The 55,782-nt window shown below is 73.3% G+C and carries 55 protein-coding genes, 1 tRNA gene and 3 pseudogenes (1 of these 59 only partly in view); 23 read left to right on the plus strand and 36 right to left on the minus strand.

What is annotated here, in order from left to right:
• Positions 1-117: the 3' portion of an HAD family hydrolase gene (locus tag NLX85_RS08500; RefSeq protein WP_254333074.1), read on the plus strand. Its footprint begins 579 nt before the window's first position; 117 of the gene's 696 nt are visible here — the last part of the coding sequence; its start codon lies beyond the left edge, outside the window; the stop codon is at positions 115-117.
• 27 nt (positions 118-144) lie between these two features.
• On the opposite strand, the gene NLX85_RS08505 is transcribed toward NLX85_RS08500, so the two are convergent.
• Both NLX85_RS08505 and NLX85_RS08510 read right to left on the minus strand, forming a co-directional pair.
• Positions 145-678, minus strand: coding sequence for a hypothetical protein (locus tag NLX85_RS08505; protein WP_254333077.1), 534 nt, complete (start codon positions 676-678; stop codon positions 145-147).
• An 18-nt stretch (positions 679-696) separates the two neighbouring features.
• Entirely contained in the window at positions 697-1,566 is an 870-nt protein-coding gene (locus NLX85_RS08510; protein WP_254333079.1) for a PhzF family phenazine biosynthesis protein, read from the minus strand.
• A gap of 33 nt (positions 1,567-1,599) precedes the next feature.
• On the opposite strand from NLX85_RS08510, the gene NLX85_RS08515 reads away from it, so the two are divergent.
• The 3 genes from NLX85_RS08515 to NLX85_RS08525 all read left to right on the plus strand — a co-directional run bounded on the left by NLX85_RS08515 (position 1,600) and on the right by NLX85_RS08525 (position 4,813).
• Entirely contained in the window at positions 1,600-2,886 is a 1,287-nt protein-coding gene (locus tag NLX85_RS08515; protein WP_254333086.1) for a magnesium transporter MgtE N-terminal domain-containing protein, read from the plus strand.
• Positions 2,879-3,487: a DUF1003 domain-containing protein gene (locus NLX85_RS08520; RefSeq protein WP_254333088.1), complete on the plus strand. Its 609-nt coding sequence runs from the start codon at positions 2,879-2,881 to the stop codon at positions 3,485-3,487. The genes NLX85_RS08515 and NLX85_RS08520 overlap by 8 nt, the downstream gene beginning before the upstream one ends.
• Before the next feature lie 174 nt (positions 3,488-3,661).
• Positions 3,662-4,813, plus strand: a complete 1,152-nt coding sequence (locus tag NLX85_RS08525; RefSeq protein ID WP_254333090.1) for an Mrp/NBP35 family ATP-binding protein — start codon at positions 3,662-3,664, stop codon at positions 4,811-4,813.
• A gap of 68 nt (positions 4,814-4,881) precedes the next feature.
• Here NLX85_RS08525 and NLX85_RS08530 read toward each other — a convergent pair whose 3' ends face one another.
• Positions 4,882-5,304 carry a preprotein translocase subunit TatB gene (locus tag NLX85_RS08530; protein ID WP_254333092.1) on the minus strand — a complete coding sequence of 141 codons (423 nt, stop codon included), beginning with the start codon at positions 5,302-5,304 and terminating at the stop codon, positions 4,882-4,884.
• 73 nt (positions 5,305-5,377) lie between these two features.
• Positions 5,378-6,688 (minus strand): S1C family serine protease, encoded by a 1,311-nt coding sequence (locus tag NLX85_RS08535; protein ID WP_254333720.1) that lies wholly within the window; start codon positions 6,686-6,688, stop codon positions 5,378-5,380.
• Between the two features lie 164 nt (positions 6,689-6,852).
• On the opposite strand from NLX85_RS08535, the gene NLX85_RS08540 reads away from it, so the two are divergent.
• Entirely contained in the window at positions 6,853-7,545 is a 693-nt protein-coding gene (locus tag NLX85_RS08540) for an O-methyltransferase (protein WP_374628060.1), read from the plus strand.
• Positions 7,546-7,558: 13 nt separating this feature from the next.
• Here the strand turns inward: NLX85_RS08540 and NLX85_RS08545 are convergent, their stop codons facing one another.
• Positions 7,559-9,019, minus strand: coding sequence for a M17 family metallopeptidase (locus tag NLX85_RS08545; RefSeq protein WP_254333093.1), 1,461 nt, complete (start codon positions 9,017-9,019; stop codon positions 7,559-7,561).
• 145 nt (positions 9,020-9,164) lie between these two features.
• Positions 9,165-9,332: a DUF3117 domain-containing protein gene (locus NLX85_RS08550; RefSeq protein WP_013283866.1), complete on the minus strand. Its 168-nt coding sequence runs from the start codon at positions 9,330-9,332 to the stop codon at positions 9,165-9,167.
• A 190-nt stretch (positions 9,333-9,522) separates the two neighbouring features.
• On the opposite strand from NLX85_RS08550, the gene NLX85_RS08555 reads away from it, so the two are divergent.
• Both NLX85_RS08555 and NLX85_RS08560 read left to right on the plus strand, forming a co-directional pair.
• A complete protein-coding gene (locus tag NLX85_RS08555) occupies positions 9,523-10,341 on the plus strand; it encodes a PaaX family transcriptional regulator C-terminal domain-containing protein (protein ID WP_254333095.1) in 819 nt (272 codons plus the stop codon).
• A 3-nt stretch (positions 10,342-10,344) separates the two neighbouring features.
• The gene (locus NLX85_RS08560; RefSeq protein WP_091314581.1) at positions 10,345-11,136 is read left to right on the plus strand and encodes an enoyl-CoA hydratase/isomerase family protein; all 792 of its coding nucleotides are present in this window, start codon (positions 10,345-10,347) and stop codon (positions 11,134-11,136) included.
• Between the two features lie 11 nt (positions 11,137-11,147).
• Here NLX85_RS08560 and NLX85_RS08565 read toward each other — a convergent pair whose 3' ends face one another.
• From NLX85_RS08565 to NLX85_RS08580, 4 genes and pseudogenes are all read right to left on the minus strand, one after another.
• Positions 11,148-11,771, minus strand: a complete 624-nt coding sequence (locus NLX85_RS08565; protein WP_254333097.1) for a hypothetical protein — start codon at positions 11,769-11,771, stop codon at positions 11,148-11,150.
• Positions 11,772-11,819: 48 nt separating this feature from the next.
• Complete coding sequence (locus tag NLX85_RS08570) at positions 11,820-12,404, minus strand: DNA-3-methyladenine glycosylase I (RefSeq protein ID WP_254333099.1); 585 nt, start codon at positions 12,402-12,404, stop codon at positions 11,820-11,822.
• Between the two features lie 47 nt (positions 12,405-12,451).
• Positions 12,452-12,949, minus strand: coding sequence for an SRPBCC family protein (locus NLX85_RS08575; protein ID WP_254333101.1), 498 nt, complete (start codon positions 12,947-12,949; stop codon positions 12,452-12,454).
• A 305-nt stretch (positions 12,950-13,254) separates the two neighbouring features.
• Positions 13,255-13,737, minus strand: a pseudogene (locus tag NLX85_RS08580) (DivIVA domain-containing protein); the annotation flags it as partial.
• 117 nt (positions 13,738-13,854) lie between these two features.
• Between NLX85_RS08580 and folP the strand changes: the two are divergent.
• A complete protein-coding gene (gene folP / locus NLX85_RS08585) occupies positions 13,855-14,724 on the plus strand; it encodes a dihydropteroate synthase (RefSeq protein WP_254333103.1) in 870 nt (289 codons plus the stop codon).
• Positions 14,725-14,730: 6 nt separating this feature from the next.
• Here the strand turns inward: folP and ndhC are convergent, their stop codons facing one another.
• Entirely contained in the window at positions 14,731-15,108 is a 378-nt protein-coding gene (gene ndhC / locus NLX85_RS08590; RefSeq protein ID WP_091314599.1) for an NADH-quinone oxidoreductase subunit A, read from the minus strand.
• A gap of 129 nt (positions 15,109-15,237) precedes the next feature.
• Here ndhC and NLX85_RS08595 point away from each other — a divergent pair, with 129 nt between their 5' ends.
• From NLX85_RS08595 to NLX85_RS08605, 3 genes are all read left to right on the plus strand, one after another.
• Positions 15,238-16,689, plus strand: a complete 1,452-nt coding sequence (locus NLX85_RS08595; protein ID WP_254333104.1) for a hypothetical protein — start codon at positions 15,238-15,240, stop codon at positions 16,687-16,689.
• A 287-nt stretch (positions 16,690-16,976) separates the two neighbouring features.
• Positions 16,977-18,824, plus strand: coding sequence for a 2-oxoacid:acceptor oxidoreductase subunit alpha (locus NLX85_RS08600; RefSeq protein ID WP_254333106.1), 1,848 nt, complete (start codon positions 16,977-16,979; stop codon positions 18,822-18,824).
• Entirely contained in the window at positions 18,817-19,851 is a 1,035-nt protein-coding gene (locus NLX85_RS08605) for a 2-oxoacid:ferredoxin oxidoreductase subunit beta (RefSeq protein WP_254333108.1), read from the plus strand. Before NLX85_RS08600 ends, NLX85_RS08605 begins: the two co-directional genes overlap by 8 nt.
• A 69-nt stretch (positions 19,852-19,920) precedes the next feature.
• Here the strand turns inward: NLX85_RS08605 and NLX85_RS08610 are convergent, their stop codons facing one another.
• A complete protein-coding gene (locus tag NLX85_RS08610) occupies positions 19,921-20,568 on the minus strand; it encodes an FMN-dependent NADH-azoreductase (protein ID WP_254333116.1) in 648 nt (215 codons plus the stop codon).
• Positions 20,569-20,652: 84 nt separating this feature from the next.
• Here NLX85_RS08610 and NLX85_RS08615 point away from each other — a divergent pair, with 84 nt between their 5' ends.
• Entirely contained in the window at positions 20,653-21,135 is a 483-nt protein-coding gene (locus tag NLX85_RS08615; RefSeq protein ID WP_254333118.1) for a MarR family winged helix-turn-helix transcriptional regulator, read from the plus strand.
• A 31-nt stretch (positions 21,136-21,166) separates the two neighbouring features.
• On the opposite strand, the gene NLX85_RS08620 is transcribed toward NLX85_RS08615, so the two are convergent.
• Positions 21,167-22,180: an NAD-binding protein gene (locus tag NLX85_RS08620; RefSeq protein WP_254333120.1), complete on the minus strand. Its 1,014-nt coding sequence runs from the start codon at positions 22,178-22,180 to the stop codon at positions 21,167-21,169.
• Between the two features lie 454 nt (positions 22,181-22,634).
• Here NLX85_RS08620 and NLX85_RS08625 point away from each other — a divergent pair, with 454 nt between their 5' ends.
• From NLX85_RS08625 to NLX85_RS08635, 3 genes are all read left to right on the plus strand, one after another.
• Positions 22,635-23,570 carry a hypothetical protein gene (locus tag NLX85_RS08625; RefSeq protein ID WP_254333122.1) on the plus strand — a complete coding sequence of 312 codons (936 nt, stop codon included), beginning with the start codon at positions 22,635-22,637 and terminating at the stop codon, positions 23,568-23,570.
• A 109-nt stretch (positions 23,571-23,679) separates the two neighbouring features.
• A complete protein-coding gene (locus NLX85_RS08630) occupies positions 23,680-24,252 on the plus strand; it encodes a helix-turn-helix domain-containing protein (protein ID WP_254333124.1) in 573 nt (190 codons plus the stop codon).
• A 126-nt stretch (positions 24,253-24,378) separates the two neighbouring features.
• Positions 24,379-24,972, plus strand: a complete 594-nt coding sequence (locus tag NLX85_RS08635; RefSeq protein ID WP_091314629.1) for a ClpP family protease — start codon at positions 24,379-24,381, stop codon at positions 24,970-24,972.
• Positions 24,973-25,240: 268 nt separating this feature from the next.
• On the opposite strand, the gene NLX85_RS08640 is transcribed toward NLX85_RS08635, so the two are convergent.
• On the minus strand, positions 25,241-27,040 hold the full coding sequence (locus NLX85_RS08640; RefSeq protein ID WP_254333126.1) for an adenylyl cyclase: 1,800 nt from the start codon (positions 27,038-27,040) through the stop codon (positions 25,241-25,243).
• A gap of 94 nt (positions 27,041-27,134) precedes the next feature.
• Positions 27,135-27,491, minus strand: coding sequence for a helix-turn-helix domain-containing protein (locus tag NLX85_RS08645; RefSeq protein ID WP_107074409.1), 357 nt, complete (start codon positions 27,489-27,491; stop codon positions 27,135-27,137).
• Positions 27,492-27,613: 122 nt separating this feature from the next.
• Here NLX85_RS08645 and NLX85_RS08650 point away from each other — a divergent pair, with 122 nt between their 5' ends.
• Positions 27,614-28,459 carry an SDR family oxidoreductase gene (locus tag NLX85_RS08650; RefSeq protein ID WP_254333128.1) on the plus strand — a complete coding sequence of 282 codons (846 nt, stop codon included), beginning with the start codon at positions 27,614-27,616 and terminating at the stop codon, positions 28,457-28,459.
• Positions 28,460-28,499: 40 nt separating this feature from the next.
• On the opposite strand, the gene NLX85_RS08655 is transcribed toward NLX85_RS08650, so the two are convergent.
• Positions 28,500-29,276, minus strand: a complete 777-nt coding sequence (locus NLX85_RS08655) for an HAD-IIB family hydrolase (RefSeq protein WP_254333130.1) — start codon at positions 29,274-29,276, stop codon at positions 28,500-28,502.
• 213 nt (positions 29,277-29,489) lie between these two features.
• Here NLX85_RS08655 and NLX85_RS08660 point away from each other — a divergent pair, with 213 nt between their 5' ends.
• Complete coding sequence (locus NLX85_RS08660; protein ID WP_254333131.1) at positions 29,490-30,227, plus strand: bifunctional 2-polyprenyl-6-hydroxyphenol methylase/3-demethylubiquinol 3-O-methyltransferase UbiG; 738 nt, start codon at positions 29,490-29,492, stop codon at positions 30,225-30,227.
• Here NLX85_RS08660 and NLX85_RS08665 read toward each other — a convergent pair.
• Positions 30,178-30,678, minus strand: a complete 501-nt coding sequence (locus NLX85_RS08665; RefSeq protein WP_254333133.1) for an SRPBCC family protein — start codon at positions 30,676-30,678, stop codon at positions 30,178-30,180. The two genes, NLX85_RS08660 and NLX85_RS08665, sit on opposite strands and share 50 nt — an antisense overlap.
• A 72-nt stretch (positions 30,679-30,750) precedes the next feature.
• Positions 30,751-31,128 (minus strand): annotated as a pseudogene (locus NLX85_RS08670) (ArsI/CadI family heavy metal resistance metalloenzyme); the annotation flags it as partial.
• Between NLX85_RS08670 and NLX85_RS08675 the strand changes: the two are divergent.
• Together NLX85_RS08675 and NLX85_RS08680 are read left to right on the plus strand one after the other, a co-directional pair.
• Positions 31,119-31,414 (plus strand): annotated as a pseudogene (locus tag NLX85_RS08675) (heat-shock protein HtpX); the annotation flags it as partial. The pseudogenes NLX85_RS08670 and NLX85_RS08675 sit on opposite strands and share 10 nt — an antisense overlap.
• 140 nt (positions 31,415-31,554) lie before the next feature.
• On the plus strand, positions 31,555-32,145 hold the full coding sequence (locus tag NLX85_RS08680) for a GrpB family protein (protein ID WP_254333135.1): 591 nt from the start codon (positions 31,555-31,557) through the stop codon (positions 32,143-32,145).
• Between the two features lie 196 nt (positions 32,146-32,341).
• Here the strand turns inward: NLX85_RS08680 and NLX85_RS08685 are convergent, their stop codons facing one another.
• From NLX85_RS08685 to NLX85_RS08705, 5 genes are all read right to left on the minus strand, one after another.
• Positions 32,342-33,004, minus strand: a complete 663-nt coding sequence (locus NLX85_RS08685) for a tol-pal system YbgF family protein (protein ID WP_254333136.1) — start codon at positions 33,002-33,004, stop codon at positions 32,342-32,344.
• A 246-nt stretch (positions 33,005-33,250) separates the two neighbouring features.
• Positions 33,251-33,326: transfer RNA gene (locus NLX85_RS08690), tRNA-Arg, on the minus strand.
• Between the two features lie 187 nt (positions 33,327-33,513).
• Positions 33,514-33,810 (minus strand): helix-turn-helix domain-containing protein, encoded by a 297-nt coding sequence (locus tag NLX85_RS08695; RefSeq protein ID WP_254333138.1) that lies wholly within the window; start codon positions 33,808-33,810, stop codon positions 33,514-33,516.
• Between the two features lie 720 nt (positions 33,811-34,530).
• Entirely contained in the window at positions 34,531-35,583 is a 1,053-nt protein-coding gene (locus tag NLX85_RS08700; protein ID WP_254333140.1) for an acyl-CoA desaturase, read from the minus strand.
• A gap of 260 nt (positions 35,584-35,843) precedes the next feature.
• Entirely contained in the window at positions 35,844-36,017 is a 174-nt protein-coding gene (locus NLX85_RS08705; RefSeq protein ID WP_254333142.1) for a hypothetical protein, read from the minus strand.
• A 229-nt stretch (positions 36,018-36,246) separates the two neighbouring features.
• On the opposite strand from NLX85_RS08705, the gene NLX85_RS08710 reads away from it, so the two are divergent.
• Positions 36,247-36,771, plus strand: a complete 525-nt coding sequence (locus NLX85_RS08710) for a hypothetical protein (RefSeq protein ID WP_254333144.1) — start codon at positions 36,247-36,249, stop codon at positions 36,769-36,771.
• A complete protein-coding gene (locus NLX85_RS08715; RefSeq protein ID WP_254333146.1) occupies positions 36,764-39,481 on the plus strand; it encodes a M48 family metalloprotease in 2,718 nt (905 codons plus the stop codon). The genes NLX85_RS08710 and NLX85_RS08715 overlap by 8 nt, the downstream gene beginning before the upstream one ends.
• 35 nt (positions 39,482-39,516) lie before the next feature.
• Here NLX85_RS08715 and NLX85_RS08720 read toward each other — a convergent pair whose 3' ends face one another.
• The 4 genes from NLX85_RS08720 to NLX85_RS08735 all read right to left on the minus strand — a co-directional run bounded on the left by NLX85_RS08720 (position 39,517) and on the right by NLX85_RS08735 (position 42,731).
• Positions 39,517-40,383 (minus strand): MauE/DoxX family redox-associated membrane protein, encoded by an 867-nt coding sequence (locus NLX85_RS08720; protein WP_254333148.1) that lies wholly within the window; start codon positions 40,381-40,383, stop codon positions 39,517-39,519.
• Positions 40,384-40,509: 126 nt separating this feature from the next.
• Positions 40,510-41,106 carry a cell wall protein gene (locus tag NLX85_RS08725; RefSeq protein ID WP_091260850.1) on the minus strand — a complete coding sequence of 199 codons (597 nt, stop codon included), beginning with the start codon at positions 41,104-41,106 and terminating at the stop codon, positions 40,510-40,512.
• Between the two features lie 16 nt (positions 41,107-41,122).
• Complete coding sequence (locus tag NLX85_RS08730; protein ID WP_091314680.1) at positions 41,123-41,533, minus strand: hypothetical protein; 411 nt, start codon at positions 41,531-41,533, stop codon at positions 41,123-41,125.
• Positions 41,534-41,702: 169 nt separating this feature from the next.
• Positions 41,703-42,731 (minus strand): DUF4331 family protein, encoded by a 1,029-nt coding sequence (locus tag NLX85_RS08735; protein ID WP_254333150.1) that lies wholly within the window; start codon positions 42,729-42,731, stop codon positions 41,703-41,705.
• A gap of 275 nt (positions 42,732-43,006) precedes the next feature.
• On the opposite strand from NLX85_RS08735, the gene NLX85_RS08740 reads away from it, so the two are divergent.
• Positions 43,007-44,224, plus strand: a complete 1,218-nt coding sequence (locus NLX85_RS08740; protein ID WP_254333152.1) for an MFS transporter — start codon at positions 43,007-43,009, stop codon at positions 44,222-44,224.
• Positions 44,221-45,393 carry a low temperature requirement protein A gene (locus NLX85_RS08745; protein WP_254333153.1) on the plus strand — a complete coding sequence of 391 codons (1,173 nt, stop codon included), beginning with the start codon at positions 44,221-44,223 and terminating at the stop codon, positions 45,391-45,393. The genes NLX85_RS08740 and NLX85_RS08745 overlap by 4 nt, the downstream gene beginning before the upstream one ends.
• Here the strand turns inward: NLX85_RS08745 and NLX85_RS08750 are convergent.
• From NLX85_RS08750 to NLX85_RS08790, 9 genes are all read right to left on the minus strand, one after another.
• Positions 45,381-46,061, minus strand: a complete 681-nt coding sequence (locus tag NLX85_RS08750) for a response regulator (RefSeq protein ID WP_254333155.1) — start codon at positions 46,059-46,061, stop codon at positions 45,381-45,383. The genes NLX85_RS08745 and NLX85_RS08750 overlap by 13 nt on opposite strands.
• Positions 46,058-48,598 carry a DUF4118 domain-containing protein gene (locus NLX85_RS08755; RefSeq protein ID WP_254333157.1) on the minus strand — a complete coding sequence of 847 codons (2,541 nt, stop codon included), beginning with the start codon at positions 48,596-48,598 and terminating at the stop codon, positions 46,058-46,060. The genes NLX85_RS08750 and NLX85_RS08755 overlap by 4 nt, the downstream gene beginning before the upstream one ends.
• Positions 48,599-48,658: 60 nt before the next feature.
• Positions 48,659-49,540, minus strand: a complete 882-nt coding sequence (locus NLX85_RS08760) for a potassium-transporting ATPase subunit C (RefSeq protein WP_254333160.1) — start codon at positions 49,538-49,540, stop codon at positions 48,659-48,661.
• On the minus strand, positions 49,540-51,726 hold the full coding sequence (kdpB, locus tag NLX85_RS08765; RefSeq protein ID WP_254333162.1) for a potassium-transporting ATPase subunit KdpB: 2,187 nt from the start codon (positions 51,724-51,726) through the stop codon (positions 49,540-49,542). The genes NLX85_RS08760 and kdpB overlap by 1 nt, the downstream gene beginning before the upstream one ends.
• A 20-nt stretch (positions 51,727-51,746) precedes the next feature.
• Positions 51,747-53,402 (minus strand): potassium-transporting ATPase subunit KdpA, encoded by a 1,656-nt coding sequence (gene kdpA, locus NLX85_RS08770; RefSeq protein WP_254333170.1) that lies wholly within the window; start codon positions 53,400-53,402, stop codon positions 51,747-51,749.
• The gene (kdpF, locus tag NLX85_RS08775; RefSeq protein ID WP_148798554.1) at positions 53,402-53,491 is read right to left on the minus strand and encodes a K(+)-transporting ATPase subunit F; all 90 of its coding nucleotides are present in this window, start codon (positions 53,489-53,491) and stop codon (positions 53,402-53,404) included. Before kdpF ends, kdpA begins: the two co-directional genes overlap by 1 nt.
• A 284-nt stretch (positions 53,492-53,775) precedes the next feature.
• The gene (locus NLX85_RS08780) at positions 53,776-54,150 is read right to left on the minus strand and encodes a hypothetical protein (protein WP_254333172.1); all 375 of its coding nucleotides are present in this window, start codon (positions 54,148-54,150) and stop codon (positions 53,776-53,778) included.
• Between the two features lie 225 nt (positions 54,151-54,375).
• Positions 54,376-54,591, minus strand: a complete 216-nt coding sequence (locus NLX85_RS08785; RefSeq protein ID WP_246835614.1) for a hypothetical protein — start codon at positions 54,589-54,591, stop codon at positions 54,376-54,378.
• A 65-nt stretch (positions 54,592-54,656) separates the two neighbouring features.
• A complete protein-coding gene (locus tag NLX85_RS08790) occupies positions 54,657-55,691 on the minus strand; it encodes a PHB depolymerase family esterase (protein ID WP_254333174.1) in 1,035 nt (344 codons plus the stop codon).
• Positions 55,692-55,782 lie beyond the last annotated feature (91 nt).

Consider the following 55,782-nt stretch of genomic DNA (forward strand, 5'->3'; position numbering starts at 1 on the left):
GCCGCACCGGACCTGACCGGCCACATGGTGTTCAACGCCGACCACGGCTGGGACGGCCCGGCGCTGACCTCGCTCACCGAGGTGCTCGACCTGCTCAACCCGGTCGGCGTCGGCTGACCGGCCGCCAGGCCCGGGCGCGAAGGCTCAGCGGCGGCGGACCTTGTGCAGCCGGAACGGCTTGCGGGTGGCCCGGACCACCGTCGCCTCCCGGGGTTGCTCGGCCAGCGACCCGGCCGGCAGGTCCGCGCCGGTCAGGGCGGTGCCCGCCGGGCTGAGCCGGCTCAGGGCACAGCCCTCGGACGCCCAGCGGGCCACCAGGTCGGCGGAGGGGCCGGAGGCGTTCAGCCGCTTCGCGGCGACAAGCGGCGCGGCGGTCTCCCACTCCTCGGTGCCCGGCCGCAGCCGGGTGACCCGGGCCGGCCAGGTGACGATCCGGCCGCCGTGGTCGCCGCGCAGGGTCACGTCGGCCTCGGCGGCGTCGGCCAGCCCGGGGGCGGACTGCTCGCCCGGGCCGGTCACCACCAGCAGCGCGCCGTCGAGCGGCAGGCACCACAACGCGTACGCCGGCCCGCCGGCCACCGACACCCAGGCGACCGCGGCCTTCTTCACGGCCTCGTCCACCAGGGGCGGGGTCGCCCGCTCGTCCACCTCGTCGCTCACTCCGGCATCCTCCTGCATCCTGGCCCAAAAGGGTGCTCAGCCCACGAAGGGCGGGACAGCGATCTCGCCCCGGGCCACCGGCATCACGTGGCCGGCGACCGTCGCGCCCACCGCCACCCCGCCGGCGGCGGTCACCGTGCAGGCCAGCGCGGACGGCCGGTTGATCTCGATGCCCTGGCGGACCGCGTACTCGGAGCGGCCCTCGCCGGGCAGCAGCCCGCTGGCGACCAGCCAGACGCCCAGGCCCAGGGCCGCCGAGCCGGTCGCCGGGTCCTCCGGCACGCCGAGGCCCGGCACGAACACGCGGGCGTGCGCGGTTTGCGAGGCGGCGTCCCAGGAGAAGACGCTGACGTGCTCCACGCCGTACCGCTCCGCCGCCGCCGTGTTGACCCTTGCGCGGGCCACCGCGTCCGGGCGTACCGGAAGGTAGGGGAACTCCAGGCCGCAGCCGGCGACCCGGGGCGCCGGGCCGGCGTGGTCGGCGGCGGTGAGGCCGGCCATCTCCAGCAGCGGCTCCGGGTCGAGCTCGGGCCCGAGGGTCGGGGTGCCGCCGGTGAGCGTCGCGCCGGTCGGGGTGACCTCGATGGGCAGCACGCCGGCGCCGCACTCCTGGGTGATCCTGCCCACATCGAACAGGCCGCGCCGGCTCGCGGTCACCGCGGCGCCCACGCTGGGGTGCCCGGCGAACGGCAGTTCCTCGGCCGGGGTGAAGATCCGCGCCCGGTACGTCGCTCCGACCTGCGTGGGCGGCAGCACGAACACCGTTTCCGACAGGTTGAACTCCACCGCGAGCGCCTGCATCTGCTCGGTGGCGAGCCCTTCCGCGCCGAACACCACGGCCAGCGGGTTGCCGGCGAACGGGCGGTCGGTGAAGACGTCCACGATCTCGTACGCCAAGGTCGACATGTTGATAAACACTAGGCCCTTAGGCTGGTGCCCGTGAGCACGCCGAACCGGGTCTACATCGCTCGACTCGCCGGAGTCGCCGTCTTCGACCCGAACGGCGACCAGGTGGGCCGGGTCCGTGACGCCGTGGCCCGGATGCGGCCGACCCAACGCCCGCCCGAGGTCGTGGGTCTGGTGGCCGAGATGCCGATGCGGCGGCGCATCTTCCTCTCCATCAACCGGATCACCTCCATCGACCCGGACGCCGTGGTGCTCGGCAGCGGCACCCTCAACCTGCGCCGGTTCGAGAAGCGCCCGAACGAGCTGCTGGTGCTCCAGGAGCTGCTGGACCGGCGGGTCCAGCTGGACACCGGGCAGGCCGGCTCGGTGGTCGACGTGGCCATGGAGAGCAGCCGCGGAGGCGAGTGGGCGCTGACCCGGGTCGCCGTCCGCGAGCAGACCAGCCGGCTGGCCCGCCGCGGCCACCTGCACCAGGTGGAGTGGGACCGGGTTCGCGGCCTCGGCGGCCTCGCCGACACCCGCGGCACGGCCAACCTGCTCGCCGTGCTGGAGGACATGCGCCCGGCCGACCTGGCCAACGCCCTCCAGGACCTGCCCGACGCCCGGCGCAACGAGGTGGCCGCCGCGCTGGACGACGAGCGCCTCGCCGACGTGCTCGGCGAGCTGCCCGAGCACGACCAGGTGGAGATCCTGGCCGCGCTGGACCGGGAACGCGCCGCGGACGTGCTGGAGGAGATGGACCCGGACGACGCCGCCGACCTGCTCAACGAGCTGCCCCCGCCGGAGCAGGACGTGCTGCTCGACCTGATGGAGCCGGACGAGGCCACCCCGGTCCGCCAGCTGCTGCGCTACGCCTCCGGCACCGCCGGCAGTGTGATGACCTCCGAACCGGTGATCCTGCCGCCGGACGCCACGGTGGCCGAGGCGCTGGCCCGGATCCGCGAGCCGCAGCTCTCTCCCGCCGTGGCCGCGCAGGTCTTCGTGACCCGGGCCCCGCTCACCACGCCCACCGGGCGCTACCTGGGCATGGTCCACTTCCAGGCGCTGCTTCGCGAGCCCCCGGCCGACCTGCTCGGCGGGGTCGTCGTCAACGACATAGATCCGCTGCGGCCGACCACCCCGCTGCCCGAGATAACCCGCCGGATGGCCACGTACGACCTGGTCGCCATGCCGGTGGTGGACCGGAGCATGCGGCTGGTCGGCGCCGTGACCGTGGACGACGTGCTGGACCACTCGCTGCCGCGGGACTGGCGGGACCGGGACGCCTTGACCGGCGCGCCGGTCGACGACGACGCGCCGCTGGACGGCGACCATGGCTGACCAGCGACGGACCGAGCGGCTGGACCAGCCCCGGGCGCCCCGGGGCCTCCGGCTGCCCCGGATCGACGCGGAGACCTTCGGCCGCTGGTCGGAGGGCATCGCCCGGGGCATGGGCACCGCGAACTTCATCGTCTACATGACGCTGGTGATCGCCGCCTGGTTCGCGTGGAACACCCTGGCCCCGGCGAGCCTGCGCTTCGACCCGTACACGTTCACCTTCCTGACCCTGGTGCTCTCCCTCCAGGCCTCGTACGCGGCCCCGCTGATCCTGCTCGCGCAGAACCGGCAGGCCGACCGGGACCGGATCGCACTGGAGGAGGACCGGCGGCGGGCCACCATGCAGAAGGCCGACACGGAGTACCTGGCCCGGGAGATCGCCGCCCTGCGCATCGCGATGGGCGAGGTGGCGACCCGGGACTTCCTCCGCTCCGAGCTGGCCCGGCTTGCCGAGGAGCTGGATGAGGCGGCCGAGCGGCGGCGGAAGCTGGAGCGCCGGCAGCAGGAGCGGGAGGCGCGGCGGCAGGCCGGCACGGAGCCGCTCGACGAGCCCCGCGACGACCTCGACGGCGACTTCGCGCACGACGGCCGCTTCGAGAGCTGACCCGGCCCGGAACGTATTGAACGCCGCGCGCCTCAAGGGGCCAGGCGAGCGGCGTTCGGCCCGATCGTCCCACTTCCCGGCACGCCCCGTCCACCCCTCGGACGGCCATCGATTCGCTCACACCGGCCCCCGCCAGCGGCGGACGCCGATGACCACCGACGTAGCATTGCGGGCATGTCAGCACCCGTCAGCACCGTCTCCGACGAGATCCAGGCCGCCCTGGCCACCGTCAACGACCCGGAGATCCGTCGGCCGATCACCGAGCTCGGCATGGTCCGTTCCGCCGTGGTCGGCGACGACGGCGTGGTCCGGGTGGAGCTGCTGCTCACCGTGGCCGGCTGCCCGCTGAAGGACAAGCTGCGCAGCGACATCACCGCCGCCGTCGCGGCGGTGCCCGGCGTGACCGGCGTCGAGATCGAGTTCGGCGTGATGAGCCCGGAGCAGCGCCAGGAACTCCAGTCGAAGCTGCGCGGCGGCGGGGCCGCCACCGCCGAGCCGGTCATCCCGTTCGCCCAGCCCGGTTCCCGCACCCGCGTCTACGCGGTCGCCAGCGGCAAGGGCGGCGTCGGCAAGTCCAGCGTCACGGTCAACCTGGCCGCCGCGCTGGCCGCCCGCGGCCTCTCGGTCGGCGTGGTGGACGCCGACATCTACGGCCACTCGGTGCCCCGGATGCTCGGCGCCGACGGCGCGCCCACCCGGGTCGAGGACATGATCATGCCGCCGCAGTCGCACGGCGTGAAGGTCATCTCGATCGGCATGTTCACCCCGGGCAACGCGGCCGTCGTCTGGCGCGGCCCGATGCTGCACCGCGCGCTGCAGCAGTTCCTCGCCGACGTCTACTGGGGCGACCTGGACGTCCTCCTGCTCGACCTGCCCCCGGGCACCGGCGACATCGCGATCTCGGTGGCGCAGCTGCTGCCGAACGCGGAGATCCTGGTCGTCACCACCCCGCAGGCGGCCGCCGCCGAGGTGGCCGAGCGGGCCGGCGCCATCGCGCTGCAGACCCACCAGCGGGTGGTCGGCGTGATCGAGAACATGTCCTGGCTGGAGCTGCCCGACGGTTCCCGGATGGAGGTCTTCGGCGCCGGCGGCGGCGAGGCCGTCGCCGAGTCGCTGACCCGGACCATCGGCGCGCAGGTGCCGGTGCTGGGGCAGATCCCCATGGACACCCGGGTCCGCGAGGGCGGCGACGCCGGCACCCCGATCGTGCTGGCCCAGCCAGACGCCCCGGCCGCCCGGGCGCTGGTCCAGGTCGCCGACCGGCTCGCGGTGCGCCGCGAGTCCCTGCTCGGCAAGCCCCTGGGTCTCAAGCCCGCCGGTCGCTGACCGTCCGGAAAGCTTCCCCACCGACCCTCTTCGGCCCATGGCCGAGGGGGGTCGGTCCCGTTACGGGATCAGGTGGCGTCGTCGTAGGAGGGGCGGGGGGCCGGCGCCGGGGCGCCGCCTGTGGCGGTGGCCGGGCGGGTGCCGTTGGTACGCAGGTCGGCCGCCTTCGCCACGTCCTTCAGCTCCTCGTGCACGCCGGTGACGTCCGAGCGCAGGTTGTCGTACATGTTCTGCAGCGGCTTCCGGAGGGCCTGCTCGTCCTCCTCGCTGAGCAGGTGCTTCCGGATGAACGCCTTGGGGTGCAGGTCCTCCAGCTGGATGTCCGTGCCCAGCTCGCGGCTCAGGTCACCGGTGGCGTTCCGCGCCATGTTGCGCAGGTTGCGGACCATCCGGAGGCCGTCGTTGATCACCGTGGGCAGCCGGTCACCGAAGATCAACAGTGCCAGGAGCAGCAGCGCGCCGATCTCCCACCAGTTCAGGTTCTCGAACACTCCGGCCTCCTCATGGCGTGTCAGGGCAAGACTACGCACGTCAGGTGGCCGGCCGGGAGGGGGTGCGGGGTGCCTACTTGGCGTCTGCGGCGAGCGTCACCGAGGCGTTCTGCCGATTCGACCCGCGCCGGTACTCCACCGTCACCACCGAACCCGGGGCGTACTTGCGGACCAGCGCCACCAGATCGGTGGGATCGTTCATCGGATGCCCGTCCAGCCGGAGCACCACGTCCCCGGTGCGCAGCCCGGCGGCCGCGGCCGGTCCGGCCGGCTCGACGCCGTTGAGGCGTACGCCGCCGCCGCTCACGCCGGTGCCGCCCACCTGGGCGCCGATCACCGTGCGCCGGGCCTTGCCGGTGCCGATGATGTCCTCGGTGACGCGCTTCGCCTGGTTGATGGGGATGGCGAAGGCGAGCCCGATGTTGCCGGCCTCCTGGCCGTCGGCGACCAGCGACTTGATCGTCGAGTTCACCCCGACCACCCGGCCGGCACCGTCGACAAGCGGGCCCCCGGAGTTGCCGTGGTTGACGGCCGCGTCGGTCTGGATCGCCGCGTAGTAGCGGGTCGGCCCGCCCGGCTCGCCGGCCATCATGGTGCGGTCCAGCGCGCTGACGATGCCGGCGGTGACCGTGTTGGCCAGGGAGAGCGGCGAGCCGACGGCGAGCACCGGGTCGCCGACGGCGAGCGCGTCGGAGTCGCCGAACTCCACCGGCTTCAGCCCGCTCCGGTTCACCTTGATCACCGCGATGTCCGACTCCGGGTCCTGCCCGACCACGGTGCCCGGTGCGGTGCTGCCGTCGTTGAAGACCACCGTGGCCTTGCCGGGGCCGCCCGCGACCACGTGGTCGTTGGTGACGATGTGCCCGTCGGCGCTCACCACGAAGCCGGAGCCCTCGCTGGTGCCGCCGAGGCTGGCCACCCGGACGGTCACCACGCTGGGCAGCACCTTCTCGGCGACCCCGGCCAGCGACTCGGGCTTGCGTTGGGCGAGCGCCGGGGCCTGCCCGGACTGCGCCCCGAGCGTCGGCACGGCCCCGCCGCCGCGCAGGAAGGCGTAGGTCAGGGCGCTGCCGAGCGAGCCGGCGAGCAGGGCGGTGATCAGCGAGACCAGCACCACCTGGCGCAGCCCCGGCCGGGTCGGCGCGTCCGGGTCGGTCACCGGTTCCGGCTCGCCGCTCCCGGTGACCGGGCCGGCCGGGACCACCACGGCCGCGGGCGCGTACGGGTCGCGCCACGGGTCGGCGAGCGCGTCGGACCACCAGGGCGAGGTCGCGCCGCCCCCGGCGCCCTGCGGGGGCTGCCCGGGCGCCGGCCCACCCGCCGGTGGCGGGCTCCCGCCGGGCTGGCGCCAGTCCCAGCCGTCGGTCACGTCGGTGCCTCCCAGTCCGTCCCCCACGCCCGCGCCGGAGGGCCGGCGGAGCCGACCGTGCCGCACGGGACTCCGTCCAGGATTGCACGGATGCCCCGCGTGGAGTCAGGGGTTGCCGCGGTGATCGTCTGAGGGCGGACTCGCGGCTGCGCCCGCCGGGGCACGCCTCTAGGCTCTCAGTGCCAACCGACCCCTCGCACCAGTCCGCCCGGAGGTGTCCCATCGCCACGGTCGCCGGCTTCGGCAACTCGACCGCCCAGGCGCTCCAGTTCGCCGAGTCGTACGTCACCGAGGACCTCGTGCTGCGGACGGCCCGCGCCCTCGCCCACGAGGTGGGCGTGGACGCGGTGACGCCGGGCGCCGGGGCCGCGCTGCGCCTGCTCGCCGCCGCCGGGAACGCCCGGGCGGTGGTGGAGATCGGCACCGGCACCGGGGTGAGCGGGGTCTGGCTGCTCCGGGGCATGCGTCCCGACGGGGTGCTCACCACCATCGACGTGGAGGTCGAGCACCAGCGCATCGCCCGGCGCCTGTTCCAGGAGGCGGGTTTCGCGTCGGGGCGTACCCGGATCATCACCGGCCGGGCCCTCGACGTGCTGCCGCGGCTCGCGGACGGCGCCTACGACCTGCTCTTCGTCGACGCCGAGGCGACCGGCTTCGCCGCCTGCGTGGACGCCGCGCTGCGGCTGCTGCGCCCCGGCGGGGTGCTCGCGCTCAACGGCGCCCTGGCCGGCGGCCGGATCGGTGATCCGGCCGCCCGCGACATGGAGACGGTGACCGTGCGGGAGACCATCAAGGCGATCCGCGAGTCCGAGCACTGGGTGCCGGCGCTGCTGCCCGTCGGGCACGGCCTGCTCGCCGCCGTGAAGGGCTGACCGCCCCGCCCGGTCAGCCCAGCGTGGCCAGCCAGCGCAGCAGCCCGCGGACGCCCCAGCCGGTGGCGCCCTTGACCAGCTCGCCGTGCACGTCGTCGGACCAGGAGGGGGCGGACATGTCCACGTGCACCCAGCGGTCGCGCAGGTCGCCGGTGAACTCGCGGAGGAAGAGCGCGGCCACCACCGAGCCGGCGCCCAGGGCCGGGGAGCTGTGCAGGTCGGCGATGTCGCTGCCCAGGTACTCGACGTAGTCGTCGGCCAGCGGCATCCGCCAGGCCCGCTCGCCGGCCGCCGTGATCGCGGCCAGCAGGTCGGCGGCGAGGTCGTCGTTCTCGCTGTAGAGGGCGCCGTGCCGCTTGCCCAGCGCCACCGCGTTCGCCCCGGTCAGGGTGGCCAGGTCGACGAGCAGGTCGGGCTTCAGCTCCCGGACGGCGTACGCCATGGCGTCGGCGAGCACCAGCCGGCCCTCCGCGTCGGAGTTGGTGCTCTCGCTGGTCAGGCCGCCGTAGTGGCGGACGATGTCGCCGGGGCGGAACGCCGAGCCGCTGACCATGTTCTCGGCGAGCGGGGCCAGCGTGGTGACCCGCACCGGCAGCCCCAGCGCGGCGGCGCCCAGGGTGGCGGCGACCACCGCGGCGGCGCCGGCCATGTCCTTGCGCATCAGCTTCATGGCCGGCACCGGCTTGATCGAGATGCCGCCGGTGTCGAAGGTGATGCCCTTGCCGACCAGCACCACGTGGGTACGCGCCCCGGCGGGCCGCCAGTCCAGCTCGACCAGGCGGGGGCCGCTCGCCGAGCCGCCGCCGACGGCCAGGATGCCGCCGAAGCCCTCGGCGGCCAGTTCCTCCGGCCCGCGCACCCGCAGGTGCAGGTCGGTGCGGCCGGACGCGGCGGAGGCCACCTGGGCGGCGAACCACTCCGGGTTCTTGGTGGACGAGGGGGTGTTGGTCAGGTCCCGGGCCAGCCGGGTCATCTCGGCGGTGGTCCGGGCCGTGTCCAGGGTCGGCGCGAGCGCCTCCGGGTCCCCGACCACGACGTCCACCTCGGCCAGGGCGGGCGTGCCGCCGGCCTCGGTCAGCCGGTAGCGGTAGGAGCCGAGCAGCAGCCCCTCGGTCAGGCCGCGCAGCGCGTTCGTGGCCTCGTCCGGCAGCGCGATCGTGATATGTGTCTCATCCTTGGCGGCCCGCGCCAACGCCGCGCCGGCGACCCGCCAGTCGTGCTCGTCGCCGGCGCCGACGCCGAGCAGCCAGAGCCTCGCCGGGGTGCCGCCGGGACGCAGGTGCTCCCGCACCTCGCCGGAGGCGCCGGTGAGCCGGGCGGCCGGCAGCAGCGCCACCGCCTCGGCCCGGACGTCGTCGCCGGGCGGGGCGGCGGTCGGGACCAGCGCGGCCGGGCCGTCCGGCCCTTCGGGACGAACGGGCAGGACGAGGGTGTCGGGCCGCGCGGGACCGTTCACCAGACGAATGGCCAGCACGCTGGACCGTACCTCCGAAGATTGCTCGAATCGGGACACTTTGCCGGTCACCGGCCGACGAAGACCCTGAGCCACCGGCTCGGCCGGTGGCTCAGGGTAGGACGAACCGTTCGCGCGGCGAACGCCGCGCGAACCGCTCCTCGAATCAGCCGGCGGCCGCCTTCAGCGCGTCACCCAGCGCGGTGGCCTCGTCGGGAGTCATCTCGACGACGAGCCGGCCACCACCCTCCAGCGGGACCCGCATGACGATGCCCCGACCCTCCTTGGTGACCTCCAGCGGACCGTCGCCCGTCCGCGGCTTCATCGCCGCCATGTTGTCTCCCCTCAGACCTACACCAGGGTCGGTGGGTTGCCCCACAGCCACTTCGTCATGACCACCCGCAACCGTCGCGGGGGCGTCGACCAACGATTTTCCCTGATGAACACCGCCGGACCCAAACCGAAGCAGCATTGATGTAACAGCATCTAGCTTATCTTGGATAGGCCTGTCACAATGTGCGGTCATGCAGGCACGGTCGGCACTCTTCGACCTGTACGGCGACCACCTCCGGGCGAGGGGTGGCCGCGCACCGGTCGCCGCCCTGGTCAAGCTGCTGGCGCCGCTCGGGATCGCGCCACCGGCGGTCCGCACCGCGGTCTCCCGCATGGTCCGCCAGGGCTGGCTCGAACCGCTGCGGCTCGCCTCCGGACCCGGATATTCGATCACACCGAAGGCGGCCCGGAGACTGGACGAGGCGGGCGCCCGGATCTACCGCACCGGCCGACACGCCTGGGACGGCCGCTTCGACCTGCTCGTGCTGGAGGCGCCCGCGTCCCGGCGGGAGCGGCAGCGGCTCGCCGCCAACCTGACCTACCTCGGCTACGGCACGCTCGACGACTGCACCTGGGTGGCGACCCGGCCGGGCGAGGACGTCGACGTGCTGCTCGCCGAGGCCGGGGTGCGCTACGAGCGGTTCACCGCGGCGCACGCCGCCGGCACCCCCGGCGCCATGGGGGTGGTCCGCCGCGCCTGGGACCTGGCCGAGATCGGCCGCGCCTACGAACGGTTCGTCGCCGAGCAGAAGCCGTTGCTCACCGGGGTCACCGTGCGCAGCAGCGACGAGGAGGCGTACGCGGCCCGGTTCCGGCTCGTGCACGCGTGGCGTACCTTCCTGTTCCGGGACCCGCAGCTGCCGCCGGCGCTGCTCCCCGAGCGCTGGCCGGGCAGCAGCGCCGCCAGTTTCTTCGACCGGCACGCGGCCCGGCTCCGGCCGTCCGCCGACCGGTACGTGGAGCACTGCCTCGACGCCGGCAACCGCCTAGCCCGACAGAAGGGTCGTTAGAACGTGACCGAGCCGCTGCTCGTCGACCGCACCGACGCCGTCGTCACCGTGACGCTGAACCGCCCGACGGCGATGAACTCGCTCGACGTGGCGCTCAAGGAGGCGCTCCGGGACACCCTCGCCGAGCTGGAGGCCGACCGGTCCTGCCGGGCGGTCGTGCTGGCCGGCGCCGGCGGCTCGTTCAGCGCCGGGCAGGACCTGCGGGAGCACGTGCAGACCCTGGAGTCCGCCGACGCCGACCCGCTGGGCACCGTGCGGGCGCACTACAACCCGATCGCCGCCCGGCTGGCCAACCTGCCCAAGCCGGTGGTCGCCGCGGTCCGGGGCATGGCCGCCGGGGCCGGCGCCTCGCTGGCGTTCCTCGCCGACTTCCGGATCGGCGGCCCGAAGACCCGGTTCCTCATGGCCTTCGCCGGGGTCGGGCTGGCCGCCGACACGGGCGCCTCCTGGACGCTGCCCCGGCTGGTCGGCCACGCCAAGGCCGTCGAGCTGCTGATGCTCGCCGAGCCGGTGGGCGCCGAGGACGCCTGCCGGCTGGGCCTGCTCACCCGGCTGGTGGACGACGACGAGAAGGTGCTCCCGGCCGCGCAGGAGCTGGCCGCCCGGCTCGCCGCCGGCCCGACCGTCGCGTACGGGGCGATCAAGCGGCAGCTCTCCATCGCCGACGCCGGCACCCTGGCCGACGCGCTGGCCGCCGAGGCCCAGGCCCAGGCGATCTGCGGCGCCACCGCCGACCACCGGGCCGCCACCATGGCCTTCGTGAACAAGCAGAAGCCGGTCTTCGAGGGCCGCTGACCCGCCGCGGGTCAGTCGTCCTCTTCGGGATCCTGGTTCGCCTCGGCGCCCAGCACGAACGCCTGCATGGCCAGCTCGTCGCCGGACGGCGAGACGAAGGCGGGCAGCTCGCGGGGGCCCAGCTCCTGCACGTAGGACCAGAAGAGCCGGACCGCCTCGGCGGGTGAGGCCGCCTCGATCGGCAGGTCGAGGCTGACCAGCCAGGAGCGGCGGGCCGGCGGCGGGCCGATCCGGTCGGCCAGCGCCCGGAAGCGGGCCGGGTCGAGCCCGGTCACCGGCCCGCCGAGGGCCAGGCCGGGCACCGGCACCGGCTCGTCGAGCACCCGCCGGGTGTACGTCACCACGAGCGCCCCGGGACCGGCCTCGGACTGCGGGTCGTCCGGGTCCTCCCGGACCTCGCCGGTGGCCGACGCGACCCGGCCGAGCCCCACCAGCCGCAGCGGCTCGTCGACCAGCACCGCGACCGGGTCACCGGGGCGGGGCCGGACGGCCCCGTCCAGCCCGGTGAGCTCCAGCGTGTCGTGGTGCACCAGCCGCTCGGCCTCGTAGCGCTCGGCGGGCAGCAGCACCGCCCACGCGCCCGGCGCGGCGCCGCCCTCGGTCGTCCCGCTCGTCCGCGGCTCGGTGTCGGTCATGTCCCAATCCCATCACGCCGGACCGGGGCCGGTCCCGGCGCGTCCGGCTCACGCCCCGGGACGGTCGCGGACCGCGTGGCAGCCGGCGAGGTGGTCGTCGACCATGCCGGTGGCCTGCATGAGCGCGTAGGCCGTGGTGGGGCCGACGAAACGGAAGCCGTTCTTCTTGAGCGCCTTGGCCATCGCCGTCGACTCGGGGGTGAGCGCCGGCACCTCGCCGAACGACCGCGGCCGTGCGGCCCGGGGCGGCGGCGCGTAGGACCACAACAGCGCGGAGAGGCCGTCGGGCAGCGCCAGGGCGGCCCGGGCGTTGGCGACGGCCGCCTCGACCTTGGCCCGGTTGCGGACGATCCCGGCGTCGGCCAGCAGCCGGGCCACGTCGGCCTCGCCGTAGCCGGCGACCTTCTCGATCCGGAACTCGTCGAAGGCGAGCCGGAACGCGGGCCGCTTGCGCAGGATGGTCAGCCAGGACAGGCCGGACTGGAACGCCTCCAGGGTCAGCCGCTCGTAGAGCGCGTCGTCGCCGCGCAGCGGCCGGCCCCACTCCTCGTCGTGGTAGACGGCGTAGTCCGGGGTGCTCGCTCCCCAGGCGCAGCGGGGCAGCCCGTCGGCGCCGGTCACCAGGTCAGTCACGCCGTACACGGTAGGCCAGGGCACCGACAGCGGGCGGCGGCCGGCGGTCAGGGCAGCCGGCCCTGCTCCACCAGCCGGGCGAACTTCTTCAGCGCCTGGGTCAGGCTGAACTTCGAGCCGGGCCAGAGCACCGGCCAGGCCACCCGGCCGGCCGCCCCGCCGGGCAGGTGGAACCACTCGTGCCAGACCACCTGGGTCCGGTCCCGGCCCAGCGGGGTGCAGCGCAGCACGCCGGGGCCGCGCAGCAGCCGGCCGCAGTGCACCACCCCGACCTCGTACGGCGCGTCCACCCGGACCACCCGCATCTCGTCGCGGAGCACGGCGGGGCCGAGTGCGGTGACCGCCTCGACCAGGCTCCCCTCGCCGCCGTCCCCCTCGACCACCCGGACGGTGGTGAGCGGGATCCAGTCGGACTGCCGCTCCCAGGCGGTCAGCGCGGCGAACACCCGCTCGGCCGGCGCCTTGACGATCACCGTCGCGGTGACCTCGGCGGCCCCGGGCTGCGCCGCCTCGGCGAAGCCGGCGCCGCCGTCCGCGCCGATCACGCGGACTCCGAGCGGACCACCGGTCCGCGGTCCCGTTCTTCGTCGTCGTCGCTGTCGGAGCCGTCGGCGGCCGGGCCGGCGTCGCGGTGGCGGTCGGTGGCCGGGCCGGCCTCGTGGGCGCCGTCGGCGGTCCGGCCGGCGCCGGTGGCGTGGCCGGCGTCGCCGTCGGTCGGCTCGGCGGGCGGCCGGAGGCCGACCTCGGGCGGGGTCTGGTCGACCGGGAACGCCACGGGGGCGATCGGGGCCGGCCCGCCCGTGGCCGCCGCCGGGGCGGGGGTGGACGGCAGCGTGGCCACGTCCTCGACGGCGGCGGCCGCCGGGGCCTCCGCCACGCCGGCCTCGGCGGTGAGCGACCCGCCGGGCGGCGGGTCGGCGATCGGCCGGCCGGCGGCCGGGGGTGTGGCGGGAGGATCGGCGTCCGCACCGGTCGCCGCGGCCTCCGCGCGGGCCCGGCGCAGGGCGTCGGCCTCCTCGATCCGGCCCTCGCGGAGCGCGGTGTTCTCGGCCTCCAGCACGCCGATCAGCTCGGACTTGTAGCCGATGTCGTACGCGGCCCGGCGCAGCGCCGCGTCGACCTGGGCCATCCGGTAGCCGCGCAGCGCGGTGTCGAAGCGCACCTCGGCGACGTCCGACTCGTCCAGCGGGCGGCTGCCCGGCAGGGGTACGGCCCGCCCGTCCGGCTCGGCCGGTGTCAGGCCCGGATCCCGCCCGGAGACCAGCACCGTCACCCCGAACACCACCGCCGCGACGACCAGCGCGACGACCAAGAGGAGCAGAACCTCACCCATGGGGAGATCGTGGCATGCGGGGCGGGATCGGGCGAGCCCTCCGCCGCCTCCGATCGGAATCGCCGGGCGGGATAGCGTCGGGGGCGACCGGGGCGGATCGGCGATGCGGAGGCGGGAATGACCGGGGCGCTGCGGCTCGGCGGGCGGACCTTCGCCCCCGGCGAGCTGGTGGTGATGGCGATCGTCAACCGCACGCCGGACTCGTTCTTCGACCGGGGCGCCACGTTCGCCCAGGACAGCGCGCTGCGCGCGGTCGAGCGGGCGGTGACCGAGGGCGCCGAGATCATCGACATCGGTGGGGTGAAGGCCGGGCCGGGCGACGAGGTCGACGTGAGCGAGGAGATCCGCCGCACCGTGGACACCATCGCCGCGGTCCGGGCCGCCTTCCCGGACGTGGTCATCTCGATCGACACCTGGCGCGCCGAGGTGGCGGTGGAGGCGGTGGCGGCCGGCGCCGACCTGCTCAACGACACCTGGTCGGGGGCGGATCCCGCGCTGGCCCGGGTCGCCGCGGCGACCGGCGCCGGGCTGGTCTGCTCGCACGCGGGCGGCCTCAGCCCGCGGACCCGGCCGCACCGGGCCGCGTTCGACGACGTGGTGGCCGACGTGGTCGCGACGGTCACCGGCCTCGCCGAGCGCGCGGTCGGCCTCGGCGTACGGCGGGACGGCATCCTGATCGACCCGGCGCACGACTTCGGCAAGAACACCCGGCACTCGTTGGAGATCACCCGGCGGCTGGGCGAGCTGACCGACACCGGCTGGCCGCTGCTGGTCGCCCTGTCGAACAAGGACTTCATCGGCGAGACCCTGGACCTGCCGGTGCCGGACCGACTGGAGGGCACCCTGGCCGCCACCGCCGTCTCGGCCTGGCTGGGAGCGCGGGTGTTCCGCGCCCACCAGGTCCGCGAGACCCGCCGGGTGCTGGACATGGTGGCCACGATCCGGGGGGACCGGCCGCCGGCCGTCACCCGGCGCGGGCTGGCCTGAGCCGGGTCAGGCCCAGCGGAGGATGTTCCGGCGCCAGGCGTAGAGGATGCCGAGCGCCACCACGGCCACGAAGACGCCCATCTCCACCACGGTGGTCACGCCGAACCCGGGCCGGTCGAAGATCAGCGCCCAGGGGAAGAGGAAGACCGCCTCCACAGCGAAGAGCACGTAGAGGTAGGCGTAGACGTAGTAGCGGATCTGCATCTGCGCCCAGTCGCCGCCGACCGGGTCGAGACCGCACTCGTACGTGGCCCGTTTGCCCCAGGGATCGGCCGGACGGCCAGGACGTAACACCCGATTGGCTGAGAACGCCGTAACGAAGAAGAGCACGGCGGCCAGCAGCAGCAGTCCGAGCGTGGCGTACGACCCGAGGTATCCGGTCACGGTCGGGAGCCTACCGGGCCGGTCGTCACGACACCCGAAACACGTTACGTATTTGTTTCCTCGCGGGACTAGTGCTCGAAGGCAACTGTTGTCAAATAATGAGACTTCACTGAGCGTCACGGAGGACAGATGGCCCGCCCCCGCGTACGGCCTGCTCGGCGCGCCGCGCTCCGAGGCGCCCCCGCGCTGCTCGTACCCGCACTGATCGCCGGCATCACGGCGGCCGTCGCGGTGGCGCCGACGTGGGCGGCGGCCTCGCCGACCGTGACCGGCGTGGTCCGGGCGGCCGAGCCGGGCGACCCGGGCGAGCCGGTCGGCGAGCCCGGCACCGACCCGACCGAGCCGACGCCGACCGTGGACCCCACGACCACGGAGCCGGTGCCGACGACCCCGCCGCCGACCGAGGAGGCGCCGCCGACCACGCCGCCGGCCCCGACCACCACCGCGCCGGCGCCGGTGCCGACGACCACGGCGCCCGGCGAACCGGCGCCCACCACCACGTCGCCGACCACCACGGCGCCCGCTCCCCCGCCGGTCGGGCCGCCGCCCGCCGGACCGCTACCGGGCCAGCCGGGCCAGCCGGCCGGCAGCCCGCTCGGGGTGCGGGTCACCACCGAGGACGTCGTGCTGACCCCCGCCTACTGGAACGCGGACAGCACGGTGACGACGCTGCGGGTGACGGTGGCCAACACCGGCGGCCGGACGGAGCGGATCCGCCTGGGCTACACCCTGCCGGCCGGTCTGACCGACGCCGGCACGCCCGGCTGCGCGTCCGCCGGCGGGGGCAGCCACCTCTGCGGCGAGTGGACCGCCGCCCCGGGCGCCCGGTTCCGTGCCTCCATCCGGGTCCGGGTCGACGGTGCCGCCTGGCGGTCCATGCCGCTGAGCGGGTCGGTCCAGGTCACCGCCACCGCCCCCGGGGTGGCCGGCGCGGCCGGCGACGACGAGGGCTTCGCGGTTCTCTTCCCGCCCGGGCCGCCGGTGCCCGGCATCTCGCTCCGGGCCGACGAGGTGCTCTTCGACATCAGCGGCGCGCCGAGCACCCTGGCCGTCCGCCTCGGCAACACCGGCAAGGTCGACGCCGCGGGCCGGGTCGACGTGGTGCTTCCCGCGGGGGTCACGGTCAGCGAGCCGCCGGCCGGCTGCGCGGTGGCGGCCCCGGACCGGACCCGGTGCGAGCTGGGCACGGTCCCGGCCGGCCGAACCGTCACCCTGAGCCTGCCGGTGGCCGCCTCGGCGGAGGCCCAGCGCCGGGCGCCACTGGCCGGCGCCGTGATCGCGCGGCTCGACCCGCGCAGCGGTCGAGACCGGCAGGTGCAGATGAGTTTCCGGATCACCGCCGCGGCCGCGCTGGCCACGCCGGCGGTCGGCGCGCCCGCCCCGACCGGGTCGCAGGGCGTGGTGGCCGCCGCCGGTGGGACCACCGACGACGGCGCCGGCTCGGTGCACCGGACGGCGATCACCCTGATCGGGGTCTCCGGGCTGCTGGTGGTGCTGGCGCTGGCCCTGGCCACCACGTCGCTGCGCCGCCGCATGGGCGGCCCGGCGACCGACCCGGTCGTCCGCCCCGCCGAGGAATGAGTCGCGGAGGAGTCGGGCCGGTTGCGGTGATCTGAATTACGGGCCGCGGTACTAAACGCCGCAAAGCCGGGCATACACCGGCCCGATCAGGTCCCATACGTCGGACCTCCACCAAGGTTGCCCTAACGGACCGACGTAGGCTCTGACGTGAGAAATGGAGCGGGTCGAGCCAGCGACGGACGGCCTGCGACAGCAGCGCGTCTAGGAGGGCACGTGGCCGGGCAAGGCGGGGTCACCATCACGTTCAGCCGCCCGTGCGACGGCGCTCAGCGAAGCGAGGTGCGGGCGTGACCAAGCAGATCCGTCAACTGGACCGGGTGGTCATCCGGTTCGCCGGCGACTCCGGCGACGGCATGCAGCTCACCGGCGACCGGTTCACCTCGGAGACGGCGCAGCTGGGCAACGACATCTCCACGTTGCCCAACTTCCCCGCCGAGATCCGCGCCCCCGCAGGCACCCTGCCGGGCGTGTCGAGCTTCCAGGTGCACTTCGCCGACTACGACATCCTGACCCCCGGCGACGCGCCGAACGTCCTCGTGGCCATGAACCCGGCCGCTCTCAAGGCCAACCTGACCGACCTGCCGCGCGGGGCGGACATCATCGTCAACACCGACGAGTTCACCCGGCGCAACCTGGCCAAGGTGGGCTACGCGACCAGCCCGCTCGACGACGACTCGCTCGCCGGCTACGTGGTGCACCCGGTCGCGCTGACCTCGATGACGATCGGCGCGCTGGCCGAGCACGCGGTGTCCAAGAAGGACGCCGAGCGGGCCAAGAACATGTTCGCGCTCGGCCTGCTGAGCTGGATGTACTCGCGCCCGTACGAGTCGACGCTGCGCTTCCTGGAGCGCAAGTTCGCCGCCCGTCCCGAGCTGGTCGCGGCGAACGTGGCGGCCTTCCGGGCCGGCTGGAACTTCGGCGAGACCACCGAGGACTTCTCCGTCCGCTACGAGGTCAAGCCGGCGAAGATGCTGCCGGGCACCTACCGGAACATCACCGGCAACGCGGCGCTGTCGCTGGGTCTGGTGGCCGCCGGTGTCCGCTCCGGGCTGCCGGTGTTCCTCGGCGCGTACCCGATCACCCCGGCCTCGGACATCCTGCACGAGCTGAGCAAGCACAAGAAGTTCGGCGTGATCACCATGCAGGCCGAGGACGAGATCGCCGCGGTCGGCGCGGCGCTGGGCGCCTCGTACGGCGGCTCGCTCGGCATCACCACCACCAGCGGCCCGGGCGTGGCGCTCAAGAGCGAGACCATCTCCCTGGCCGTGGCGCTGGAGCTGCCGCTGGTCATCGTCGACGTGCAGCGGGCCGGGCCGTCCACCGGCATGCCCACCAAGACCGAGCAGGCCGACCTGAACATGGCCCTGTACGGCCGGCACGGCGAGGCCCCGGTCGCGGTGATCGCGCCGAAATCCCCGGCGGACTGCTTCCACGCGGCCCTGGAGGCGGCGCGGATCGCGCTGACCTACCGCACCCCGGTGCTGCTGCTGTCCGACAACTACGTGGCCAACGGCTCCGAGCCGTGGCTGCTGCCGGACGTGGAGAGCCTGCCCGACCTGCGGGTCGAGTTCGCCACCCAGCCCAACGGCGAGGACGGCACCACCTTCCTGCCGTACCTGCGGGACCCGGAGACCCTGGCCCGGCCGTGGGCCATCCCGGGCACCCCGGGGCTGGAGCACCGGATCGGCGGCCTGGAGAAGGCCGACAAGACCGGCGACATCTCGTACGACCCGGCGAACCACGACTTCATGGTGCGCACCCGGGCGGCCCGGATCGAGACCATCCCGGTGCCGGACGTCGAGGTGGAGGACCCGGACGGCGACGCCCGGGTGCTGGTGCTCGGCTGGGGCTCGACGTACGGCCCGATCGGCGCCGCCTGCCGGGGCCTGCGGCAGCGCGGGCTCTCCGTCGCCCAGGCGCACCTGCGCCACCTGGCCCCGATGCCGGCCGACCTCGGCGAGGTGCTGCACGCGTACGACCGGGTGGTCATCCCCGAGATGAACCTCGGCCAGCTCGCCCACGTGGTCCGGGCGAAGTACCTGGTCGACGCGATCGGCTACAACCAGGTCCGCGGCCTGCCGTTCACCGCCGCCGAGCTGGAGACGATGCTGGAAGAGGTCCTGAAGAATGTCTGAGCCCGTCGCCCTCAAGCTCACCGCCAAGGACTTCAAGTCCGACCAGGAGGTGCGCTGGTGCCCCGGCTGCGGCGACTACGCGATCCTGGCGGCCGTCCAGGGCTTCATGCCGGAGCTGAACATCCCCCGGGAGAACATCGTCTTCGTCTCGGGCATCGGCTGCTCGTCCCGCTTCCCGTACTACATGAACACCTACGGGATGCACTCGATCCACGGCCGCGCCCCGGCGATCGCCACCGGCCTGTCGGTGACCCGGCCGGACCTGTCGGTCTGGGTGGTCACCGGTGACGGCGACGCCCTCTCCATCGGCGGCAACCACCTGATCCACGCGCTGCGCCGCAACGTCAACCTCAAGATCCTGCTGTTCAACAACCGGATCTACGGGCTGACCAAGGGCCAGTACTCGCCGACCTCCGAGATCGGCAAGGTCACCAAGTCGACGCCGGTCGGCTCGGCGGACGCCCCGTTCAACCCGCTGTCGCTGGCGCTCGGCGCGGAGGCCACCTTCGTGGCCCGGACCCTCGACTCGGACCGCAAGCACCTCCAGTCGGTGCTGCGGGCCGCCGCCGAGCACCAGGGCTCGGCGTTCGTGGAGATCTACCAGAACTGCAACATCTTCAACGACGGCGCGTTCGACACGATCAAGGAGCCGGCCACCCGGGACGACTTCCTGATCCGGCTGGAGCACGGGCAGCCGATCACCTTCGGCAAGGACGGCCAGTTCTGCGTCGTCCACCCGCCGGGCGGCTTCGGGCTGGAGGTCCGGGACACGGCGACGACCCCGGCGGAGGACATCGTGGTGCACGACGCGGGAGTCGCCGACCCGGCGTACGCCTTCGCGCTGTCCCGACTGCCCGGGCTGGACCTGCGGAACACCCCGATCGGCGTGTTCCGCTCGGTGGACCGCTCGTCGTACGACAGCGTGGTGCAGGAGCAGGTCGCCGCGGCGAAGGCCGGCGTCGACCAGACCCCCGAGCAGCAGCTCGCCGGGCTGCTCTCCGCCGGCGACACCTGGACGATCCTCTGACCCGTCCCTGACGACAGCCGAAGGGCGGGCCGTTCCCCCAGGGGGACGGCCCGCCCTTTTCTCGTGGGCTCAGGCCACGGCCGAGGCCGGCACCCACAGCTCGTCGATGGCCCGCTCGGCGGCCGCGAGGCTCTGCTCGTGCAGCGGGATCAGCTCGGTCATGGCCGGGTTGACCGGGGCCAGGGTCAGCTCGGCCGAGATGAAGCGCGGCTCCATGCCGGTCATCGACAGGCCGTGCGGGAGCCAGGGCTCGGCGTGGTCCCAGCCCTCGCGCGGGGTGCCCGGGCCGTAGCCGCCGCCCCGGCTGCCCAGCACGATGAACTCGCGACCGCCGAGCAGGCCGGCCCCGGTGGCCGGGTCGTACGCGATGCCGGGCGCGATGAGGTGGTCGACCCAGGTCTTCACGCTGCTCGGCGCGCCGTAGTTGTAGAGCGGGAGGCCGAGCAGGATCGTGTCGGCCCGCCTCACCTCGTCCACCAGCCGCTCGCTCAGCTGCCAGGACTCGCGCTGCGCCGGGGTGTGCTGCTCGGCCGGCACCATCCGGGCCAGGCCACCGGCCTCGTCGAGGTGCGGCAGCGGCTCCCGGCCGAGGTCGCGGTAGGTGACCGTGCCGCCCGGGTGGGCGGCGCGCCACGCGGCGGCGGCGCGGGCGGTGAGCCGCCGGCTGACCGAGTGCTCGCCCCGGATGCTGGAGTCGATGTACAACAGGTGTGCCATTTGGTTAACCCTCCACGGATCGTTTGTGTAGCGCCAACCATTTATAGCAGGCCGATGTTCCACGCCCTGCGTAAACTGGGTCACATGGCAGCCGTACCGGTCGAGGAGTCGGAGCACCGCTCCGGGCCGCTGCTCGACCACCTGGCCCGGCGGATGCGGCTCCGGTCGGAGTCGGTGCTGGCGCCCCTCGGGCTGCGCCCCCGGCACCTCGTCGCGCTCACCGTGCTGCGCGACTCCGACGGCATCAGCCAGCAGGGGCTGGCCGGCACACTCCAGATCGACGGCACGAACGTGGTCGGGCTGCTCAACGACCTGGAGGCGGAAGGGCTGGTCGAGCGGCGCCGGTCACCCGAGGACCGCCGCCGGCACGTGGTGAGCCTCACCGGGGCGGGCACGAAGCGGCTCCGCGAGGCCGAGTGCGCCCTCGCCGCCGCCGAGGAAGAGGTGCTCGGCGCGCTGGAGCCGGCCGAGCGGGACACGCTCTACGAACTGCTCCGCCGGGCGACCAGCGGCCGCCCGGTCAACTGCGCCGAGGCGTCCGGGGACGAGCCCGACACCGCCTGCTGACCGCCAGGCGGTCGGCCGGCTCGGGGAAAGGTCAGACCGTCGCCGCGGACTGCGGCCGGTCGTCACGGACGTGGACCAGCATGTCGCCGGTCTCGATCACCGCGCCGGCCTTGTCGTTCAGCGCGACCACCTTGCCCCGGCGGACCAGGGCGATGACCAGCGACTCCAGCTCCCGAGGCGACCGGCCCACCTCGCTGCGCTCGGCGGAGCGCATGGCCAGCGCCATGCCCTGGCCGGGGGTGAGCAGGTCCTCCACCACGTCGATCAGCGGCGGGGCGGAGGTGGACAGGCCGAGCAGCCGGCCGGCCGTGGCCGAGGAGACGATCACGTGGTGCGCCCCGCTCTGCTTGAGCAGCGGTGCGTTCTCCGCCTCCCGGACCGCCGCGATGATCCGTACCTGACCGGCGGTGAGCTGCCGGACGGTCAGCGCCACCAGCACCGAGGCGTCGTCGCTGTCGGTCGCGATGATGACCGACTTGGCGGTGCGGATGTGCGCCTCCTCCAGCACGGAGGAGCGGGTCGCCGAACCCTCGATGGCCACCAGCCCGGCCGAGGTGGCCTGCCGCAGCGCGGCGCCGCTCCGCTCGACCACCACGATCTTGGACTTGTCCAGACCGTTCTCCAGAAGCGCGGAGACGGCGCTGCGACCCTTGGTGCCGTAGCCGCAGATGATGACGTGGTCCTTCACGATTCTCCTCCACCGCGTCAGGCGACGGCCCGTCCGGTACTGCTCGGTCAGGACTTCCAGGGTGGTGCCGACCAGGATGATCAGGAAGAGCACCCGGGCGGGGGTGACGAACAGGACGTTGACCAGGCGCGCCGAGGCGGCGGCCGGTGTGATGTCGCCGTAGCCCGTGGTGGAGAGCGAGACCACCGCGTAGTAGAAGCAGTCGAGGAGGGTGAGGCCGTCCTCGTTCACGTCGCGGTAGCCGTCGCGGTCGATCCAGACCGCCGCCACCACGGCGAGGACCAGACCCAGGGCGGCGAGCAGGCGCAGACTCAGCGCGCTCAGCGGCCCCCGCCGTTGCGCGGGAAAATGGATCACCGTCGGCCCTGCTCCGCCACCGTCGCCTGCACGCCCACAACATAGCGGGTACGCCGGGATCCGGCCTGCCGGGGCGACGATCACGCGAGCGGGTGCACCACAGGTAAGGATCTCGTCACATTCATCACCGTCGTGACGGGTGAGACTCGGGGGATCGACCGTCTGACGAGGGAGAACCCGGATGCGGACACGTACGGCACTGGCCACGGGGGGCGTGGTCCTCGGGATGCTGCTGGCCGGCGCGGCACCGGCGGTGGCGAGCCGCCCGGATGACCGGCCGACGTCCCGGCCGACCGGGGTGACCCGGCCACCCCGGCCCAAACCGACCGCCTCACCATCGCCGACCAGTACACCGCCACCGACCGCCACCGCCACCCCGTCGCCGACCGGCACGCCCTCCCCGACCGGCACGCCGTCCCCGACCGGCTCACCGACCGCGACCACACCGGCCCCGATGCCGACGGCAGACCTGACGGCCGTCGTGCTGCCGTCGCTCGACGGCCTCAGCACCTCGGCCTCGGACGTCAACGGGCAGGGGGTGGTGGCCGGATCGGCCCGCCTGGCCAGCGGCTACTGGCACGCGGTGCGCTGGGTGGACGGCCGGATCGAGGACCTGGGCACCCTGGGCGGGCTGAACAGCCAGGCCGAGGCCATCGACGAGCGGGGCCGGATCGTGGGCACCAGCCAGGACGCCGAGGGCAGGAGCCACGCCGTCGCGTGGGTGGACGGGCGGATCCAGGATCTCGGCCTGACCGGCGGGATCTTCTCCATCGCGTACGACACGGCCGGCGACCGCGTGGTCGGCGTCTACCACGTCACCGACAGCTTCTCGGGCCGCCGGGCGTTCGTCCGGACCGGCGACACGGAGGTCACCATCGATGTGCCGCCGGGGGCGAGCGCGACTGCGGTGAACGACGCGGGCATGGTCGCGGGCACCTACGGGTGGCAGGACTGGGACGACCCGGCGCCCGACGACTACCAGGCGTTCGTCTGGCGGGACGGGGTGACCCGGCCAATCGGCACCCTGGGCGGAGCCACCAGCACGGCGAACGGAATCAACGACCTCGGCCAGGTGGTCGGCACCAGTTGGACCGCCGACGGTGTGTTCGCCGCCTTCTTCTGGGACGGCTCGACCATGCGCCGGCTGGCCACCACCGCCCTCTCCCCCACCGCCCAGGCCGTCAACGACTCGGGCCTGGTGGTCGGCACCGAGGGCCACGGCGACCGGGCGATGATCTGGCCCGACCCGTCGGCGAGCTCGCAGCTGCTTCCGTTGCCGAGCGACGCGGTGGGCAGCCGGGCGATCAACGTGAACGACCAGGGCGTGATCGTCGGCCAGGTGGACTACCTGTCGCCGAGCTGGCACGGCCGGGCGGTGGTCTGGCGCTGAACCCGAAGGGTCCCGGTCGGCGGCACGGGGGGCCGACCGGGCCGGTCTTCATCGCCGCGACGGGGCATGATGGGGACGTCCGAGGGACGACGACCGCGAGGAGGCCCGGATGTCGTTGCTGCGACGGGTGATCGGCGGGGTGCTCCGCCGCGTACGCCTGCGCCAGGGCCGCACCCTGCGCGAGGTGGCGCTGGCCGCCGGCGTCTCCCTGCCCTACCTCTCCGAGGTGGAACGCGGCCGCAAGGAGGCCTCCTCCGAGGTGCTGGCGGCGATCTGCCGCGCCCTCGGGATCCACCTGTCCGACCTGCTGGAGGAGGCCCGCGACGAGCTGCGCCGGGTCGAGCGGCGGGCGCCGGTGGCCTCCGGGGTGACGCTCGCCCGGCTCGACCGGGTGCCGGCCACCCGGACCGGGCCGCAGCTCCGGGTCGGCGGGCCGCGGCTGCACGCCACCCGGCGGCCGGTCGCCCCGACCCCGCTGCTCGGCGGAGCGCTGCGGCTGCCGGGCGCCGCGCCCGCGCCGGTCGGCCCGGAACTCGGGTACGCCTCCCCGACCGCGTTCGGCACCGGCACCCGGATCTGGCTGATCCCCTCCGCGCCGGCCGCCCGCCACCGTCCGCGTACCTCCGTCACGCTGGCCCGGCGGCAGGCCCGCGCCGGCCGGCGGAGGCTGGCCGCCGCCTAGTTCTGCCCACGGCGGATCTGCCCCGGGCAGAAACGCTGGGCCGCGGGGCGCCGCCCGCCGGAGGCTGGAGACCGCTGGTTGCCGGGCGGTCCCTCGCCCACCGGCGGCACGGAAGGTGGTCAGGTCATGGGATACGGCATCTGGATGCTGGACGAGGGACAGCCGACCCTCGGCGACCGGGTCTTCGAGCGCCTGCTCAAGGAGCGGATCATCTTCCTCGGCACCGAGGTCACCGACGCCTCGGCCAACCAGATCTGCGCGCAGATCCTGCTGCTGGCCGCCGAGGACCCGGAGCGGGACATCTTCCTCTACATCAACTCGCCCGGCGGCTCGGTCAGCGCCGGGATGGCCGTCTACGACACCATGCGCTACGTCAAGAACGACGTGGCGACGCTGGCCCTCGGGATGGCCGGCTCGATGGGGCAGTTCCTGCTCTGCGCGGGCGCGGCGGGGAAGCGGTTCGCGCTGCCGCACTCGCGGGTCATGATGCACCAGCCGTCCGGCGGGATGGGCGGCACGGCCGCCGACATCACCATCCAGGCGGAGAACATGCTGCACGTGAAGCGGACCATGCAGGAGCTGATCGCCCGGCACAGCGGGCACACGCTGGACGAGATCCAGCGCGACTGGGACCGGGACCGGTGGTTCACCGCCGAGCAGGCCCGCGACTACGGCCTGATCGACCAGGTGGTCACCCGCGCGGAGCAGCTACCGGGCTGAGGTGCGGCCGGAAACGGGGGCGGCCGGCGGGGTGATCCCGCCGGCCGGTCGTGCGTCAGGTGTTGATGGACGCGCCCCCTCGATCGCGTCCGTCGCCCCCTCACGGGTGGCCGCGATGTCGCCGGTCCTCGATGTACGCGAGCCTATGACCGGGGATCCCACCGCGCACGCGGTGACGGCGGCAGCGTGTTCCGGCGATTTATTGTTACATCTGCCCGGCCACCCCGACCGGCCGTGGGCGCGGCCGGCCGGGGGCCTGATCGGCGGATCAGGGGTAGCTGACCACCGGGCTGGTGCCGTACGAACCGACCACCGGGGTACCGGCCTCGTTGATCGTGCGCTCGATGCCGCCGCTGCCGTCCAGGAAGACGGTGACGGCGTCGTGGAACCGCACGCCGGCCCGGCGCGGCGCCTCGATGGCCCGGTCGCAGCGGATGTCCACCTTCTGGTTGAAGTACGAGTAGACGCCCAGCCCCCACGCCTCGTGCTCGCGCACGTGGTCGGCGACCTTGTACGAGGCCCAGCCGTTGCCGGTCGGGCTGCGCCAGGCCGCCTGGCTCGGCGGGTCGTAGGGCAGCTCGCTCTGGTAGAAGACGGTCCGGCCGCGCTCGCCGTTCCAGATGGTCTGCCAGCGCTGGTAGTGCTCGACGAAGAGCCCGTACGCGGTCACGTCGTCCCCGTTGACCACCACTCCGGTGTCGGCCGTGTTGACGGTCCACCCGATGGTGCCGGGCTTGCCGTGGTCGCCGCGCCAGGCCCAGATGTTGTCGATGAGGGTGTGTCGACTGTTCACCACCAGGCTGGTCACCGCCCGGCCCGCGTACGGCCCACCGATGCGGAAGAAGACGTCCTGGAGCGAGATCGGGTCGGTGGCGTGCGACCGGTGGCTGTGCCGCCTGCCGACCTCGACGAGCACCTCCGACTCGACCGGCCCGGCGTCGACAAGCACCCCGGCGATCCGGACGCCGTCCACGTCCTCGATCCGCAGGGCGGCGTCGCCGGTGGTCGGCGCGAGGCTGGGCATGCCGAGGCCGAGCACGACGGTGTCCGGGTGCTTGACCCGCAGCGCGCGGTCCAGGTGGTAGACGCCCGGGGTGAGCAGCAGGTGCCGCCCCGGTCGGGAGAGTTCCTGGTTGATCCGCTTGGCCGAGTCCGTCGGCCTGGCGATGAAGAAGTCGGCCAGCGGCAGCGAGGGCACCGGCGGGGCGCCGACGCCCCAGGTGGTGCCGGCGGTGTCGCGGCGCAGCCGGGGCACGGCCACCCGCCAGCAGCCCTCGCCGTCCACGAAGAGGTACGGCTTCTCCCGGGTCACCGGGCTGGTCGCCAGGGTGGTGTACGGCGGGTTCGGGAAGCCCTGCGCGGGTGCGCCGACGACGCCGGAGAAGACCTGGTTCCAGACCCCGTTGGTCCAGTCGCCGCCGAGTTCGCTGTCCCGGGTCAGCCACTGCTGCTGGGAGCCGTTGATGGTGATGCCGTCCACCTTGGAGTCGGCGATGTAGCCGCCGCTGGAGTAGCCGCCGTTGCCGGGCTCCAGCCAGAGGATGCCCTTGATGTGCACCCGGCGCATCGGGGACGCCTGGGAGACCGCCCACTGGTTCGACCAGTCGGTCGGGCTGACGGCGAGGTTCTCGGCCGAGCGCCAGAAGTTGGTCAGCGCGGAGATGCCGGCCTGGGAGTTCGGGTCGGGCTGGCCGATCACCCGCACCGCGCCGTGGATCTCCACGTCGTCGGGGTGCGCGCCGAGGCCGGCAACGGTGGTGTAGTAGCCGAGCCGGGCGTTCACCTCGTACCGGCCGGGCTTGAACAGCACGGCGTACCGGTCGAAGCCCATCTCGTTGTGCTCCTGGGCGGCGAAGATCCGGTCCAGGTCGGACTGGATCTCCTCGACCGGGGTGGCCGGGTCGTACACGAAGACGTTGGGGCCGAAGTCGGGCTCGGCGGTGGTGTCGTCGCCGGCCGGGGACGCGGCGGCGGCCGACGTGGCCGCGAGCCCGAGGGCGGTGACCGACGCCGCCGAGGCGGCGGTGAGGGCGAGGAAGCGGCGGCGGGAGGGGTCGAGTGGTCTCATCTGCCTGCCTGTTCGGTGATGGGGTACGGAGAGCGCTCTCTGGGCGTTCCTACCGCATCGACACCGATCCCGCCAGACTCGGCCGGTTCCGGAACTAGCCCCGGGCGTCGTAGCGGGCGCGGGCGGCCTCGACCTCGACGAGGTGGGTGGTGGCCCACGCCTCCAGGCCGGCGACCAGGTCCAGCAGGCTGCGGCCGAGATCGGTGAGCGCGTAGTCCACCCGGGGCGGCACGCTCGCGTGGACGGTGCGGGTGACGATGCCGTCGCGCTCCAGGCCGCGCAGGGTCTGGGTGAGCATCTTCTGGCTGATCCCGTCGACCCGCTCGGCCAGCTCGCCGTAGCGCTTGTCGCCACCGGCGAGGGTGAGCACGACCAGCACGCTCCAGCGGTCACCGATCCGGTCGAGGACCTTCCGGCTGCCGCAGTTCCGGTTGAACGGGTCGGCCTGCATGTCGCCACTCTCTTTCCGTGCGTATCGAACTTGAAGGTGCCTACTCTCCAACGGGAAGTATGGCGACGGTGTTCCCGTTGGCGTGGGAAGACAGTTGATGTCGCCACCAACAGGGAGTGCTCATGTCCATCGTCGTCACCGGCGCCACCGGTCACCTCGGTCGCCTCATCGTCGAAGCGCTGCTCGACCGGGGCGTACCCGCCGACCAGATCGTGGCGCTCGGCCGGGACGTCGACCGGCTCGCCGGCCTCGCCGAGCGGGGAGTGGTCACCCAGCGGGCCGACTACGACGACCCCGGGTCGCTCCAGGCGGCCTTCGCGGGCGCCGAGAAGCTGATGTTCGTCTCCGGCAGCGAGGTCGGCAGGCGGCTGGTGCAGCACGGCAACGTGGTCACCGCCGCCAAGGAGGCCGGCGTCGGGCTGGTCGTCTACACCAGCATCGCGAACGCCGACACCTCCAGCCTCGTGCTCGCCGCCGAGCACCGGGCGACCGAGCAGCTGATCCGCGACTCCGGCCTGCCGTACGTGTTCCTGCGCAACAGCTGGTACCTGGAGAACTACACCGGCCAGCTCCCCACGTACCTCCAGCACGGGGTGGCGGGCGCGGCGGGTGACGGGCGGGTCAGCGCCGCCACCCGCGCGGACTACGCCGCGGCCGCCGCCGCGGTGCTCACCGCCGAGGGCCAGGCCGGAAAGGTGTACGAGCTGGGCGGCGCTCCCTTCACCCTGACCGAGCTGGCCGCCGAGATCTCCCGGCAGACCGGCGGCACAGTCAGCTACCTCGACCTGCCCGTGGACAAGTACACCGAGCTGCTGGTCGCGGCCGGCCTGCCCGAGGGGTACGCGGCCGTGCTCGCCGACGGCGACCGGGGCCTCGCCCAGGGCGAGTTGGAGGTCGGCGACGACATGGCCACGCTGCTCGGCCGCACCCCCACCACGCTCGCCGAGGCGATCCGCGCCGCCCTCTGACGCCCGGCCCTGGCCGCCGCCCCTCGCTCCGGGTCGGCGGTCAGGCCGGCTCGGCCCGCAGCTTCACCAGGTCGTCGACGAGAGCCTCCACGTAGTCGGCCGTCTCCTCCCAGCGGGTGACCGCCACGCAGCGGATGCCCATGTCCTTCACCGGGTAGTCGTTGCCGCCCTCGTCGAGCCGGTCACCGACGAAGAGCACGTTGTCGATCTTCAGGTCCAGGCACTCCAGCAGCTTCCGCATGCCGTACGCCTTGTCCACGCCCTTGCGGGTGACGTCGATCGAGGTCGAGCCGCCGCCGCGGACCTCCAGGTCGGGCAGCTTCGCGGCGACCGCCTCACGGAGCCGCTTCTTCTTGCTGCCGTCCGGGTCCCAGCCGTACTTCTCGGCCGGTGGCGCGGACTGGCCCAGCGCCGAGAAGGTGATCTGGCTGCCCCGGTCCTCGATGATGTCGCCCCAGGTCTTCGGCTCCCACAGGTCGAGGGCCTGCGCCGACTCGGTGAGCGCCGTGACGACCCGGGCCTTGTCGGCCTCGCTCAGGTCCTCGGCATAGACCTGCCGCCAGTCGCCGTCCATCCAGCGGTAGTAGCGGGTGCCGCAGGTCGGCATCAGGTGCAGGCGCCGGCGCTGCTCCTCGGTCAGGTCGAGGTGCGCCAGCACCTGCATCTCGAACTGCTCGAACCGGCCACCGGAGATGATCAGCACGTCCACCTCGGTGAGCAGGTGGCCGAGGAGTTCCGCCATCCGACGATCGATCTGGGACTTGGAAACCGCCAGGGTGTCGTCCAGGTCGAACGCCACCACTCGAAGATCGTTCACGAAGTACCACCATGTCGTCGCGGGCAGGCCAGGACTAGCAGGGTACCGACGGAGACCATCCGGCACCCGCCAGCCCCGATCGTCACGCCACGCGGCACCCCGATCGCAGGCTATCGCCTTCTTCCCCGCCGGCCTTCCGGAACGGCCACCGGAGACCGCCGGCCGACGGAAACCCGTTGGACAGCGCCGGGATCGACGACCATCGTGGGCGCCATGCGCCAGGAGGAGATCTGGGACGCCGAGACGGCCCAGCGTTACGACACACCGGGCAGCGGGATGTTCGCGCCGGAGGTCCTCGGCCCCGCCGTGGACCGCCTCGCCGCCCTCGCGGGCGACGGCCGCGCCCTCGAGTTCGCCGTCGGCACTGGCCGGGTGGCCGTGCCGCTCGCGGAACGCGGCGTGCCGGTGACCGGGATCGAGCTGTCCGTACCGATGGTCGAGAAGCTCCGGACCAAGGCCGACGAGGCGACGATCCCCGTGGTCGTCGGCGACATGGCCACCGCCACGGCGCCCGGCGACTACACCCTCGTCTACCTGGTCTACAACACCATCTCCAACCTGCTCGACCAGGCGGAACAGGTCGCCTGCTTCCGCAACGCGGCCCGCCACCTGCGGCCGGGCGGGCGGTTCGTGATCGAGCTGTGGGTGCCCGAGCTGCGCAAACTGCCCCCCGGGCAGCAGGCCATGGTGTGGTGCACCGAGCCCGGCTACATCGGCCTGGACACCTACGACGTGCTGCGCCAGCAGGTCGTGTCCCACCACTTCCGGTTCGGCGAGAGCCGCGAGGCGCGGCTGGGCCGCAGCCCGCACCGCTACATCTGGCCGGCCGAGCTGGACCTGATGGGCCAGCTCGCCGGATTCGAGCTGGAGTCGAGGCACGCGGACTGGTCCGGGGCGGAGTTCACGGCCGAGTCCCGTTCCCACGTCTCCGTGTACCGGCTGCCCGGCTGACCAGCGCCCCGGCCAGGAAGTCGTTCCGGCGGGTGATCAGTCGGCGCAGGTACGGCCGCAGGACGACGTGGGCGACCAGGGCGCCGGCCGGTCCCATCGGGGCGCCGAACTCGATGCGGTCGCGCATGATCGTGACCGACGGGTCGGCGGGGTCGGGCGCGAAGAGGTGCTCGTGGCGCCAGCTCGCGAACGGGCCGCTGATCTGCTCGTCCACGAACCGGTGCGGCCGCCGGTGGTCGGTGATCCGCACGGTCATGCGCCACGGCAGGCCGAAGTGCCGCGCCCGCCAGGTGACGACGTCGCCGGCCGAGAGGTGGCCGGTCGTGACGCCGCCGGTCGCGCGCTCGCCGCTGGCGCCCATCGACGCGGTGTGCAGGTCGACGTCCAGGCAGGCGTCGAAGACGGCCTCCGGGGTGGCACTGACCCTCGTGGTCAGGTCGATACGCGGCACGCGGCCACCCTAAGGTGCCCGGGCGCCACGCGCCCGCCCCCTGGTCGAGGACGGGCGCGTGCGCCGCACCGGTCAGCAGCAGCTTCCGGCGGCTCCGGCCGTGGCCGGCTCCTTCTCGGCAGCCGGGGTGCAGCAGGCACTCTCGGTCGCCTTCTCGCGCTGCCCGGAGTCGGCCTTGACGGTGTAGACCTCCCACGGCTCGTTGCCGGGACCGCGCACCCACACCTTGTCCTGGAGGGCGTAACAGCACTCGGTGTCGTTCTCCTCCAGCGTGATCAGGCCGGAGTCGGTGAGGCGCCTGGTCGCGGCGTTGACCTCGTCGGTGCTGAACACCTCGACGCCGAGGTGGTCCATGACGGTGGGCTGGTCCGCCTCACCTTCGAGGAGGACGAGCTTCAGCGGCGGGTTCTCGACGGCAAAGTTGGCGTAGCCGGGGCGGCGCTTGGCCGGCACCCGCCCACCAGATCAACCCCGTCGCCGTCGACGCCATGCGCGAAGTCGGCATCGACATCACCGGCCAGACCCCGGCCCGCCTCACCTGGGACGCGGCCGAGGCCAGCGACGTCATCGTCACCATGGGCTGCGGCGACGCCTGCCCCGTCTTCCCCGGCAAACGGTACGAGGACTGGAAGCTCACCGATCCGGCCGGCAACCCATCGAGGTCGTCCGCCAGGTCCGCGACGACATCAGGGCCCGGGTCGCCGCACTGGTCGCCGATCTCCACGGCACGCGCTGACCTCCGAGGCGCCCGCACTCCCCTGATCTTCGTGGTCCGGTGCCGCCGCCCGCGCAGCCGGGTGCCCCTTCGCAAACTTCCTTGACGAAGTAGGCGAACGGGGCTGCGAATCACGGGGCGGCCTCCCTAAGGTGCCTCCAATGCGCATTCCACCTCTGCCTAAGGCATCGCTGGATCTCACCGGCGACAAGGCTGCGAAGCGAGCAGTCGGCAACCGTCCGGCGAACGTCACCTCACCCATCACGATCGACGCCTACAACCCTGAGTGGCCCGCCATGTTCGCCAAGGAGGAGGCCGTTGTCCGGGCCACGCTTGGCGCCAAGGCGCTTGCGGTCGAGCACGTCGGGTCGACCGCGGTGCCCGGTCTGGCGGCCAAGAATCGACTCGACATCGACCTCATCGTTGCGGACCCGGCAGATGAGGATGCCTACGTGCCGCCGCTCGAAGCCGCGGGCTACTTCCTCCGCACTCGCGACCCTGACTGGTACGAGCACCGCTGCCTCTGGACCCACGACCACGGCGTGAATCTGCACGTCTTCGGCCCTGACTGCGATGAGTACCTCCGGCACCTGATCCTCAGAGACTGGCTTCGCACCCACCCAGAAGATCGCGATCGCTACGCGGCCGAGAAGCACCGAGCCGCCCAGGAACACCCGATGGACATGGCGCTGTACGTCCAGGGCAAGTCGGCGATCATCATCGACATCCTCAAGCGGTGCGGGCTGCGCTGAACAGCACGCGCTGACCCTCTCGCCATGTGGAGCGCCCTACTGGACGAACGACCTTGTCGCCCTGGCCCTGGTCCGCCAACGGATCTGCGACATCCGAGCGCGGATCGCGGCAGACGCGGGCGTCACGACGAGCACGACGGCTGGTGCTCTCCGAGGTCGACCGGCCAACAACCGAGGCTCTGCCGTGGCCACACGCCTAGATCTTCGTTCTCGCCTGCTCGATGTGTCGCAAGATGGCGTGAGCACCCTGCGCGCTCGCGATGGTCTGCGCCTCGTCGAGCGTTGCGAGCGCGTCCGCTCGGCGGTCCTGGGCGGCGGCGATGTAGGCCAGTCCGATCATGTTGGACGCCACGCCCGGCAGAGCCCCGACCTCCCGGCGCAGCCGTGATGACTCCTCCAGCCGCTCGCGTGCCTCGTCCAGCCGGCCAGCCGCGTGCGCCGCTATGCCTAAGTGCCTCAGCGCCTCGGACCAGGTCGGCTTGTCGCCGGTCTGCGCCGCCAGCCGGCAGGACCGCTCCAGATACGGAACCGCGGTCTCGTTGTCACGCCGTATGAACTGGTACAGGCAACCAATCCAGAACAATGCCTCGGCCTCGCCGCGCGTGTCGCCCAGTGCCCGGTACAAGTCGAGCGCCCGCTCGAACAACGGAAGTTCAGCCGGATCCTCGGAAGACAACGAGCCGGCGTCCGCATCCGCGCTCTGAAACCGCGCGTGCAAGATCTTCCCGCGCGCCAACGCGGCATCGGCCTCGACCGCGTCCAAGCCCTGTTCGGCGTCGATCAGCGCGCTGGAATCCCCGCCGTACACCGCCCGTTCGTAGAGCTCTCTGGCCCGTTCGATCCGATCGTCGATGCTCATCGCCGCCCCCGCTGGCATCGCCACCATCTGCTGAATCCAGCAGTCTAGTCAGGGCAGAGCTCGCCGGCTGGGCCACGCCAACGCCAGCGTGACGACCCGCCACCACGCCCGCGCGGTCGACGGTCGGGACGCTGAGGTCGCTCAGCACCTGGACGCGAGCAGGGCCAAGGTGGCAGGCGATCGGGCACGCAGCGGGCACGGAAGCCCCGGAAGGCCGAACAGTGATCGTTGATCAAGGGTGTGACCTGGTGCCCCCGGCAGGATTCGAACCTGCGACACACGGTTTAGGAAACCGATGCTCTATCCCCTGAGCTACGAGGGCGCGAGGGCCCAGTCTAGCGACCTGCGCGTTGGCCCGGAGTGGCAGGGAGTGGCCCGCGCTGACCTGCGTTTCCCGGTCGACTGGCCCCGGTGGATGACCACACGGAGCGCACCAGCGGTCAGCCCATCCGCTGCCACCGGGTGACTCGCGGCCGCCCCGGCCCTGCCGGCTGCCGCCGCGGCCCACGCTACCGCTTCTCGTTCTGCCGAAGAGCTTCCTCGAGTTGGTCTTCCAAGACGATGATCCGGCAGGCCGCCTCCAGGGCGGTGCCCTGGTCGACCATCTCGCGGGCCCGGGCGGCCAGGCGCAACTGGTAGCGCGAGTAGCGGCGGTGCCCGCCGCTGGAGCGGTGCGGGTCGATCAATTTGGCCTCGTCCAAGCGGCGCAGGAAGTCCTGCGAGGTGCCGAGCATCTCCGCGGCCTGGCCGATGGTGTAGGCGGGGTAGTCCTCGTCGCCGAACATGTCATCGGGGTTCTGCCCCATGTCACCTCCACGTCGAGGGCCCCGGCGCTCACGCGCCGGGGCCCAGGGTTACGGGTCAGAACACCATCTGCCGACCGGAACGTCGGCCTCTCGTATCCGCACCAGCCGCTACTGACGGCTTCGGGTGCGAGGATCGCATATGCGTGACCGGAGACCACCTCTCGTTCGATGGAAACTGCGGTGTCCGCCAGGCCCGACAAGACGGCCAACGGCGGGCGATCCAACGGTGTACGGCCCTCCCTTTCCTCTGCTACTTGTTTCCCTCACTGACGTACGGTCCGCCGGCGTCGGAGCCCACGCGACTTCATGGCCCCTGCACGGCGAACATCAGCTGGAGCCCTGAAAAAGCCTTGGCCCCACCTGCACCCGGCGCGTGTCACGCCGGGACTGACGTGCTCCTCTTGCATAGCGGGAGGAACGGTTGTTGTCGTTCCCCTCCCTCGCCGCCCGTCGTGACCTCACGGCCGGACAGCCCGTCTGCGTCTTGACGGATCTTTCCTCTCGACTCGAAGAAGAGTATGCCAGACCACGGAAGGTATCTAGTGGGTTCAGCCCAGATTATCTGGCCGTCGGGCATCAGGGTGACTGACCTGGCGCGCATGGCGAGAGCCGTGGCGGACGACGGACCGACGCCGGTGCCGCTTACCGGCCGATGAACACCGCCTGGACACGGTCTCGTGCCAAGAGACGAAGGCCGGCGTGGGTGAGCTGACCGCCGCGTTATGGGCGGGTCGACGTCGGGCGAGCCGATCGCGGGTCACCCGAGCCGACGTCGTCGAGGTGACGCAGTGCCTCCGCCCAAGAGCGGCCCAGGGTGGTTTCGTGGTAGTCCAGGTCGTGCTCGGCGCAGAACCGCCGGATCAACGGCCGGGCATGACGCAGGTTGGGGCACGGCATGCTCGGGAACAGGTGGTGTTCGATCTGGTAGTTCAAGCCACCGAGCGCGGTGTCGACGAACTTGCCGCCACGCACGTTGCGGGAGGTGAGGACCTGCCGCCGCAGATAGTCGAGGTTGTCCTCGGCACCGAGGATCGGCATGCCCTTGTGGTTGGGGGCGAACGAGCAGCCGAGATAGAGGCCGAGCACGGCCTGGTTGACCAGGATGAACGCGACGGCCTGCGCCGGGCTCAGGACCAGGAACACGGTGGTGAGGTAGCCGCCAAGGTGCAGGGCCAACAGCCCGGCTTCGGCGGGGCGACGCGCCAGGGGGCGCGGCCGGAGGACGGCCCGCACGCTGTTCGCGTGCAGGTGCAGGCCTTCCAGTAGGAGCAGCGGGAAGAACAGGTACGCCTGGTGACGCACGAAGAGTGCGCCGAGGCCACCCCGCCGGCGGGCCTGGCCGGCGGTGAAGGACAGGGGTGCCACGCTGATGTCCGGGTCCCTGCCTTCGGTGTTCGGGTGGGCGTGGTGCCGGTTGTGCTTGTCCACCCACCAGCCGTAGCTGATCCCGGTCAACAGGTTGCCGTGCAGGATGCCGATCAGGTTGTTGGCTCGTCGCGAGCGGGCTATCTGCCGGTGACCGGCGTCGTGGCCGATGAACCCGGCCTGCGCGAAGACCACCGCGAGGGCTACCGCGACGGCGAGCTGCCACCACGATTCACCCCGGCTGACGAACAGGGCCCACAGTCCGGCGTAGGAGCCGACGACGAGGCCGATCCGTACCGCGTAGTGACCTTGCCGCCGCTCGAGCAGGCCCGCTGCGCGCACCTGCCGGGACAGGTCGGCGTAGGCGCTGCCCCGTTGGCGTTCGGCACCGATGCTGGTGTCGCTCACGACGGCTTCTCCTGCTGTTAGTGCCCCGACGGTTGGCTCAGCGGCGCCGGCTCGACCAGCCGGTCATGCGGGCAACGATGGCTCCCTCTCCCGGCCGGCCTGCTCGCTGGCGGGCCTACGCCTGTCCTCCTCAGTCTCGGCAATCGCCGAGCCCTGTCGGGGCGGAATGGGCGCATTGCGCCGGAGCGCGATCGGGAGGCGTACGGCGATACCTGGAGCCGGCGCGCTCGACCACGGGACCGGTCCGAGCGGAGCGACCGTCACGGGGACGGCGCGTCGACGAGGTCGGCCGGATCAACCCGCAGGAGGGCGAGCAGCCCGACGTGGTCCTCAGGGTTCACCCGCTCCGGTAGCTCACGCTCGACCCAGTCGGCCCTGACCTGCTGGCCGCGTTCGCGAAGAAGGCTGACGATCCTGTGCCGGGCGATCCTCATCGGGTGCTCCCTGCTAGAGCCGCCCGGAAAGGCCATGCTCTCGAACGGCGGCGACAGCACTGGCGGCTGCCGGGGACCCGGGGCGACGTGCTCACCGTACGCCTCCCCTTGGGTGCGACCACACCCGCAGGGTTACTGTCCGATTGCTGATCGTGACCGGCGATGTTCCGCCCCTACCCTGACGCCGGAAGCCGCCGCTTCCCGACCACCGGCCAGGAGGCGCGACGGCATGAGCCCCACCAGGCACGCTCCGGACCGGAGCACCGAGGACGAACTCGTCCGGCTGGCGATCCGCGCGGTCGCGCCCGAGGAGGAGCACCTGCTGCCCTTCCTCGAACCCGCCTACCGGCGGCGTCCGGGCCGGTGGCGGCGGGACCCCCGGGCGCTGACCCGGGTGGGCGGCGGGGAGGCCGGCGGCGGCGGGTTCGCCGAGGTCGTCGAGCCGGTGCTGCCGTACGTGATGGTGTTGTGCGGCGTCGGGCTCGCGGCGCTGCGCGACGCCCTGCAGGGCGAGGCGACCGATGCGGTCCGGGGTGGCCTGCGGGCGGTCGGCCGGCGGTGGCGGTCCCGCCGCCCTGCGGAGTTGGCGCCGGTGCGGCTGCGGCCGGGCCAGTTGCTGCGGATCGAGGAGGCGGTCACCGCGGCGGCCCGTGACCCGCGCTGGCAGCTCACGGAGGACCAGGTCGCGGTCCTGCGGGACGCGGTGCGCGAGGCGTTCGCCGCCCGGTTCGGCACGGACGCCGACGGTGGGTGAGCCGGCGCGGCACACGGGGACGCCGCATCCGCCGCTCCCCTCGGCCACCCTGGGCCGGTTCGTCGCGGCGGCGACGGCGGTGGTCGGGACCAGCATGTTCGGCTGGCAGATCGTCCTCGTCGATGCGGCCGCCACCCGGGAGCGGGCCACCTGCCTGGCCGGGTTGCGGGGCCTGCCACCGGCCATCGACGTGCGGGCCGGCACGGTCGACGCCGAGTCGGAGGCCGCCGTGAACCGGTGCCTCGGCACCCTCGACGCGGACGTGCGGCGGCAGCTGCTCACCGGGCTGGCGGTGCTGCTGGTGGTGACGGCACTGGTCTACCTGGCCGCGCCGTGGGTCGAGCGGCGGCTGCGCGGCCTGCGCCGGCTGGACCGGGTGCCGGGTACGGAGGCGCTGCGGGCCGACCTGGCCGCGCTGGTGCGGGAGGCGGGCCTGCGGCGGGCGCCCACGTTCCTGGTCTCCCGGTCGGCCCGGGTCAGCGGGAACACCTTCGGCACGGTCGCCGGCCGTTACGTCCGGCTCGACCTGGGACTGGTGCACGCGCACCGCACGGCCCCGGCGCGGTTCCGGGCCGTCGTGCTGCACGAGCTCGCGCACCTGCGCAACGCGGACGTGGACCTGACCCGGCTGACCGTCGCGCTGGCGTGGGCGTTCCCGCTGGGTGTGGTCGTCCCGGCCGCCGTCACCTTCCTCAGCGCGCGCCGGGCGCCGGACCTGGGCCGGGACGTGTGGCGGCTGGCGTTGTTCGCCGTGGTGGTGCAGGTGTCCGCCTGGTCGGTGCTGCGGGCCCGCGAGTTCGCCGCGGACGCCCGCCTCGGTGGCGACGACGTGGCGGGTGCCCGGGCGCTGCTCGGCGTCGAGGGACGGCCGGCCGGGTGGCGGGACCGGCTGGGTGCCCTGTTCCGGTTCCACCCGCTGGCCCGGGCGCGTGCCGACGAGCTGGAGCGGCCCCGACGGCTGGTGTCCGCCCGGCCGGTCGAGGCGCTCGGCGCCGGGCTGGCCGCCGGCATCGCGGCGCCGCCGCTCATGGACCTGCTGTCCCACCTGCCGCGCCGGCCGGGCGGGCTCGACGCGCTCACCGGCGGCTCGTACGCGGCGGGGTTGCTGCTCGGTGCGCCGCTGGCGCTGGTGCTGACCGGGACGCTGTGGCGGTCGGCGTGGTGGGCGCGGCGGCACGGTGGGCCGCCGGTCCGGGGTGCGGTGTTTGGGGCCGCGCTGGTGGTCGGGCTGCTGGTGGGCCGGCGGCTCGCCTGGTCGGCCGGGTACGCCGACGACCGTCCGGCCTGGTGGGTGGAACTGGCGCTGGCGCTGGGCGCCGTCGCCGGTGGCGCCCTGCTCGGCCGCTGGGTGGTGCTGGGCGCCGACGCCTGGCTGCGCCGCCTCCCCCGGCACGCCGAGGGCCGCGCGGTGCGGCGCGTCTGGGCCGCCGCCGCGGTGGCGGCGACCGTGCTGACCGCCGGTTTCCTCGGTTCGCTGCTGATGCTGGACACCTGGTTCGCCGACGGCGACGTGAGCATGGTGCGCGTGGTCGCCGCCCGCGAGGGGCACCCGGACCACGTCACCCTCGTCACGGTGGCCGACACCCTGGGCTGGCACGTGCGGGCCCTCGCCGACCACGCGCCCTACCTGCTGGCCGCCCCGCTGGCCGCCGCGCTCTTCCCGCTGGCCGCCACCCGGGCCGCCACCTGGCTGGCGCTCCGGCTCGGCGTGGTGAGCGGGGTCGTGGCCGCCGTGGCGCTGCCGGTGGTGGCGGCCGGCGTGGCCGTGGCCGCCCACGATCCGGGCCTCGGGCCGGGCGCGCTGCGCGGCCTGGTCGACGGGCACACCCTGCTGCCCGTGACGCTGGTCGAGGTCACCGCCGCGGTGGCCGTCGTGGCCGGCCGCCGGCTGTCGGTCTGGCACGGCACGCTCGCCGCGCTCACCGCCGGGGTGCTGCTCGCGCCGGCGGTGCTGGCCGCCGGCGTGCTGCTCTCCTGCGACGCGGGCGGACCGGGCGCGGGCTGTGCCGCTCCCGACCGGGCGGCCGTGGCCCGCGCGCTGGGGCACGCGCTGCTCGTCGCGCCGGTGGTCGCCACCCTCGCCGGGGCGCTGGGCGCCGCCGTGACGGCCGTGCTGGCCCGGGCCGCGTCCCGGCGCTGGCTCGCCTCCGGGGCGGCGGCAGCCGTGCTGCTCGGCCTGGCCGCCGCGGCCGTCACGGGCGACGGGCCGGGCACCCGGTCCGCCACGCCGGTGGACCGGGACCGCTGCCTCGTCGGGGTGTGGCGGCTCTCCGCCGGCCGTTACCACTTCCCCGTGGCGACGGACTCGGTCCTGGGCCGGCTGGCCGGGCTGCCCGCGGCCACGGCCGTCGACCTGACCAGCGGGGCGTCGACCGGGTACGCCACCGCGTACCGGGTGGACGGCACGGCGACGGACCTGTACGACCTGGCGGTGGCGGAGGGGACGCTGAACGGGCACACCGTCCAGCGGGTGCGCCGGGGCACCCAGACCTACCGGTGGACGGCCGGGTCGGGCCGGTACACCCAGCGGAACGTGGTGACCACCGGTGACCTCGCCCTGTTGCGGGTGGACGGGCGGGAGGCCGACGTGACCACGGTCGTGGATGACTCGGCCAGCACCTACCGGTGCGGACCGGCCGAGCTGATGATCCGGTCCGACGGGGACGACGGTTCGTGGGGCGAGGAGACGTTCGTCCGCAGCCCGGCGTGACGGGACCACCGGGTGTCCGGTGGTCCCGTCGACTGCTACGCGGGGACCACGTCGAGCCGCGGGCCGGCGGGCTGCCCGGCCCCGGCGAGGGCCAGCAGTGTCTGCCCGGTGGCGTCGTCGACGACGGCGACCCGTACCGCCTCGGGCTCGCCGTCGACGAGCGGCACCGCGAAGACCGCGGTGGCCGGCCGGCCCTGGTAGCGCGCGGCGTGGCCGACAAAGCGCCACTCGCCGTCGTCCCAGTGTTCGCGGACGTCGGAGCGGAGCAGCGGCGCCACCCGCCGGTAGGAGTCGCTGAGCTGGACCTGCTGCACGGTGGCGAGCAGCGGCAGGCCGGAGCCGCCGCGCAGCGGGTTGGTCAGCCGGGCGCGCAGCCGACGTAGCGGCAGGAGCCAGGCGGCGTCCAGTTCGGGCGAGAGCGCCACCACGGCCGCCACCTCGGCCAGCAGCGTGGCGCCGCCGGCGAGCGGGCGGTCGGCGAGCGCGGCGGGCCAGCCGCCGGGCACCAGGGTGGCCAGCCCGGCCGCCACCACCAGCAGAGCGGCCCGGCCGAGGCTGCGACCGGAGACCGGGGTCGGTCGGCTGCTCAGGCAGCCGCACGAGGAGGCGGGGGCGGTCCGTCGGGCGTACGTGAGGTAGCCGAGGAAGCCGACGGCCAGGGCGGTGGCGACGGCGGTCTCCAGCGGCAGGGCGGGTGGCAGCACGAGGAGCGCGCCGAGGGTCAGCTCGACGACCCCGAGCAGCCGGTACGCGGGCAGCGCGCGGTCCTCCCCGAGCAGCGGGGCGAGCGCGGAGCGGCGGGCGACCGTCGCGGCGTGCCGGTTGAGGAGTTTGACGCGTGCGGACCAGATCAGCACCGCACCGACGACAAGCGGTTGCAGCGCCGCGATCATGTCGATCATGGGTTCTCCCCTCGGGTGGGGCCGACGGGTGACGCCCGGGCGGCACGGGTGGCGCGCCGCCCCGCGACGGCTCCAGCTCGGCGCGTCCGACGCCGCGCCGGGACCTGGAGCCGTCGGGCGTACCGGTCAGGCGGCGGCGTAGACGGTGGCGATGTCGATCTCGTTGGTGTCGGGGTGCCAGGCGCCGAGCACCTGGACGTGCCGGCCGACCCGGAGCAGCGACAGGTCGCTGATGGCCGGGGTGCCGTTGTAGACCGCGGCGGACCGGCCGGGCACGACGTGGGCGACGATGCGCTGGCCCTTGTGGTCGAGGTGCAGCAGGTTGCGGCCGACGGCGGCGATGTGCGCGTGCAGGTTGACGATGTTGACCCACACCGAGTCGGCGGCGAGCGTGCCGTCGGGCAGGCGGACGCCGCGGGCGTAGAGCCCGTCACCGATGGCGACCTGGTCGAAGGTGGTCGGGTGGAGTTTCCAGATGCTAGTGCCGTCGGTGATCCGGATCGAGTGCAGCACGGTGTCGGATCCGGTGACCAGCAGCAGGTGGCCGGAGATCTTGCTGATCCGGCCCTCGACGAAGTTCGGGTCGGGCGCGCCGGGCTCGACGGCCGCCGGCTCGGCGGCGAAGGCCGCCTCGGGGGCGAGCGAGCCGAGTCCGGTGGCGCCCACGACGCCGCCGAGCGCGGCGGTGGCGAGGAGGCGGCGGCGGTCCAGGGTCTGGGGCATGGCGGAACCCTCCCGTTCAGACGGTGTCGACCGAGCAGGGCCGCAGCCCCACGGAGAGACTGCCGATCGCACTGAACGCCGCGGGCGTCAGGTCGATGATCCGGTTGCTGCCGCAGGCCGAGCCGCAGCAGGTGCGCTCACCGCAGAACAGGTCGGTCTGCGGGCCGCAGTCGGCGATGGTGGTGCCGACCCGGGCGCCGTTGCAGAGGTTGGTGGTGTAGTGCCGGAAGCCGCACCCCCGCCGGCTCATGCTGAGGCCACAGGTGTCCGGGTGGGTGATGGCATAGCACGCGTCCGAGGTGTTCGGCCAGGCGTGCTGGTAGTTGCCCGACTTGCAGGTGCCACAGGCGCCGCCGCCGGCGGTGCCGCACGGTCCCCAGGCGGTGCCGCAGCAGAACCACGACACCTCGCCTCGTATGGCCGCCATGGATACCTCCTTCCCGATCGCTGATCGACAACGATGGATGTCGATATAGATGGCGATTGTTGTGTTAAAAACCACCTGAGTCAACAGCCATGAAGAAGATTTCCTACGCCTGGAACTACCGGCGCCCGGTCATTGCCACCGCGGGCCGGGCCCACCCCGGCTCAGGAACTCACCGCCCGGCGGGGACCACGTACGGGAAGGAGGCGGCCCGGGCGTCCCGGGTGACGTCGGGGGTGAGGCCGGAGGTCATCCCGGTGTTGAGCACCAGGGAGAACATCACCTCGGGGACGTTGTCGGCCATGGTGCGCCCGTTGCGGACGGCGAACCCGTAGTTCGCCGGCGTGCCGACCTGGTAGGACAGCACGTCCGGGTAGACCTCGCGGGCCACGCTCCAGCCGTGCGCCCCCGGGTCGGGAGCGGTGCCGTTGGCCGCCACCACCCGGGCGACCGCGGAGGCGATCTCCTCCCCGTCGGCCCGCAGGTCCTCACAGGGGTGGCGGGTGTTGGCGGGGTTCGAGAAGTCGGTGTCGGTGGGCCAGAAGATCGGCCACATCATCGGGTGGCCGGCGCGGTTGATCTGCCGCCATCCGCCGGCGTCCGTGGCCAGCTTGGTGGCCGCCCAGACGCCGATCCGGGTGCCGACGCGCAGCATCGGCTCGTCCCGGGACACCTCGAGCACGATCGAGTCGACGGTGGTGCCGGCGAAGCTGTTCTTCGCGTTCTCGGGCCGCCAGGCGGAACGGTCCAGCGGGGCGCCGTTCTTGAAGGCGTCATTGACGGTGGCGAGCTGGTCCAGGTCGATGTAGAACGGGTCGGTGATCCGCCCGGCCCAGACCCGCAGGTGGTCGCCGGTCACCTCCTCGCCGGTGCGGCCCTGAGCGACCGGCGTGCCGGTGGCGGCGTCGTCGTACGCCTCGGCGCCGGTGAGGGCGTGCACGGTGAGTTCCTGCCGGCCCTGCGCGTCGAGTTCACCGAAGGCCACCCGGTAGGTCAGCTCCTCCATCTCGCTGCCGTCGACGTGGACCTTGAACTCGTACCGCGCCTCGTGGTGGAAGCCCGGCTTGATGTCCGCCCGGGTCACCGAGCTGTTGACGTCCATCACCAGCACGGTCCCGCGCTCGCCGTCGAAGACGAAGAGGTCGTCGAGGTAGAGCTGGCCGCTCTGGGCGGCGAGCGGGGTGTCGAGGTGGTGCGACATGGCTGTCTCCCGGGTCAGCGGCTCGGCACGGCACGGCAGAGCCTATCCGCGCGGAACATCCCAAATGCTCCAATCGGAGCTTTCCGTCCGGCTGGCCGGTGGGTTACCGTCGGCGAATGATCCCGGTGGAGGCCGCGGCGGCCGCGTACGCCCAGTGGCTCACGCCTGCCCTGCCGCTCTACGGCAACGACCACGAGCGGGCCGACTTCGCTCCCTGAGGCGCCCGGCACCCGACGCCTCCTGTCCCCGTCACGTCGCACCGGGAGCGATGTCCCATGTCCGTCGACAGTTCCGGGATCCGGGCGGTGCTGCGCGCACCCCAGGTCCTCCGGGTCCTCCTCAGCAGCCAGGTCGGCCGGCTGCCCACCGCCAGCGGGCCGCTGGCCCTGCTCCTCTTCGCCCGCCAGTCGCTGAGCCTGGCCGCCGCCGGCCTGCTCGTCGCCGCGTACACCGCCGGCATGGCGGTGGGCACCCCGCTGCTCGCCCGGGCCGTGGACCGCTGGCGGCAGCCGCCCGTGCTGTGGGGCGCCGCGATCCTCTCCGGCCTCGGGTTCGGCGCGGTGGCGCTGACCGGCGGGCACGTCACCGGCGCCGTGCTCGGCGCCGCGGTGGCCGGGCTGGGCACGCCGCCGCTGGAGGCGTGCCTGCGTACCCTCTGGCCCGCCCTGCTCCCGCCCGCCACGGTGCCCACCGCGTACACGCTGGACATCGCCGTGCAGGAGGTGATCTTCGTGGTCGGCCCGCTGGTCACCCTGCTCGCGGTGACCCTGGCCGGCCCGCCCGCCGGGCTGGTCGCCGCCGGGGCCCTCCAGCTCGCCGGCACTGCGGCGTACGCGCTCAGCCCCGCCGTCCGCGCCTGGCGCGGCGTGCCGGCGGTCCGGCACTGGGCCGGCCCGCTGCGCGTACCCCGGTTCACCGCACTGATGGCCGGCGTGGTCGGTGTCGGCGCGGCCGTCGGCAGCATCGCCGTGGCGGTGACCGGCTACGCCGAGACGGCCGGCGACCGGCGGCTCAGCGGCTGGCTGCTCGCGGCGCAGGCTGCCGGCGCGCTGGCCGGGGGCCTGCTCTACATCCGGGCCCGGCCGGGCGGGCCCGGGCGGCTGCCGCTGCTGGCCGCCGGGCTCACGATCGGCTACCTGCCGCTGCTGCTCGCCCCCGGCCCGGTCCCGATGGCCGGCCTGCTCGTGGTCAGCGGGCTGGCGCTGCCGCCGGTGCTGACCGCCATCTTCCTCACCGCCGAGCGGCTCGCCGAGCGGGGCACGGTGGCCGAGGCGTTCGCCTGGGTGAGCACGGCGTTCGTGGTGGGCAGCGCCGCCGGCTCCGCGCTCGCCGGCCCGCTGGTGTCGACGAGCCTCCGGTACGGGCTGGCGATCGCCCCGGCCGCCGCGCTGCTCGGCGCCGTGGTGCTCTGGGCCGTCGCCCGCGCCGACGGGCCGCGACGGGCCGAGAACGGCCCCGAGCCCGGGGCGGAGGTCTACGCTCGGTCCTCATGACACCCGCGCGTCCGGGGCCCGGGAACCCGGCACCGGCCGACCGGGTGACCACCGTCGAGGTCTTCTTCGACCTCGTGTTCGTCTTCACCCTGACCCAGCTCACCCGGGTGCTGGGGGAGGACCTGTCGCCGGGCGGGCTGGGCCGGGTGCTGCTGCTCTTCGGCATCCTGTGGTGGATGTTTGACGGCTACGTGTGGCTGGCCAACCACGTGCCGCCCCGGGCGCCCGCGCAGAAGATGCTGCTCTTCGTGGGAATGGTCGGCTTCCTGCTGGCGGCGGTCGCGGTGCCGGACGCGTTCGACGGCACCGGGCTGCTCTTCGGCGTGGGCTACCTCGTGGTGATCAGCGTCCACCTGCTGCTGTTCACCCGGGCCGGGATCGGTCCGGCGCTGGCCCGGCTCGCCGTCTACAACCTGGGGTCGGCCCTGCTGTTGCTCGTGGGCGGCATCGCCGACGGCACGGCCCGGTACGCGTGCTGGCTCGCGGCGCTCGCGCTCCAGTCGGTCGTCCCGTACCTGGTGCCCCGGTTCTCCTGGGTGCGTGTGCTGCCCGCGTTCCACCTCCAACCGGGGCACTTCGTCGAGCGGCACGGGCTCCTTGTGATCATCGCGTTGGGCGAGTCGGTGGTGGCGATCGGGATGGGTGTGGACACCGCCCACGTCGGGGTCGGCACGGCCGCCGTCATCGCCCTGGCGCTGGTGCTGCCGGCCACACTTTGGTGGACGTACTTCACCGACACGTCTGAAGTGGAGGAGCGGCTGGCCGCGGTCGACACGGAGCGGCCCCGCTTGGCCCTCCGGGTGGGCTTCGGGCACATCCCGCTGCTGCTGGGCATCGTGGTGGCGGCAGCCGGCATCCACGCCGCGGTGGCGCACCCGGGGCAGCCGGCCCATTGGCGCTCGGCGCTGGCGCTGGCCGGCGGCGTGGCGCTGTACCTGGCCGGGATCGCGGGCCTGCGCCGCTCGCTGCACTCCGCTCCGGTGCTCAGCCGGTTGGTCACCGGCGCGGCGGTGCTCGCCACCATCCCCGTGGGCACCCGGCTGAACGCCCGGGTGCAGCTCATCGCGTTGGTGCTGGTGCTGGTCGTCATGCTGCTGCTCGACCGGCGGCAGCACGCGACGGCGACCAGGCGGCCCCCGCCAGCCGGCGGCCCGGGTCAGGGCCGGTAGCGGTAGCCCATCCCCGGCTCGGTGATCAGGTGCCGGGGCCGGGCCGGGTCGTCCTCCAGCTTGCGCCGGAGCTGGGCCATGTACTGGCGCAGGTAGTTGGTCTCGTGCTGGTACTCCGGTCCCCACACGTCGTGCAGCAACTGGCGCTGGCTGACCAGCTTGCCCGGGTTGCGCAGCAACTTCTCCAGCATGGCCCACTGGGTGGGGGTGAGCCTCACCTCGACGCCGTCGTCCCGGGTGACGGTCCGGTCGGCCAGGTCGACGGTGTGCCGGCCGATCCGCAGCGCGGGCCCGGCCGGGGCGGCGCCGCCGAGCCGGCGGGTGACCGCCCGGATCCGGGCGAGCAGTTCGTCCACCCCGAACGGCTTGGTGACGTAGTCGTCGGCCCCGGCGTCCAGTGCGGAGACCTTGTCCTCGCTGCCGGCCCGGCCGGAGAGCACGATGATCGGCACGGTGGTCCAGCCGCGCAGGCCCCGGATCACCTCGACGCCGTCCAGGTCGGGCAGGCCGAGGTCGAGCACCACCAGGTCGGGCGGGTGGCTCGCCGCGGTCTTCAGCGCCGCCGTGCCGGTCTCGGCGACCTGGACCTCGTAGCCGCGCGCGCGCAGGTTGATCCGCAGCGCGCGGAGGATCTGCGGCTCGTCGTCGACGACCAGGATGCGGGTCACCGCTCGCCCCTCTCCTCGGCGGCGGGCAGCCGCAACACCATGGTCAGCCCTCCGCCCGGGGTGGTCTCCGGGGTGATGCTGCCACCCATCGCCTCGGCCAGCCCGCGCGACAGGGCGAGCCCGAGCCCCACGCCGGTCTGGTTGTCCCGGTCGCCGAGACGCTGGAACGGCAGAAAGACGTGCTCCCACTGGTCCTCGGGGATGCCCGGCCCGGTGTCGATGACCCGCAGCTCGACCTGCCCGGCGTGGGCGCTGGCGGTGATGGTGGGCGGCCGGCCGGGCGGGCTGTGCCGCAGCGCGTTGGCCACGATGTTGACCAGCACCCGCTCCAGCAGGCCCGGGTCGGCGGCGGCGGCCGGCAGGTCGGCGGGGATGTCCGTGGTGACGTCGGCCGCCGGCGGGCCCAGCTCGTCCAGGGCCCGGGGTACGGCGTCCTCCAGCCCGATCGCGGTCGCGGTGACGCCGAGCGCGCCGGCCTGGAGCCGGCTCATGTCGAGCAGGTTCGCCACCAGCCGGCCCAGCCGGTCCAGCGACTCGTCGGCGGTGGCCAGCAGTTCCTCGCGGTCGTCGGCGTCGAACTCGACGTCGTGGCTGCGCAGGCTGCTCACCGCCGCCTTCGCCGAGGCCAGCGGCGTACGCAGGTCGTGGCTGACGGCGGCGAGCAGCGCGGTGCGCATCCGGTCGGCCTCGGCGAGCGGCCGGACCGCGGCGGCCGCCGCGGTGAGGCGTTCCTGGCGCAGCGCCACGGCGGCCTGGGCGGCGAACGCCTCGACCACCCGCCGGTCGGCGGCCTCCAGCCGGCGGCCGGCGAGGACGACGGTGAGCCGGTCGTCGACGGGCACGGCGGTCTCTCCGGCGCCCGGGCTGCCCGGCGGCGCCTCCCCGACGCTCGCCACCACCCGCCAGGCCGCCGCCTCCCGGGCTCGGGCCGGCCGTCCCTCCGCCTCGGCCGCCAGCTCCAGCACGCTCACCGCGCGCAGCGCGAAGGTCTCCCGCAGCTGGTCGAGCAGCGCGGGCAGCGGCCGTTCGCCGCGCAGCACCCCACCGGCCACGGTGGCCAGGGTCTGCGCGTCGGCCGAGGCCCGCGCGGCCTCCCGGGTACGCCGGGCGGCCACGTCGACCACCCAGCTCACCGCGATGGCCACCCCGACGAACACGCCGAGGGCGAGGAGATTGTCCGCCTCGGCGATGGTCAGCGTGTGGAACGGCGGGGTGAAGAACCAGTTCAGCAGCAGCGAGCTGCCCAGCGCGGCGACCAGCGCCGGCCACATCCCGCCGACCAGCGCCACCCCGACCACGCCGGCCAGGAAGAGCAGGATGTCGTTGGTCAGGGTGAGGTCGGGCAGGGCCGCGAGCAGCAGGGTCAGCAGCGGCATGCCGAGCATCGCGAGCGCGTACCCCAGCAGCCGGCGCCGCCGGGACAGCGCGGCCGGCACCTCCGCTGCCCGTCGGCCCCGGCCGGCCTCGGGGTGGGTCACCAGGTGCACGTCGATCGGCCCGGAGAGCGCCGTGGTGGTGACACCGACGCCCCGGGAGAGCAGCTGGGCGAAGCGCCCGCGCCGGCTCGCGCCGAGCACCAGCTGGGTGGCGTTGACGCCGCGGGCGAAGTCGAGCAGCGCCGCCGGGATGTTCGCGCCGAGCACGTGGTGGTACGTCCCGCCCAGGCTCTCCACCAGCACCCGCTGCCGGGCCAGCCGGGCCGGGTCGGCCCCGGCCAGCCCGTCGCTGCGGGCCACGTGCACGGCGAGCAGGTCGGCGCCCTTCCCGCGGGCGGCGATCCGGGCCGCCCGGCGGATCAGCGTCTCCCCCTCCGGCCCGCCGGTCAGGGCGACGACCACCCGTTCCCGGGCCTCCCAGGTGGCCGAGATCCCCTGCTGCGCCCGGTACGCGTCGAGCTGCTCGTCGACCTTGTCGGCCAGCCAGAGCAGGGCCAGCTCGCGCAGGGCGGTGAGGTTGCCGACCCGGAAGTAGTTCCCGAGCGCCGCGTCGATCTTGTCCGGGCGGTAGATGTTGCCGTGGGCCATCCGGCGGCGCAGCGCCTCCGGGGTCATGTCGACCAGCTCGACCTGCTCGGCGGCGCGGACCACCTGGTCGGGCAGGGTCTCCCGCTGGGTGGTGCCGGTGATCTGGGTGACGACGTCGTTGAGCGACTCCAGGTGCTGGATGTTCACCGTGGTCAGCACGCTGATCCCGGCGTCGAGCAGCTCCTGGACGTCCTGCCAGCGCTTCTCGTTACGGGAGCCGGGCACGTTGGTGTGTGCCAGCTCGTCGACCACGGCGACCTCGGGGCGCCGGGCCAGCACGGCATCGAGGTCCATCTCGGTGAATTCGGCCCCGCGATAGGTCATCGAACGGCGCGGCACCACCTCCAGGTCGCCGATCATGGCGGCGGTGTGCGGCCGGCCGTGGGTCTCGACCAGCCCGATCACCACGTCGGTGCCGCGCTCGGCCCGCCGCTGAGCCTCCTCGAGCATGGCGTACGTCTTGCCGACACCCGGTGCGGCCCCGAGATGGATGCGGAGTTCTCCCCTGGGCACGGGACCATCCTCTCCGATCCGTGGCGGAGGGGCCCGGCACGCGGGCCCCTCCTCGACTGGTCAGCGGGCGGGGAACTTCTGGTCGAGCGCCAGGTTGAGTTCGAGAACGTTCACCCCGGGTTCGCCCATGAAGCCGAGCGAGCGGCCGGTGGTGTGCGCCTCGACCAGCTTCCGGATCTCCGCCGGGTCCGCAGCCCGCTCACGCGCCACGCGGGCCACCTGGATCTGCGCGTACGCCGGGGAGATGTGCGGGTCGAGGCCGCTGCCGCTGGCGGTGACCGCGTCGGACGGCACGGCCGGCTCGGCGGGGGCGTCGCCACGGATCGGGGTGATGATCCCGCCCTCGGCGACGTAGTCGTGGTCGGGCTGGGCCAGCTCCACCGGCACTCCCTGGTAGCTGCTCAGGAAGGGGGTGGCCGGCGTGACCTGGTTGACGCTCACCACCCGGGTGATCCGCCCGGTCAGCCCGTCGGCGCGGAAGACGGCCAGCACCGCCCCGACGCCGTCCGGGGTGCAGTAGGGCCGCCGCCCGTCGACGCCGTCGAGTTCGCCGACCGCCCTGCTGCGGGAGCAGACCTGGGTGAGCAGGCTCCGCGTGGAGTCGTCGGGGTTGGTGGCGATGGTGTCGACCACGCTCTCCGGACCGAGGTTGCTGGCCGAGGTGGAGGTGGGGTCGTAGCCGTCGCCGGCCGCCGACGGCCGGGACTGGAAGTAGCGCGGGACGGGGTTGCCGTCCGCGTCGATGAAGGACTGGCCGATGAGCGAGCTGCCCACGGTCGTGCCGTTCACGCGCAGCAGCGAGCCGTCGGCCTTGCCGTCGAGCCCGGGGACCCGGCCGACGGCGACGAGGGCCAGCGGGTAGGCGAGGCCGAGCAGGACGGTGAAGACGAGCAGCGCGCGCAGGGCGGCCAGGTGCTGGGAGAGCCAGGAAGGAAGGCGCATCACGAGATCCCCGGGATGAACTGGATGAGCAGGTCGATGAGCTTGATGCCGATGAACGGCACGATGATTCCGCCGAGGCCGTACACCAGCAGGTTGCGACTGAGCAGCTTTGATGCGGCAGCCGGCCGGTAGCGCACGCCCCGCAGGGCCAACGGGATCAGCGCGATGATGATGATCGCGTTGAAGACGACCGCGGACAGGATCGCCGACTCCGGGCTGGCCAGCCGCATGATGTTCAGCGTGTCCAGGCCAGGGTAGATGCCGGCGAACATGGCCGGGATGATCGCGAAGTACTTGGCGATGTCGTTGGAGATCGAGAAGGTGGTCAGGGCACCGCGGGTGATCAGCAACTGCTTGCCGATCTCGACGATCTCGATCAGCTTGGTCGGGTCGGAGTCGAGGTCGACCATGTTGCCGGCCTCCTTGGCGGCCGACGTGCCGGTGTTCATGGCCACGCCGACGTCGGCCTGGGCGAGCGCGGGCGCGTCGTTGGTGCCGTCGCCGGTCATCGCGACCAGCCGGCCGCCCTCCTGTTCCTTCCTGATCAGGGCGAGCTTGTCCTCGGGGGTGGCCTCGGCGAGGAAGTCGTCCACCCCGGCCTCGTCGGCGATCGCCTTGGCGGTACGCGGGTTGTCACCGGTGATCATCACGGTCCGGATGCCCATCCGGCGCATCTCGTCGAACCGCTCCTTCATCCCCGTCTTGACGATGTCCTTCAGGTGGATGACGCCGAGCGTGCGGGCCGGTTGGCCGTCGACGTGCTCGGCGACGACGAGCGGGGTGCCGCCGATGCCGCTGATCTCGTCGACGAGCTGCCCCACCTGCTCGGTCGGGTGGCCGCCGTTCTCGCGGACCCACTTCATGACGGCGGCGGCGGCGCCCTTGCGGATCCGCCGCGCCGGCCCGTCGTCGGGGGTGAGGTCGACGCCGCTCATCCGGGTCTGCGCGGTGAACGGGACGAAGGTGGCGTGCGGGATGAGGCCCGGCTCGCGCTCACGCAGCCCGAACTCGTTCTTCGCGAGCACGACGATGGAACGGCCCTCGGGGGTCTCGTCGGCGAGGCTGGACAGCTGCGCGGCGTCGGCAACCGCCGCCGCGGTCACCCCTTGGACCGGGATGAACTCGTCCGCCTGCCGGTTGCCGAGGGTGATCGTTCCGGTCTTGTCCAGCAGCAGCGTGTTGACGTCGCCGGCGGCCTCCACGGCCCGGCCGCTCATGGCCAGGACGTTGCGCTGCACCAGCCGGTCCATGCCGGCGATGCCGATGGCCGACAACAGCGCCCCGATGGTGGTCGGGATCAGGCAGACCAGCAGGGACACCAGGACCACACCGGTGACGCCGGCGTCGGTGATCGCGCCGGTGTCCGACGCGGCGGCCTGGTAGCCCTTCGAGAAGATCGCCAGCGGCTGGAGCGTGACCACGGCCAGCAGGAAGATGACCGTGAGCGCGGCGAGCAGGATGTTCAGCGCGATCTCGTTCGGGGTCTTCTGCCGGTTGGCTCCCTCGACCAGGTTGATCATCCGGTCGATGAAGCTCTCCCCCGGCTTCTGGGTGATCATCACGACGATCCGGTCGGAGAGCACCTTCGTGCCGCCGGTGACCGCGCTGCGGTCACCCCCGGATTCCCGGATGACCGGCGCGGACTCGCCGGTGATGGCGGACTCGTCGACGCTGGCGATGCCCTCGACCACGTCCCCGTCGCCCGGGATGATCTCTCCGGCCTCGACCACGACGACGTCGCCCTGCCGCAGCTGCGGGGCGGGCACCGACTCGGTGCGGAAGGTCCCCGGCGCCGCGCCCGGGGTCCAGCCCAGGGCGCGGGCGGCGACCGTGTCCGTCTTCGCCTTCCGCAGAGCGGCGGCCTGGGCCTTGCCCCGGCCCTCCGCGACGGCCTCGGCGAGATTCGCGAAGATCACGGTCAGCCAGAGCCAGACCGTGATCGCCCAGGCGAACACCGACGGGTCCGCAACGGCGAGGACGGTGGTGAACAGCGCGCCGATCTCGACGATCAGCATCACCGGATTGCGCCACAGGGTGCGCGGGTCGAGCTTGCGCAGCGCGTCGGGCAGGGACCGGACGAGTTGCTTCGGGTCGAGCAGCCCACCGCCCCGGTTGCCGTGGGTGGCGGGTGTGCCGGCGGTGGGGGCGTCCGCCGTACCGTGCGGTGCCGGCGTGGAGGTGGTCATGTCGTTCTCTCTCATGGTGGTCACAGCCCCTCAGCGAGGGGGCCGAGCGCGAGGGCCGGCAGGAAGGTCAGCGCCACGAGGATCACCGTGACGCCGACGACCATCCCGACGAAGAGCGGTCGGTGGGTCGGCAGGGTGCCCTCGGAGGCGGGGGTGGGCTGCTGGCGGGCCAGCGAGCCGGCCAGCGCGAGCACGAAGATGATCGGCAGGAACCGGCCGAGCAGCATGCAGAGCCCCAGCGCGGTGTTCCACCACGGCGTGCTCACGGTGATGCCGGCGAACGCCGAGCCGTTGTTGTTGCTGGCCGAGGTGAACGCGTAGAGCACCTCGGACAGGCCGTGCGGGCCGACGTTCAACGCCGTCGAGCTGTTGCCGGTGGCGAAGGCGGCGGCCGTGCCGGCGAGCACCAGGGCCGGGGTGACCAGGAAGTACATCGACGCCAGCTTGATCTCGCGGGCGCCGATCTTCTTGCCGACGTACTCCGGCGTCCGGCCGACCATCAGGCCGGCGACGAACACGGTGATCACCGCGAGGATCAGCAGGCCGTAGAGGCCGGCGCCCACGCCACCGGGCGCCACCTCGCCGAGCATCATGTTGACCATGGTCATCAGGCCGCCGAACGAGGTGAACGAGTCGTGGAAGGAGTTCACCGCACCGGTCGAGGTCAGCGTCGTGGCGGCGGCGAAGGTCGCCGAGTTCGACACGTCGAACCGGACCTCCTTGCCCTCCAGCGCCGCGCCGACCGCCTGCGGCACGGTGCCGTGACCGGACAACTCGAAAACGTTGGTCAGGGTGATGCTGGCCAGGGCGAGGATCGCCATGACCGCGGCGATGGCGTAGCCCTGCCGGTTCTGCCCGACCATCCGGCCGAAGACGCGGGGCAGGCTGAACGGGATCAGCAGGATCAGGAAGATCTCGAGCCAGTTCGTCCAGGTGGTGGGGTTCTCGAACGGATGGGCGCTGTTGACGTTGTAGAAGCCGCCGCCGTTGGTGCCCAGCTCCTTGATGACCTCCTGGCTGGCCACCGGCCCGCCGGTGACGTGCTGGGTGCCGCCCGTCAGCGTGGTGACGTCAGTGCCGCCGGAGAGGTTCTGCACCGCGCCGCCGATCATGAGGGCGAGGGCGCCGAGCACCGCGATCGGCAGCAGGACGCGCAGCGCGATCCGGGTCAGGTCGACCCAGAAGTTGCCGAGCTCGCCGGTGCGGCTGCGGGCGAAGCCCCGGACCAGGGCGACCGCCACGGCGATGCCGACCGCTGCGGAGACGAAGTTCTGCACCGCCAGGCCGGCCATCTGCACCAGGTGACCCATGGTCGACTCACCCGAGTACCACTGCCAGTTCGTGTTGGTCACGAACGAGACGGCGGTGTTCCAGGCGCCGTGCGTCAGCACCGGGTCGAGGCCCAGGGAGAGCCAGAGGTGGTTCTGCAGGCGCTGGAACGCGTACAGGAACAGGATGGAGACGGCCGAGAAGGCGAGCAGGCTGCGGGCGTAGACGCCCCAGGTCTGCTCCGCGGCCGGGTTCACCCCGACCAGGCGGTAGATGCCCCGCTCGACCCGGGACTGCCGGGTGCCGGAGACCACCCGGTACATGTAGTCACCGAACGGCCGGTAGAGGGCGACGAGCCCCGCCACCAGGGACACGATGAACAGCACACCGGCTGCCGTCATGGACATCAGAAACGCTCCGGGAACAGCAGGGCGACGACGAGGAACACGCCCAGGCCGATCGCCAGCACCAGGCCGACGGCGTTGACGACGCTCACAGCTTCTCCACACCCCTCACCACGAGGGCGAGAGCCGCGAACAGCCCCACCGTCAGCAACACGAACAGCACGTCAGACACGGCTGACTCCTCTTACCGGATTCATTCGTCACGACCGCCTCCCGGTCGCGCCGGGCAATCAAAACGCCCCACCCGACGGGCGGACAGGGGCTATAACGCGACCATGACGGCGCTCCGGAATTTCTTGACGCGCTTTTGACAGGGCCCCCCCGGACGGGTGAACGGGGTCACCGGGAGCGGGCCCGGAGCGGGCTCGCCGGCGCGTCACGGTTCCAGTTCGAGCGACCTGAGGTACCGGCAGCCGACGCCCAGCACGGCGGCGATTCCGATCAGCACCGCGTACGACCAGGCGTGACCGGGGCCGGTCAGATCGCCGAAGCGGTGCACGAGGAAGCCGACGAAGGTTGCCGCCGCGAGCGCCGACACCGCGGCGACGGCGCGCAGGTCGGCCACCACCGCGGCGTACGCCCCGACGGCGGCGGCGATCACCAGTACCCGGCCGAACAGTTCGGCGGGCGGGAACGCGGCCGCCGCCAGCAGCGCCGCCCCGACCACCAGTACGGTGCCACCGGCGATCCTGATGCCGAGCGGGGTCGGTTCCCCGACGGCCGGAAGATCCTGACTTCGATTGACAGCCACGGCACGCCTCCGGGCGACAAGCCGGGGGCCGTCACGATCAGGCCCCACCCTGAGGCCATACCAGTCCCATGGGCCGTCGACCGTCGACGGCCTTGACAGAACTGCTACGCGCTGCCGCTCATTCTTGACGCGCCCTTCACGGAGTTGTCGGCGCGGTTTTCACGCCCGCGGGCCGCCGCGAGAGTCAGCGTCGGCGACCAGGGCCGACGCGGTGAAGGGGGTGCGTCAGCGCCGCACCTCGCGCCAGCCGGCGCCGCTGCCGCGCCACGCGCCGGCCAGGATGCTCGCCGAGCCCCGGCTCGGGCACTCCTGGATCTTCGACCGGCCGGCGGCGCCGCCGATCTGGGCCTGCACTTCCCACCGGTGCCCGTCGGTGCGGATGTAGACGTCACGGCGCCCACGAGGGGCGCTGACCCCGTTCCACCAGTGTTCCTCGACCATCACAATATGACGGTATCGCAGCAGCCTACCGGCCCGCACCTGCCGGTACGGGCCGGATCGCCGGCTCAGCCGTCCAGACGGCGCACCATGTTCATGATCGTCTCGACCTGGGCGCCGCCCTTGATCGGATAGTTCGTCGCGCCGAGGTAGCCCCACCAGTCCCAGCAGCCGTTCGGGTTCACCCCGCTGGCGACCGCCTGCGGATAGAGCACGATGAGTCGGTTGGTGTCGGCGTACTGGTTGAGGTTGGCCCGGTCGACGAAGGCCGTGCCGACCTTGGCGTACCCCTGGGCGCAGCCGTGCAGGGCGACCAGCAGGCGGCAGGTGGTGCCGGCGGCGCAGGCGCTCGGCACGTACGCGAAGCCGTTGGCGTCCATGCTCAGCCCGTTGGCCCAGCCGTTGGTGGCGAAGGTGTCCTGACCGAACCGGATCAGGGTGCCGCCCAGCGGGCCGGTGTTCGGCGCGGCGACCGAGCCGAGCAGCTTGCCCAGGAAGGCGCCCTGCGGGTCGGTGCCGCAGTCGGCGAGGAACGGCGAGGCGGTGGCCGTGCACCCGACCGTGCCGTACGGGGTGACCCAGGAGTGGCCGGCCGCGCTGCCCGAGTCGTAGCGGACGCTCGCCCCGAAGTCCTGGTAGTAGCGGACCAGGTCGTCGGTGACCGACTTCTTCACGGTGCTGTCGTTGCCGCCGTGGTAGACGTACACCGGCTGGCCGGAGAGGTTGCCGGTGCCGTCGACCCAGCCGTAGGACGCCCAGGTGCGGGTGTAGCTCTCCAGGGTGGCGACGTGGGTCGGGTAGAGGTTGTCGCCGCAGCCGTAGAGCGCCTGGGAGACGTTGTTCTGGGCGCAGTAGTAGGGGCCGGCCGCGAAGATCGCGGCGCCCCGGATCCGCGCCGAGTAGGCGACCTGGAGCTGGGTGGCCAGGTAGCCGCCGGAGGAGACCCCGGCGACGTACACGGCGGAGACCGGGTAGCTGCGCAGGGAGCCGGCGACCGGCGTCTTGGTGTAGGGCGTGCTCGCGGCCCGGGCGGCAACGCCGCCGGGCAGGACCAGGAGGAGGGCCGCGGCGAGGGTGGCGGCGGCTTTCCACGGTGTCTTCATGGCGTTCTCCCGTCGGAGCGCCGGCGGGACGGCCGGCGTGCCGGCACGCTAACGTGACATAGACCACAGCAGATATCCGCGCGGCCGACAC

Source organism: Micromonospora sp. A3M-1-15, assembly GCF_024213425.1.
GTDB lineage: Bacteria > Actinomycetota > Actinomycetes > Mycobacteriales > Micromonosporaceae > Micromonospora > Micromonospora chersina.

Coding starts and splice junctions, on each gene's coding strand:
- NLX85_RS08640 (WP_254333126.1), bottom strand. CDS start 27,040: ATGAGACCACTCGACCCCTCCCGCCGCCGCTTCCTCGCCCTCACCGCC.
- NLX85_RS08520 (WP_254333088.1), top strand. CDS start 2,879: ATGGCTGACCAGCGACGGACCGAGCGGCTGGACCAGCCCCGGGCGCCC.
- NLX85_RS08630 (WP_254333124.1), top strand. CDS start 23,680: ATGTCGTTGCTGCGACGGGTGATCGGCGGGGTGCTCCGCCGCGTACGC.
- NLX85_RS08725 (WP_091260850.1), bottom strand. CDS start 41,106: ATGCCCCAGACCCTGGACCGCCGCCGCCTCCTCGCCACCGCCGCGCTC.
- NLX85_RS08710 (WP_254333144.1), top strand. CDS start 36,247: ATGAGCCCCACCAGGCACGCTCCGGACCGGAGCACCGAGGACGAACTC.
- NLX85_RS08790 (WP_254333174.1), bottom strand. CDS start 55,691: ATGAAGACACCGTGGAAAGCCGCCGCCACCCTCGCCGCGGCCCTCCTC.
- NLX85_RS08565 (WP_254333097.1), bottom strand. CDS start 11,771: ATGACCGACACCGAGCCGCGGACGAGCGGGACGACCGAGGGCGGCGCC.
- NLX85_RS08650 (WP_254333128.1), top strand. CDS start 27,614: ATGTCCATCGTCGTCACCGGCGCCACCGGTCACCTCGGTCGCCTCATC.
- NLX85_RS08635 (WP_091314629.1), top strand. CDS start 24,379: ATGGGATACGGCATCTGGATGCTGGACGAGGGACAGCCGACCCTCGGC.
- NLX85_RS08785 (WP_246835614.1), bottom strand. CDS start 54,591: ATGGTCGAGGAACACTGGTGGAACGGGGTCAGCGCCCCTCGTGGGCGC.
- NLX85_RS08615 (WP_254333118.1), top strand. CDS start 20,653: ATGGCAGCCGTACCGGTCGAGGAGTCGGAGCACCGCTCCGGGCCGCTG.
- NLX85_RS08745 (WP_254333153.1), top strand. CDS start 44,221: ATGACACCCGCGCGTCCGGGGCCCGGGAACCCGGCACCGGCCGACCGG.
- NLX85_RS08610 (WP_254333116.1), bottom strand. CDS start 20,568: ATGGCACACCTGTTGTACATCGACTCCAGCATCCGGGGCGAGCACTCG.
- NLX85_RS08680 (WP_254333135.1), top strand. CDS start 31,555: ATGCGCATTCCACCTCTGCCTAAGGCATCGCTGGATCTCACCGGCGAC.
- NLX85_RS08555 (WP_254333095.1), top strand. CDS start 9,523: ATGCAGGCACGGTCGGCACTCTTCGACCTGTACGGCGACCACCTCCGG.
- NLX85_RS08550 (WP_013283866.1), bottom strand. CDS start 9,332: ATGGCGGCGATGAAGCCGCGGACGGGCGACGGTCCGCTGGAGGTCACC.
- NLX85_RS08510 (WP_254333079.1), bottom strand. CDS start 1,566: ATGTCGACCTTGGCGTACGAGATCGTGGACGTCTTCACCGACCGCCCG.
- NLX85_RS08705 (WP_254333142.1), bottom strand. CDS start 36,017: ATGAGGATCGCCCGGCACAGGATCGTCAGCCTTCTTCGCGAACGCGGC.
- NLX85_RS08695 (WP_254333138.1), bottom strand. CDS start 33,810: ATGGGGCAGAACCCCGATGACATGTTCGGCGACGAGGACTACCCCGCC.
- NLX85_RS08760 (WP_254333160.1), bottom strand. CDS start 49,540: ATGCGCCTTCCTTCCTGGCTCTCCCAGCACCTGGCCGCCCTGCGCGCG.
- NLX85_RS08505 (WP_254333077.1), bottom strand. CDS start 678: ATGCAGGAGGATGCCGGAGTGAGCGACGAGGTGGACGAGCGGGCGACC.
- kdpA (WP_254333170.1), bottom strand. CDS start 53,402: ATGTCCATGACGGCAGCCGGTGTGCTGTTCATCGTGTCCCTGGTGGCG.
- kdpB (WP_254333162.1), bottom strand. CDS start 51,726: ATGACCACCTCCACGCCGGCACCGCACGGTACGGCGGACGCCCCCACC.
- NLX85_RS08735 (WP_254333150.1), bottom strand. CDS start 42,731: ATGTCGCACCACCTCGACACCCCGCTCGCCGCCCAGAGCGGCCAGCTC.
- NLX85_RS08730 (WP_091314680.1), bottom strand. CDS start 41,533: ATGGCGGCCATACGAGGCGAGGTGTCGTGGTTCTGCTGCGGCACCGCC.
- NLX85_RS08605 (WP_254333108.1), top strand. CDS start 18,817: ATGTCTGAGCCCGTCGCCCTCAAGCTCACCGCCAAGGACTTCAAGTCC.
- NLX85_RS08595 (WP_254333104.1), top strand. CDS start 15,238: ATGGCCCGCCCCCGCGTACGGCCTGCTCGGCGCGCCGCGCTCCGAGGC.
- folP (WP_254333103.1), top strand. CDS start 13,855: ATGACCGGGGCGCTGCGGCTCGGCGGGCGGACCTTCGCCCCCGGCGAG.
- NLX85_RS08645 (WP_107074409.1), bottom strand. CDS start 27,491: ATGCAGGCCGACCCGTTCAACCGGAACTGCGGCAGCCGGAAGGTCCTC.
- NLX85_RS08720 (WP_254333148.1), bottom strand. CDS start 40,383: ATGATCGACATGATCGCGGCGCTGCAACCGCTTGTCGTCGGTGCGGTG.
- NLX85_RS08525 (WP_254333090.1), top strand. CDS start 3,662: ATGTCAGCACCCGTCAGCACCGTCTCCGACGAGATCCAGGCCGCCCTG.
- NLX85_RS08660 (WP_254333131.1), top strand. CDS start 29,490: ATGCGCCAGGAGGAGATCTGGGACGCCGAGACGGCCCAGCGTTACGAC.
- NLX85_RS08740 (WP_254333152.1), top strand. CDS start 43,007: ATGTCCGTCGACAGTTCCGGGATCCGGGCGGTGCTGCGCGCACCCCAG.
- NLX85_RS08625 (WP_254333122.1), top strand. CDS start 22,635: ATGCCGACGGCAGACCTGACGGCCGTCGTGCTGCCGTCGCTCGACGGC.
- NLX85_RS08685 (WP_254333136.1), bottom strand. CDS start 33,004: ATGAGCATCGACGATCGGATCGAACGGGCCAGAGAGCTCTACGAACGG.